Genomic DNA, 56,273 nt, shown 5'->3' with positions numbered 1-56,273 from the left:
AGCGGGGCTGGGTGCAGTTTGACTACCTCAAGGCCCACACTGAGAACTGGCAGGATGTGATCGACCAGGTGGCCGCTACCGGGTGGGAGGCGATCGTCGCCACCTGTGGCCTCACGCTGACGGAGATTATTGCCGCTGCGGAGATGATCCACAGCAGCCAGAACGTCGTCTTTGCCTGGGCGATGGGTATCACCCACCAGGCCAACAGCGTTGACAACATCTACAGCATCGCCAACACCGCCCTAATGACCGGCAACGTGGGCAAACCCGGCGCGGGCCTGATGCCCATTCGCGGCCACTCCAACGTGCAGGGCTTTGGCTCGATGGGTGTAATGGCTCACCTTAAAGACAGCATTCGCGAAGCGCTGGAGAAACTGCTGGGCAAACCGCTCAAACGCGAACCGGGCTACGACGCCCGCGCCCTGATTGAAGCGAGCGATCGCGGTGAAGTCGATACCCTGCTGTGCCTGGGGGGCAACCTCTACGCCGCCAACCCCGACCTGACCCAGGCCAAACGCGCCCTCGGCAACATCGACACGATTATCTACCTGGCTACCAAGCCCAACCAGGGCCACTTCCACGGGCTGGCGCGGCAAAACACGATCATCGTGCCCGTCTACGCCCGCTTCGAGAACCCCCACAAGACCACCGTCGAGTCGGGCAACAACTTTGTGCGGCTTAATAGCCCCGGCAAAACCCACCTAAAGGGGGCCGACCTGGTAACAGAGATCGACTTTTTAGCGGAGCTGGCCCACAGCCTCCACGGCGACCAACCCATCGACTGGCGACGGCTGCACGATACCCGCTACGTGCGCCAGCTCATCGCCCAAACCATTCCCGGCTACGAAAAAATTGGCGAGATTGACGATACCAACGCCGAGTTCACCATTGGTGGGCGCATCTTTCTAGAACCCAAATTCCCCACACCTTCGGGAAAGGCCGAAATGCAGCCGACGCCGCTGCCCGACCTGACGCTGCCGACGCTGCAAGATTTTGGCCTGCCCCCAAATTCGTTAGATGGCCAGCATCCCGCCCTGGTGCTGGCGCTGATCACCGGTCGCAGCTACGGCCAACACAACACTGTGGTCTATAAAGAAGCCGACGAGTATCGGGGCATGCCCCACCGCTACTGCATTTTGATGAATCCTTTGGATGCTGAGCGGGTCGGCTTTGTACAGCACCAGCGGGTGAGCGTGCGGGGGGATGCGGGCCAGCTTGACGGTATTGAGATTATTTTTGGGGAGGTGCGATCGGGTGCGGCACTGATGTTTTACCCCGAAGCAAACGTGCTGATGAAGGCGCGGATTGAACCCAGGGCGGGGACTCCGGCTTATAAGCGGGTGCCCGTGGCGATCTTTGCTGGAGCTGTGTAGAGGCAGTGCAGGCTAGAATTCCAGTCTGAATGGCACAGACTAGGTGGTGGGCAGTGCCCACCCACGTTCTACAGGCGGTCTTTGTTTTTGCTGCGGACGCGATCATACAGACTCTCCATCGCTTCGATGAACGAGTTATCGCGACTCCAAAAGGCGGGGAAATCGCCCTGCTTTTTGACCAAAATGGCTGGCACTGCTGACGGTGTAGCTACCTCAATAGTTTGAGGCAATCGCTTTTCCCCCTGCCAAAACTCCTTCAGGCTGGGGGACGACGCTTCTACGGTCTGGGGCTGGGTGTAGTAGTGCTCTACAGCGTCGGGGGGACGCTGCTGGGCCGAGAGTTCTGCTGAAAGCGCCTGCCCTAAGGGCGACTTGGCTAGCTCGGCTTTAAACTCTTCCCTGGGCAATCCCCGCAGCTCAAATAATAGGAAGGGATCGCGATCGAGTTCGGCGGCGATTAGGTAATAGACCCCGGCGATGTGTTTGCAGGGGTTGCTGTAGTCGGGGCACGAGCATTTGGTCTTAAAGTCTTTGGCGCTGGCGGGCAGCAGGTTCAGCCCCAGGGTTTTGAAGCTGTCTTCGATGTTGTCGGGGATTTCGTTGAGCAGCAGCCGGGAGATTAGGCTGGCTTTGGAGGCGATGAGGGCGATCGCAGCGGCCCACTTGGCTTTGCTAATCGGCGTAAAGTCGATGGTGGTTGTATACAGCGGTTCTTTAGTCACCCCAAAGTACGGGTTCACCGACCCGCGCACCTTGGCCGTGACCAAGCCACCGTCGATCTCAAAGCTTTTGACCTTGCCGCCGCTGGCGTAGGAGCGCCCCCGCTGCAATCGGCCCGAGTCGGTGAGGCGCTCGATCGCATCAATAAACCTCTTTCCCCACCAGGTGCGGCTAAAATTTGCCATCGCTAGCTTCCAGTGCTGGCTTTATTGTAAGTGAGCCTACGCGTCGGGCAGAAAATCAGGGTTGAGAGTCGCTTCGAGGCTGAATGGGTTGGCTTCGGGAAAAGTTTCGGTAGGTAGACCAGTCTCGACCGCTGCTTTTTTGCGGGCTAGGGTGTAGCAGTCAGCAAAGATGCTGTCAACGTAGGGCTTTAGGCTGGGGCTATCGCGAAAGGCTTTGTCGATGCGATCGCGGTGTTCCAAAATTGTGAATCGCCAGCTATTGGAGCGGCGATCGGGCTGGTACTGGTACTTCAACAAATGCCGGAGAAGGACTTCTAAATTGCTCTCTACCGCCCGCTTTTCGCTGCGCCCCATATCGTCGAGTTCTTCCGCCAGGTTGACCACATCAATCTCACTCAACTGACCACTACGCAACAGTCTGGCGGTTTCAGTCAACCAGTTCAGATAGTCCTGGTCGTAGGGGCTTGAAGACTCTACAGGTAGGTGGATAGGGCGAGAAGCGGTCATGGAGACTGTATGGCTCTAAGCGACCATCCTAGCAGACCCACTGAATAGACAATGAGTGAGGAATAGAACGTGTCAGCCATGGCCACATCAATCCATAATGGCGCTTTTGTTGAGGGCGATCAGTTGTTTAAAGGCGTCGTTGTCTAGCTCTGTCAGCCACGATTCATCTGCTCCAACGATCGCACCCGCCAGTTTTTTCTTATCCTCAATCATCTGGTCGATGCGTTCTTCCAGCGTGCCCATGGCCACGAACTTGTGGACGAAGACATTTTTCTTTTGGCCAATGCGGAAGGCGCGATCGGTGGCCTGGTCTTCGACGGCGGGGTTCCACCAGCGATCGAAGTGGAAGACGTGGTTAGCCTGGGTAAGGGTGATGCCCACCCCAGCAGCCTTCAGCGACAGTACAAAGATAGCGGGCTCGGTGTCGGGGTTCTGGAAATCAGCGATCATCTGCTCGCGTTTTTTGCGGTTGGTGCCGCCGTGGATGTAATAGGTGTTGTAGTGGCAGGTGTGCCGCAGGTGGTGCTCTAGGGCGTCGCCAATTTCACGAAACTGGCTAAAGACCAGGGCGCTTTCGCCTTCGGCTACCACTTCGTCAAGCATTTCGAGCAGACGGCTGAGTTTGTGCGATCGCTCCGGCGAGAACTCACTCTCATCCTGCAAAAACTGGCGGGGGTGGTTGCAGATTTGCTTTAGCTTGGTCAATGTAGCGAGAATCAGCCCCTTGCGCTGAATGCCCTCGCTGGTTTCGAGCTGTTCGGTAACATCCTTGAGCACCGCTTCGTAGAGGGAGGCCTGCTCAGGGGTGAGGTTGCAGAACAGCTTTTGCTCCACCTTGTCGGGCAGATCTTTGATGATCGACTGGTCAGTTTTGAGCCGCCGCAGAATGAAGGGTTCTACCAACTTTTTGAGGGTGGCGGAGCGGGCAGGGCTGTTTTCTTTTTGGATGGGCAGCTCGAACTGTTTGCGAAACTGGCTCTGGGTGCCCAGGTAGCCGGGGTTGAGGAAGTTGAAGATCGACCACAGATCCATCAGGCGGTTTTCGACCGGGGTGCCGGTGAGGGCGAGGCGGTGGTTGGCGTTGAGCTTGAGGATGGCCTTGGTCTGGGCGGTTTTGGGGTTTTTGATATTCTGAGCTTCGTCGAGCACGATGCGGTGCCAGGTGACACCCTCTAGCAGCTTGGCGTCTTTGCGGGCCAGGGTGAAGGAGGTGATCACCACATCGTGGTCGCGGCAGAGGGCTTTGAAGGCTTTGGTATCCTGATTCCGTTCTCCACCGTGGTGTACCACCGCCCGCAGGTGCGGCGCAAACTTTTGGATCTCGTGGTACCAGTTGCCGACCACAGAAGTCGGCGCAATCAGCAGCGTGGGAGGAATGGGCTGGGCCGCTTCTTCTCGCTCTTGAATCAGGCGGGCGATCACCTGAATGGTTTTGCCCAGGCCCATGTCGTCGGCTAGGCACCCGTTCAGGCCCAGATTTTCTAAATAGTGCAGCCAGGAGAGGCCGCGCTTTTGGTAGTCGCGCAGATTGCCCTGGAGCTGGTCGGGGTCGGGGGTGAGTTCGAGGCGGGTTTTGTCGCTGAGCTGGGTGAGCATGGTGGCCAGGGCATCGTCGCGATCGAACTCCACCTCTAGGCTGTCGTCGGCTTCGCCGCTGGTCAGGCGCATAAAGTCGAGCAGGCTCATCTCAGGGTTTTCGGCCTGCTGCTGCTGCCAAAACTCCAGCATCTGCTGCATTTTGTCTTGGTCTAGCTCCATCCACTGGCCGCGAAATTTGACCAGGGGCGACTTGGCATTGACAAGCTGTTGCCACTCCTGCTCGGTGACGGGCTGGTCGCCGATCGCCAGATCGTACTGATATTGCACCAGGGTGTCGTAGGAAAAGTAGCCTTTGGATTTGTCGCCGCCGCTGATTGATTTGCCCTTGGCCCGCAACCGCACCTTGGCTCGCTGGCGACCCTTGGGCGTCCACCAGGCGGGGACAATGACTTTGTAGCCCGCGTCTTCGAGCACCCAGGCGGATTCTTTTAGAAAGGTGAAGGCGGTGTCGAGATTGAGGTGGATGCCGACGGGCTCGTCCGTCTCCAGACCACGCCACAGATCCGGGTAGATTCGGGCGGCATAGCCCAGGTTCATGAGTAAGTTTTGTTCAAACCCATCTCCCATTTGAACTTTGACCTGGGTCTGCTGCTTGGGGCGCATGCGCCAGTAGTCATCCAAAGAGACTCTGAGGGAGGGGTCGTGTTTGGGAGAAACCTGAAACTGAAGCTGCCAGGGATCTTCTGGTTTGAACGGGTCTTGCAGATGAAAGTACAGATAGAAGGTCTGGTCGGTTTGGGTACGAACGATGCGATCGCGCCATCCCTGCCACTGCTGATAGCGCTCCAGATCTGCCGCCGATTTGCCAGGAGTCTTGACCTGCAAACAGTCCTGAATCAGCGTGTTCTCAATGGTTTTTAGGTAGTTTTGGGGCATTGCCGTGCCCCGCACCAGATCATCCACAAAGCATTCTGAAAAGTGGCGGAGAAGAGTGGTGCGATCGTAGAAGGTAGGTGCGGCGGGCGGTTCCTCAAACCCGGCGGCGCAGAGCAGGGGCATGTAGTCGATATAGGTTTGGATGTGCTCGTGGTAGCGATCGCCAACGATCTCCCACCCCGAATAAATCTCAAACCCTGGCTCTGGTTTTACCGTCTGTTTTTTGGTGGTCTTCGTCCCTGCTGCCTTGCGTCCTGCAGATGCCTTCGCAGCCGCAACCTGCCGATACTTCAGCGCAGGAATGTATTGATCGCGCAGAATGACCTGCTTAAAAGCCTGGGTATAGTGGTACCAAAACAGCAGATCGGCCCCCAGTTGCACCTCCGCCAGGTTGTAGACGGCCAGAAAGTGCAGATTTTTCAGCAGGCTAATTACGTCGGCCAGAACAGGGAGTTGATAGCAATCGATCTGCCAGAATTGCCAGTCAAAGCTGTCTGGGGTTTCTACTTCCAGGTAGCGAGATAACTCTAAAGAAGGGAGCGGCTGCCCCTCTACTGTGGGCAACAGGAATGTGCGCGGGGTGATGGAGGCAGAGAAAGGGCGGCGATCGGGGGACTTCAGCCCTAGCTCATCAGTGAGAACGGTGACTAAGTCGGGTTCTGACAGGTGGCAGGGGTGGGTCTCTGACGACAAACGGCGGCGGCTTTTCGCCTCCGTTTCTACCCACAGATAAAAAGCCCCTGCTTGCACAAAGTTGGTAGCGGGCTGCGGTATCCAGGTGCCGTGGAGAATTTGCATCATTCCATCCCGACAGTAGTGCGATCGAGGCTAGGCCAACCCGTTTAGCCCCTCTAAGCAAGCCGATCAGCCGTCTCGTTTTGACCAGCATAGCAATGCTTAAGTTTTACCACGGAAGCTTGCAAAGCGTAGGCGGTCGCCGTCACCCAGCAATCCAATCCTTTAAGATCTACCGCAGATGCTACGGATAGACCTATGCTTGCCTTCCTCAATCGATTTCAGCTTTTTTGTTTGGCTCTGTGCCTGGGTGCCCTGACCCTGCTGGCTCGCCCCGCCTTGGCCGATGCGCTCATTGCCCAGGCTGACTTGATTGACAACAACGGCAACGCCATCGGCACGGTGCAGGTTGAGCAGGGGCACAAAGGGGTGTTGGTGAATATTCAGGCCAAAGATTTACCCCCCGGCTATCACGGTATGCACTTTCACGCCGTAGGTGACTGTTCAGATTTGGCGGCCTTCAAGTCGGCGGGCGGGCACGTGAATCCTTTCAATACGCCCCATGGGTTTCGCAACCCCGATGGCCCCCACGAAGGCAATTTGCCCAACCTGGTAGTCGCTGCCGATGGCACGGTTGAAGTCGAGCTGTACAGCGACATCGTTGCCCTAGACTCTGGGGCGGCCAAACTGCTGGATGACGATGGCACAGCGCTGATCATCCACACCGATAAAGATGATCACTATTCGCAGCCCATCGGCGGTTCGGGCGATCGCATCGCCTGTGCGGTGATTAAACAAGCCTAGCGAAGTAGCCACAGTCAATGTTTTGCTGCTCGATTATCACCATCTCCATCCCCAACTCAGCCCTGAAGCCAAAGCGGGTTGGGGAACCGATCGGCGAAACGCTTAGTCTAGGTTGAGAAGATACAGGCTCAACGACCATGGCAAATGCAACCCAAGTCACCTTGCTCAGGCAGGGGAGTGAGGTCTGGAATGCCTGGAGAAAGCAAAATCCCAGAATTGAGATATCCCTCTGGTTTGATGACCTTAGTGGTGCCAACCTCAGTGATGCCGACCTCAGCAACGCCTACTTGAGCAATGTCAACTTAAGCAACGCTAACCTGAGCAATGCCAATCTCAGTAACGCCAACCTGAGCAATGCCAACCTGAGCAATGCCAACCTGAGCAATGCTAACCTCAGCAATGCCAACCTCAGTGACGCCGTTCTCAACAACACCAACCTCAGCGATGCGGCCCTCAGCTACGCCGTTCTCAACCAGGCTCAGCTTAGCTACGCCATCCTGAGCAATGTTGACCTCAGCTACGCCGATCTCAGCCAGGCCAACCTCAGCAAAGCTAGTCTCAGCAACGCCTACTTAATCAATGCCAACCTCAGCAAAGCCAACCTGAGCAGCGCTAACCTCAGCAACGCTAATCTCAGCAACGCCGACCTCAGCCATGCCAACCTCAACGCGTCTCAAATTCTCTATGCCAATCTCACCCAGAGCAAACTCACAGGAGCCTGCATAGCCGACTGGCAAATGGGTAGCTCAACCGTCCTTGAAGATGTTAAATGCGATTACATTTTTCGCACCTATGACCAGCAAACTGGGCAATTCTCCAGTCGTCTTCCCATCGCCCCTGGGAGCACATTTACCCCAGGCGAATTTACGCAGCGATTTCAAATTATCGCCAGCGCGCTCGAAACCATCGACATCACTTTCACCGAGGGCATTGACTGGCAAGCTTTTTTCCAATCCTTCCAAGATCTACGAGACAGTCGCCCTGACGAAGACATCTCAATTCAGGCGATGGAAAGCAAGGGCGATGCCTTTGTCGTGCGGTTAGAGGTAGAGGCTGAGGTCGATAAGGCAGCGATTGAAACAGAGGTTAAGCAGCGCTACGCCTATCAGCTCGCCGCTCTCGAAGCTCAATATGAGCAGAAGCTCCGACTACAAGGCGCTCATCTAGAAGACATCAGAGATTTTCTTAACGTTGAGCGACAAGAACGAACTCGATTATCAAAGGTTGTAGAAACAATGGCTAATGAGCAGAAAGTTCCCAAATATGACATGCGCGGCGCTCAGTTTGCGGGCGGGTTTGCCGAAACCATTCAAGTTCAAGGTAATAATGTCGGTGGAATTATCAACAACTACGGTCAAAATTCTGACGATGTCGTGCGTCTGCTAACGTCTCTTCGTGAATTATCTCAGGCGTTTCCAGAAGAGCAAAAAGCAGATGTTCTCATGGAGCTGGATGACCTAGAAAGCGATCTCAGCAAGCCAGAACCAGAACCAAAACGCCTTGGCAAACGCCTCCAACGGCTGATCGCGGCAGGAACAGCCGCCGCCACCCTGGCTGGGGGAGCCGCCACCTTTTCTGGCAACGTCAACGAGTTTACCGAAAACGTGTTCGAGCTTGGCGAGAAGATTGGCTTGACCAGAGAGGTCATGCAACCCTAACGTTATGCACCCTGCGATTGCTCTTTTACCCAGTTCCTCACGGCTCGCCGCAGGGCCAACCGCCCCGCCGATCGCTGCGATTCAATTAGCTGAGGCAGGGCGAGAATATCCAGCGTGGGAAACACTCGGCTTTGCTCTGAGACCTCGTAGCGATCGCCTTCCAGCAAATAAATCGTCAGTACACCGCTGTCGTAGCACCAGGTTTCTGGCACGCCCAGCCGCGCGTAAATTGGGAAGCGATCGAGGGATTTGCTGGTGAGATCGACTTCGAGGGCGAGATCGGGGGGCGGGTCGCGCTCTAGATCAAACTCCAGCTTGCCGCGCACCAGCGCCTCGTTTTGAAAGTAAAAACAGTTGTCGAGTTCGATGCCTGCCTGCTGAGCCTCGCGTCGCCAGGTGGTAGAGCCGTAGCACTCGTAATCTTGTTCTAATACCTCGGCCATATCCTCAATGGCAGTGCTAATCGTTTGCTTGAAATACTCGTGCTCCGGCAGAGGGGCCATAATTTCCAAGAATCCGTCGTCGTAGGCGATGCGGGTGCTGCGGTGGTTTCCCAGTTCAGCCAAAATGGCTTCGAACTCGGCCCAGCTCACGTCGCGCAGCACCAGGCTCTTGCCCAGGGGTACCTCAATTTGGCGTAGCTCAAGGGTGACCATGGGTGCTTTCACCAGGGGAGAAGAACAGAATCCTCGGCGTCGTTAGCATTCATTGTGGCTAGCCTAGCCTATGGCAGCGGTGACGAAGAATCTGGAGTAGATCAAGCTAAATGGTGCATCGCTGCGCGGATGCACCCTACGACTCGGCTCTGGACACGACTGGATACAAAGGTTCTTGGCCATTCAATTGCCATAGGCTGATGCAGAGGGCGGTGGCGATCGCCAGCCACACCAGCGACGGCAAAATAATCCATCCCGCCAATGGCACTACCTGAAAATAGCCGACCGTGACCACCACTACCGACAGCAGCGGCCCCACTATCACCATCGGCACCGCCGCCCCCAAGCGACCTTCTACCGTAAAAATCGTATTCCAGGTGTCGCCCAGGCTGAGGTGCGCCACGTAGAGAATCAGCGGCCAGCTCAAAAAGGTCTGCCCCATTGCCGACCACACCAGGTAGGCCGACACCACCCGCAGCACGGCAATACTCATCCACACGATGGGGAAGGCCAGGGGCGGCGGTGCCCAGCCCGGACGCTGGAGCGACTTGTAGCGCCCGCTGTTGCGGGTATTGTCGAGCAGAGAAAAGAGGCGCGATCGCAGCGTCACAAAGGCAAAAAACGCACAGGCGATCGAGGTCGTTACCCAGAGCGCTAAGGCTCCCAGGTTGAAGTACTGAAAGGCCACATCCATAGCCCACAACAGCCCGGTCATCGCGGCTATTTGGGCGATCGTTGCCCCCAAATAGATCAGCGTGGCTTTCCTGTCCCACCTGGGATTGGCTAAATCGGTTCGAATGGTGGTGTCGCGGGCGGCTTCGTTGACCCCCATCACCCTGTTGACGCCGTTTTTCACAAGTTTGTTATTGCTCATTTGCCTAATCAGAGTGGTTTATAGGGACAGCTCTGCTCCCCTCGCCCCTTAGGAGAGGGGTTGGGGGTGAGGGAGGCCGAGGACGCAATATCTACCCCTGATCCTAAACCCTAGCCGACGCTGCTACCGATAGAGTAAAGAAGGTCTATGGGCAACGGGGGCGAGAATCATGGAAAACACAGCACAAAAGCGGGTGGTCGTGGTCGGCGCAGGCTGGGCCGGGTTGGGCTCCGCCTATCACCTGGCCCGCCAGGGCTACGCCGTGACGCTGCTAGAAGCCGGAGCCTATCCAGGTGGCCTAGTGGCGGGCTGGCAAACGCCCCAGGGCCGTGCTGTCGAGGCGGGCATTCACGGGTTTTGGTACCCCTACCGCAACATTTTTGCCCTGACAGATCATCTCGGCATTCAGCCATTTACCGAGTGGACGCGATCGGCCCAATATTCGCCCCAGGGGCTAGAGGTCGAGTCGCCGCTGTTTCAGGCCCAGCCCTACTTACCCACACCGTTGGGCACCTTTCTCTACACCGACTTCAAGCGTCTGCCGCTGATCGATCGCCTCTCGGCCCTGCCCCTGTTGCAAGCGCTGATCGACTTCGATAACTCTGACGAGGCCTGGCAAAAGTACGATCGCATCACCGCCCGCGAACTCTTCCGCCAGTACGGCGTATCGGCCCGGCTCTACCACGAGTCGTTTGAGCCGATGCTGCTGGTGGGGCTGTTTGCCCCGGGCGAACAGTGCTCGGCGGCGGCGGCGTTGGGAATGCTCTACTACTTCATCCTCGCCCATCAGCCCGACTTTGACGTGCGCTGGTGCCGGGGTACGGTAGGGGCGCAGATTTTTCGGCCCTGGACGGAGGCGATCGCACGGGCGGGGGGCAAGATTCTCGCCAACCACCGTGTGTCGGATGTGCGGGTAGAGAATAACCGGGTGACGGCGGTGGTCTGCGGCGACGAGGTGTTTGAGGCCGATGCGGTGGTGTTTGCGGTGGGTATCAGCGGGCTGAAGAAAATTGTGGAGCAGTCACCGCAGCTGAGGGATCGTACCGAGTTTAGCAATATCCGCAATTTGGGAGCGGTTGATGTTCTCGCTACGCGGCTGTGGTGCGATCGCAAGATCGATATTCCCCTGCCTTCCAACGCCTGCTTTGGCTTTCACCCCACCACCGGCTGGACTTTCTTTGACCTCAACGCCCTGCACGACGAGTATCGCGACGAGCCGGGCACCGTGGTTGAGGCCGACTACTACCACGCCAACCAGCTGCTGGCGCTGGATGACGACCAGGTGCTCAAGCAAGTGCAGCAGGATTTAGCGGGGTGCATTCCTGCCTTTGGCGAGGCCAAGATCATCGATCACGCTGTGGTACGTATCCCCCAGGGGGTGACGCACTTTGCCCCTGGCAGCTACCGCTATCTGCTGCCCGGCACCACCAGCTTCGACAACCTGTTTATGGCGGGCGATTGGATTGTCACCCGCCACGGCTCGTGGTCACAGGAAAAAGCCTACGTGACGGGGCTGGAGGCGGCGAACCGGGTAATTGCGACCCTGCATCAGGGTCAGCCTGCGGAGATTTTGCCGGTAATTCCTGACGAGCCGCATATTCAGGCGATGCGATCGGTTAATCGTTTTGTGCGGCAGGGATTGCAGGGGTTGCCCCAGTTTTGGCTACCGTAGCGTCGAAATTCTTACCGGAACCAGTTGCCCTTCCCACTGCCGCCATTGGTAGTGGCGAAAAATCTTCTTACGTCGCCGCTGCTTGGGTGGCCCAGTCAAAATCGCCAGGCTGTAGGCCACCAGATAAACCCCAGCCCAAATGCTGTAGGCGTGGACAGAAACGCCTATCTCAGGGCCATCGTAGTAGCGCAGGAGTGTAGTAGATAGGTCAGCAAAATAAATGCCAAAGATGGCCCAGCGAACCAGCGGAAAATACTTTCTAGCTAAGGGATATCGCGCCGCACCGGTAAACATGACCGGATATTGCAGATACATCAATAAGAAGAACGCCATGGCAAACAGAATGCCGATCGCCGCCAAAAGCGTATAGTTTTCTCCTAGAGAATCGAGTGTTATGCCAAGCGCTAACAAGATCGCCGCAGTAACATTGATCATCACTATCCCTTATACAGCCGCTAGTTTGCTATAGAAAGTTCTCTGGGCGCTAGTGTTCCCCGAACGAGCCAGAGTCTTAGCGAACTCTCCAATATTTATAGATTTGCTGCAAAATTGACGGCGCTAGGCCCAGCAGGGGGGCGATCGCTCTATGCTTGGAGGTGGGCAAATCTATAACCAGGCCATGAATGGTTTTAGAGCCCTGAAAACAAGTGCCAAGAAGGTGACCTATGGCTGAGTCGGTATTGTGCGGCAACCAACATTTTTTCTGGCAAGGCTAGGCGGCACCTAATATTGGGTCGACCGTATGAAGCCTTGCCCCACGTAGGCTTCATTTGAGGAAAAACCCTTGAACTTAACTGAATTAGGCGGGTGGAGCACCACCTGCGATCGCGCTTTTGCCCCTTGGGCAAAGGCCGGTTTTGAAGCGGGCCGAGTCGCGCTAGAGCATCGCGGTGCCTACCGACTCTTAACCCCAGACGGAGAGCTGTCAGCAGAAATCGCTGGGCAGTTTCGTCACCAGGCAGCAGACAGCCAATCCTTTCCAGCGGTAGGCGACTGGGTCGTCATGCAGCGGCAGGATGAGGGCACCCACGCCGTCATCCATGCAGTGCTGCCGCGCCAGAGCGAGTTTGTGCGCAAGGCGGCGGGCGGCAAAACCGAGGGCCAGGTGGTAGCCGCCAATGTCGACACGGTGTTTTTAGTGACTGGTCTCGACGGCGACTTCAACCTGCGCCGCCTGGAGCGCTACCTAGTGGCCGCTTGGGAAAGTAAAGCAGTACCCGTTGTGGTGCTAAGTAAATCGGATACCTGCGATAACCTGGCGGATTGCCTCGATCAAGCTGCATCGGTTGCCATGGGCGTACCGATTCACGCTGTTAGTGCCGCTACGGGAGCTGGGTTAGAACAGCTCGTCCCTTACCTGGGGGCGGGGCAAACCGTGGCGCTGATTGGCTCATCGGGGGTGGGTAAGTCTACGCTGACCAATCACTTTTTGGGCAGTCAGCAGCAGACGACTCAAACCGTGCGCGAGGATGACAGTCGCGGACGACACACCACCACCGGGCGACACCTGCTGCCTCTGCCATCGGGGGCGCTGCTGATTGACACGCCGGGCATGCGCGAGCTACAGCTCTGGACCACTAGCGAGGGGCTAGAGGCCACCTTTGCCGATATCGAAGCCCTAGCTGAGGACTGTCGGTTTAGGGACTGTCGGCACCAGGGGGAGCCGGGCTGTGCGGTGGCAGGGGCCGTTGCAGCGGGCGACCTGAGCCGCGATCGCCTGCACAGCTACCACAAACTCCAGCGCGAGCAGCAGTGGCTCGACCAGCGGCACGATGCCCGCGCTGCCCTCAACAGCAAACGCCGTTGGAAGACGATTCACAAGGCGATGCGCGATCGCTACAAAGGCTAGAACCGCTCACTCCCTAGTCACCCCCAATTGGCCCAGGCATACCCAGTAGGTATGCCTGAGCTAGCAGACTGCGGTGTTTTCTGGCGCGGCATTGATTTTGTCGTCAGTGCCGCTGGGGTATAGCCTGATGAAGCGCACCGAGCGATCGCTGCTGTATCAGACCATTACTCTATGACCAACCAGAACTACATCATCGGGGTCGATATTGGTACCACCAGCACTAAGTCGGTGCTGTTTACCGAAGCAGGGCAGGTGGTGGGAAAAGCGCTGGTGACCTACCCCCTCTACACCCCCAACATAGCCACCGCCGAACAAGACCCCGAAGAAATCTTTGCCGCAATGGTCAAAACTGTGCGGGGGCTGGTCGATACCTACGCCCTCGACCCAGCGCAGGTGTTGGGGCTGTGCTTTAGCTCGGCTATGCACAGTCTGATCTTGGTTGACGCCGACGACAAACCCCTCACCCGCAGCATCACCTGGGCCGACAACCGCAGCGCTGGCTGGGAAAAGCGCATCAAGACCGAAATGAATGGCCACGCCGTCTATCGGCGCACGGGCATGCCTCTGCACCCGATGTCGCCCTTGGTCAAACTCACCTGGCTGCGCCACGAGCAGCCCGAACTATTTCAGCAGGCGGCGCGGTTTATTTCCATTAAAGAATTCGTGTTTTACCGGCTGCTGGGTCGCTACGTGGTTGACCACTCCATTGCCACGGCCATGGGGCTGCTGAATTTGGAGACGCTGGATTGGGATGCAGAGGCGTTGGCGATCGCTGGAGTCAACCGCTCATCTCTATCCGAACTGGTGCCCACCACCGCCGTGCTCACTGGGCTAAAGCCCGCCATAGCCTTGGCCATGGGCCTGCGAGTTGAGACCCCGCTGATCGCTGGAGCCAGCGATGGCGTGCTGTCGAATCTGGGAGTGGGGGCAGTCACCCCAGGCCGAGTTGCCGTGACCGTAGGCACTAGCGGGGCCGTGCGAGCGGTGGTCGATCGCCCCGTCACCGACCACCAAGAGCGGCTGTTTTGCTACCCCCTCACTGAGCACCACTGGGTGATTGGCGGCGCGGTCAACAACGGTGGCATTGCCCTGCGCTGGGTGCGCGACCAGCTAGCCGATGCTGAGGTGGCCACCGCCAAACGCCTGGGCCAAGACATCTATAGCCTGTTGATGACTATGGCCGGAACCGTGCCCCCCGGTTCAGAGGGGCTGCTGTTTCACCCCTACTTGATGGGCGAGCGATCGCCCCTATGGAATGCCAACGCGCGGGCCTCATTCTTTGGCCTCAGCGTCAAACACACCAAGTCGCACCTAGTGCGATCGGTGCTAGAGGGCATTGTCTACAATCTCTACCTGGTGCTCAAGGCGCTGGAAGATTTTGCTGGCCCAGCTACCTTAGTTCAGGCGACGGGGGGCTTTGCCGAAGCAGCCCTATGGCGGCAGATGATGGCCGATATCTTTAATCGCGAGGTAACCATTCCTGAACACTACGAAAGCTCCTGCCTGGGGGCCGCTGTGCTGGGCCTCTACGCCCTGGGTAGGGTGCCGTCGCTAGATGCAGTGACGACGATGATTGGAGAAACCTACCGACATCAGCCAATCCCTGAAAATGTGCGGGCCTACCAGAAAATTTTGCCGGTGTTTGAGCGCCTAACGGTGGTGTTTGAGCGGGAGTATGATGCGATCGCCGCCCTGCAAGCTCAGCTCAGCACCATAGCCTTACCCTAAACCCCATGCCTACTCCCGACCAGTGCCAAAATATGGCTGACATTCGCGCCGAGATCGATCGGCTCGATCGCCAGGTGATTGCCCTGCTGGGTCAGCGCTTTGCCTATGTCAAGGCGGCGTCTCGGTTCAAAACCAGCGAGACGGCAGTCAAAGCCCCCGATCGCGTTCAGACCATGCTTCAACAGCGTCGAATGTGGGCCGAAGAAGAAGGGCTGAACGGTGATGCGATCGAATCCCTCTACCGCGACTTGGTCAACCACTTCATCGCTGAAGAACTGAAGCAGTGGCAGCAGAACCCCATGACCAAGCCATGATGCTGAGCCGACGATGGCCTGATTAGTTCCAGTCCACTCATTGCTCTGCAAGGTATTCGCTGCATTGCCCAATACTGTGGTTGGGAAGGGAGTCTAGGGGCAGGAGCTACAACCCACATTTTTCCTGCTGTCGAGCGATCGCCCCCTGCAACTGCGGCGTCATGCCCAGTTCTGCCCCGTCGTACAGCCGCTGAAACTCGCGCTCGAAGTGAGCCGCCACCGTGGCATTGCGAATCACCAGCAGGTTTTCGTCGTTGGTGGTGTTGGCGGCTTGGCTCCAGTTCTGCGAACCGACCAGCACAATGTTTTGGTCGAGCACCGCAAACTTGTGGTGCAGCTTGTCACCAGAGGGCAGAGCCGGTATCCCGACGGTAGTAATGGGATTCGCCCAGGGCACGCTGTTGTCTCGCTTGCAGCGGTGGTCGGGGATGGTGATCCCCAGCATGTCGAGGCCTTCGCTATAGCTGCGGTAGGCAAAACCAGGGTCGATCAGGGTCTTGATGGGCACGCCCCGATTAGCGATCGGTACTAGCTGGTCGCTAATCGCCTGCTCAGAGAATACAAACAGCGCCAGGTGAACGCTCTGAGCGGCCTGCCCCAGGGTTTTGGCAATCAGCCCGTTGACGCTCTGGGTCCAGGGCTGAGTCTTTGAGGTTGGCGACAACTGCACCTCTAGCACCGAGCCAGGGGTCGAGACTAGGGCCGAGGGGCGGTAGGGTTTTTGCAGGCCAAATCGGCTGTCGGGTCGGCCACCGGGGCCGTCGCCCCACATGGTGCTAAATTCTGTCTGAAACCGCTGGGCGAGCGCTGGACTGTCGATCACCAAAATACTGTTGGCGTTCCCCCGACTGTCAGGGTCCAAAAAATCGCCATGGGTGCAGCTCAAGGTCCAATTTGCCGAGCCGGTGACGACGGTGCGACCGTCAATCACCATAAACTTGTGGTGCATCAGGCCGCTGCCCTTGCTGCCGTCGGCGGTGTCATCAATGAGAGGAATGTTGGCCTCAGCCAGAATGGTCAGGGCATCGCGATCGCGCAACTCCCCCTCACTCAGCACCCCATCTTGATTGGCGTCAATAAAGGCGTACAGGTCGCTAGCTTTCGCCTCGTCATGCTCATCAAGCTGGGCGATCGCCGCTGGGTTTCCCCGCTTTGCCATTGGCGTGCTGTAGCTATTTTCGACCACCACCCGAATCTCTACCCCAGCCGCCTTTTGCTGGCTGAGGGCATGGGCGATCCCCGGCAGCGAAAACTCGTGTACAGCAATGTCAATCGACGATTGGGCAGTGGCGATCGCATCGATCACCACCTGCTCCAAGTTATCCCCGTGCCGAGTAATGTTGCGGTAGGGGTCAGTGTAGGTCGCCGCCTGGTTTTGATTAAAATACGCCCGAATATACGGATCCTGTGGGAGAGGATCAAGGGTGGGCAGCGTAGCCTCGCTGTGAAGCTGGCTACTGACTCCCACAAACAGCAGGAACCCAATCCCAAACCCAATCCCCCAGCGCACCCAAGGAGATTTAGGCCAGAGAGGCTGACGTGATTGATGCACAAGCTTTAAACAAATAATTCTGCTTTTAGAAAGCCCAAGGAGAAGCGTTGGCTAACGAGAAGATGGGGGGGATGAGGAAGTAGCTAGAATCAAAACCCCTACCAAAAACGCGCCTCACCTCCCTTATCTTCCCCATCTTCCCCACCTCCCCATGTCCTACGACGCTCTATTTACCAAAATCTCCGACCTAGTCATGTGCCATTCACCTAGCGGTGCGGAGGACGAAATCAATCAACATTTAATGGCTGACTGGGTCGACCTGGGAGTAGAGCACTGGCGCGATGAGGCCGACAATGTCATCGCCAAGATCCCAGGGCGCGACGACAGCCGGGCCATTGCGATCACCGCCCATAAAGATGAGATCGGCACCCTAGTCAAGAGCATCTACGCCGATGGTCGGGTGTCAGTGCGCAAGCTGGGCGGCTCATTCCCCTGGGTTTACGGCGAGGGCGTGATGGATTTGCTCGGGGATCAACAGACCATTAGCGGCATTTTGAGCTTTGGCTCACGCCACGTCTCCCACGAGTCACCCCAGAAGGCCCAGCAGGAGAACCAGCCCGTCACCTGGGAAACCGCCTGGATTGAAACCAAGCGATCGCCAGAAGAACTCGCCGCCGCCGGCATTCGCCCCGGCACCAGGGTGGTGGTGGGTAAGCACCGCAAGCGACCCTTTCGCATGGGCGATCACATTGCTAGCTATACCCTCGACAACAAAGCCTCCCTGGCAATTTTGCTAATGCTAGCCGAGCGGCTGAAAACACCGCCCGTAACCGTGTATCTAGTCGCGTCGGCTAAAGAAGAGGTGGGGGCGATCGGTGCCCTCTACTTTTCTCAGCGCCACCGACTAGAAGCTCTGATTGCCCTAGAGATCTGCCCTCTGGCAGCAGAATATCCCATTCAGGCGGGGGCAATACCTGTACTCCTTAGCCAGGATGCCTACGGCCTCTACGATGAGGGGCTAAATGCCGATCTGCGCCGCGCTGCCGTAGAGCACAACCTGCCGGTGCAAATGGCGATCATCAGCGGCTTTGGCAGCGATGGCTCAATTGCCATGAAGTTTGGCCATGTGTCGCGGGCCGCCTGCCTCAGCTTCCCCACCCACAACACCCATGGGTATGAGATCGCGCATTTGGGGGCGATCGCCCACTGCGCCGACATTCTAGAGCACTACTGTAACGACCTGTGACAGCCCCCCGGTTAGCGATGAACCTTTTCTAAAATGAAATCAGCCAGCTCACCCATCAAACCAGTATTGAACTAACCCCATGGCCAAAACCGTCGCGGATGTAATGACCCCAAACCCGATCTCGGTAGCCCCCGACACCGTGCTCAAAGATGCCATTCAGCTAATGGCCGACAACCACGTGGGCGGCCTACCGGTCATCAACGCAGACAATCATCTGGTCGGTATTTTGTCAGAGTCTGATCTGATGTGGCAAACCACCGGGGTCGACATGCCCGCCTACATCATGCTGCTCGACAGCGTGATCTACCTAAAGAACCCTACCCAGTACAACCAGGAACTCCACAAAGCCCTTGGCCAATTGGTCAAAGACGTCATGACCGATCACGTCGTCACCATTGCCCCCGACAAATCTCTCCGCGAAGCCGCCCACCTCATGCACGATAAGCAGGTGCGCCGCCTGCCCGTGGTCGATGCTGACAAAGTGGTCGGCATCCTTACCCGAGGCGACATTGTGCGGGAAATGGCGAATAGCTACGCGTAGCAAGATGAGGGTGATGGATAGAGTTCTCAGTTTTGAGTGTTGAGTTCTCCCGACAGCACTTCAACTTAAAATTCAAAACTCAAAACTCCCCTTCACCCCTCCCCCTATCGCCGATCCCCAAAATGGCCGATAGTAGAGAGAGCAGATTTGTATTTATCTCTACAAAAATGGCTATTACCCCAAACTCGGTTCGAGAACTGCTCCACTCCGACGACTACGGGGATCGGCTGCGGGCGGTCAACCAAATGCGCGAATTGGACTCCGCCGATGCCTTTGAGCTAGTGCAGCTAGCAGCTAACGACGGCAACGCCAGAGTTCGCTACGCCGCCATTAGCCAGATTGCCAGCTTGGGGCAGCAAGACATAGCCACCGTAGAACCTTTGCTGCGGCGATCGCTGACCGAAGATCCTGACCCCGATGTTCAAGCCGCCGCCGCCGACACCATTGGTGGACTCAAGCTCAAAAGCGCCTACCCCGAGCTAGCTACGCTTTACCACAGCACCGACGAGTGGCTGGTGAAATTTAGCATCGTGGCAGCCCTAGGTGAATTGGGCGAGCCCCAGGCCTTTGACCTCCTGCAAGAGGCCCTCAGCTCAGACAATGAGCTGATTGCCACCGCTGCCATCGGCGCTCTGGGCGAACTGGGCGATCGTCGTGCCCTACCCCTGCTGCTCAACTACACCACCCATTCTGACTGGCAGGTGCGTCACCGCTTAGTGCAGGCCCTGGCCCAGTTTTCCGAGCCAGAGGCTCAATCGGCGTTGCAACAGCTTGCCAATGATGAATCTGAGATTGTCGCGGGCGCTGCCCAACAGCACCTAGGCCTCTAAAAAACGACTTTTGCCAGGCTAAGCTCACGCTTCTAAGCTACTTAATATTACGTAACCTTCTTTTCAGGTTACGTTTCTACGGCTTTAGAGAGCACGTTTAGCATAGATAGAGTTGTGTTGGCTCTAACATGGGTAAGCAGGCTCAAACGTACGCCCCGCCCGCTCTTATGCATGGAAAGGAGCACTGAAATAGCGGTTAGCCCGAAAAACTGCCTGCCGTTGACGAAGCCCTGGCAAAGTTTGCTATAGTGAAATAGTGGCTGTATTGCTCTGCTTGCAACAATTTCATTTCTACAAGTTTTAGACTAACTACTATTTTGGTCTAAATCTTTTAGGGAAAGTGTTGTTAGAGGGTTTGCACAAATGCTAACTCTGAGCAAGCCACAAAAAATATAAATATTTTATTGGTTGTTAAACATCCGTTTTTATTGATTAATCTCTGAACTGCGAGTCAGAGACTTCAACCACTATGTCAACTCAAGACATTGGAGATGGCCTGAGTGATAGCAACTTCTCCATCTGCACAGCAGCAAAAGTGGGACACGCTAAGTTTCGTGTCTACCCTATACTTGCAGCCTGTTTTAGAGCTTTTGCTAAGAGACGTGCCTGCAACATGGCGGGCCGAAGTGCGGCTAGGCTTGCAAGAAGCTCTTGTAAATGCGGCTAAACACGGCAACCGTCTTGATCCTGCCAAGTGTATTTCGGTTAAATATACTACATCAGCATCTCATTTATGGTGGGTGATCACCGACCAGGGATGCGGGTTTAGCCATCCCTGTAGCTGCGATGAAGCCGTTGATGACAACTGCACCTCTAACCCTGGAGAATGCGGTCGCGGCCTCTATATTCTTTACCAAATATTTGACCAGGTGACCTGGTACAACGAGGGCCGAGAGCTGCACCTGGGTAAAGTGGTGCGGCAGCCCCGTCGGCTACCGCTCATTCGCTAACTGATTTCGCTAAGCAGCCGTGTTGTAGAAAGCTGATTTGGCTTCCTCAGCCAAATTTAGGTTGTTAGTCGCTGTGCTCGGCTAGACGAGTTTTGCGATCGCCGTGGGTAGGGCAGGGAGGCGCTTGCAGACTGCGGTTTAACCAGCCGGCAGCCTGCTCAACCCGTACCAGCGCTTCCTCAGAATTTTGCTTGAGCAAAAACACTAGCGCTGCCGCTAGCTGTTCGCTGGCCCGCACACGGCGATCGCGGTTGAGTCGGTGCCAGTCGGCGGGCTTCACGGCTAGGCGCTCCGCCAAGATTTGAGCTAGCTCTAGGTCGGTTAGCTCGGCAGCCGGTTTAGCAGCCCGGGCGATCGCCTGGGGCGTCATTGACGGATCAAACGAAAAAGCCATAGTTACTGAAACCAGTTGGGGTTAACTAGAAGATGTACCCTACCGCAGCAGCCCTGCTAGGTAGATATCTCTGTTTCTCTATTTTGCACAATGAAACCAGGCTACCGGCAAAAGCGATATCACAGCCAGCGCGGCACCCTAGGCGGCAGTGCCGACGAAGCGCCCCGCTCTCTTACGGAACTTATGCACCAGCTAGAGGGGCTAGAAGCACGCCTACACCAGCTTAAGGCTGGTGTCTCAAACTTGCTACAGCTTCAGCAGATTCAAGCAGACGGGGCGGAGAAGGATGCTCAGCACTCGGCCCAGGAAGTGATGAATTTGCAGGAAGCCGCCGATAGCTTTGAGCTAGAGCTGGCCAGCCGAGTCGTATCGTGGCAGCATCTGCAAGAACCCTTTTGGCAGGCGGTGCGGTTTGGCGGGCTAGGGCTTTTACTGGGCTGGGTTTTAGCCTGGTTTGTCTACGCCCGCTAAACTCCAAAAAAAAGTAGGCAGAACTTTTTTAAGTTGCCCAAAAGTAATTCCCCTTCCATGCTAGGATTATAAATCGTGGATGAAGCGGGTCGGTGCCCGAGTGGTTAATGGGGGCGGACTGTAAATCCGCTGGCTACGCCTACGCTGGTTCAAATCCAGCCCGGCCCATCCACGACAACTTGCCCTTATAGCTCAGTGGTAGAGCACTCCCTTGGTAAGGGAGAGGTCACGAGTTCAAATCTCGTTAAGGGCTTTCCAAAATCTTGCCAGAGCAGAGTACAACTGCTCTACAAACTGCCGTCGAGAGTTTTGGTCGTCGGTTTGTGATGAGTGGATCCTATTCAATTACCCTCAATTTTTCAGGGTAAGTATTTACCAGAATAGACGGTTCAGCCAGTGGCGCAGCGGCTGCGGCCCCTGGGGCTCTTGGTAATGGGACGGCAAAAGGGCTTGAAAGGCTTGTTCGAGCTCGGCCAAAGCGGCATCAATGGCAACGCGCTTGGGTCGAGTTTGGTGGGGCACATGCACAGCCGGGCCAAACCGCAGGGTAATTTGTTTGCGAAAGTAGAGAATTTTGGTACCGATAATCGCCACCGGGTAGATCGGTACCCCCGATCGCATAGCATAGAGCACAGTACCGCGCCGCAGAGCATGCATGTGCCCCTCCCGTTCTCCGAGGCGACCTTCGGGGAAGAGCATGACGCCGTCGCCTCGGGCCAGCAGAGACTGCACCGCCTGATCGATTTGCCGCATTTGCTGAATTGAACTGCCATTGGGCACGTGTTCGCGAATGGCAGCGGCCAGGGGCTTGAGATCATCCTGCCCGTTGTCGGCGGCGGCCATCACAGCCATTTCTTCCTTCCACCAGCGCTCTAGGGGAATCACGCCCCCTGCCCAACCGATTAGCCAGCGCTTCCAGCGTTTGTTGTAAAGGGTGCGGGCATCGCCCAGGATGTAGTAGTAGGGGGTGGGGGGGCAAAAGGCCAGCAGCAAGAACGGGTCTAAATGGCTGAGGTGATTGGCGGTCAGCACATTGGGCTCGGTCGGAATATGCTCTGGGTTCTCGATGCGCACCCGAAAGCAGGCTTTGATAAAGCGGCGCATAACCCAGCGGCGAATGCCACCGCTGACGCGCCGATCGGCGGTGCCCTGGGCGATCGCACTCAGCTCGGCCAAATCGATCGCAATGCACTGGCGCACCGCCGGGTTTTGCGACGTAGCCACCCCCTCTTGCACCCGAACAATGGCCTCTGGTGTCAGTGCAGCAGTTAGCTCAGCGGGTTGTAGGGTGTCGGTCATAGCAGCGGCCCAGATACATTTAACAAAACATCAGGACAGGATTGCCATGAGTATGGAATGCCGCTGCGAGGATGGCTAAGGTTTCCGATAATTCTTCAAATTTTCCTTAGCGACCGTGGCAGGCTTTATACTTTTGGCCGCTGCCGCACCAGCAGGGGTCGCTGCGCTTGGGCTCCACCGGAGGCAGAGCATCCCCGTCTAGATAGAACCAACGCTGTTTTTGCCGCACAAAGCGCGATCGCTCATGCACCTGACCCGGTCGAGGGTCTGCATAGTAGGCAATGAACTCGACAATACCTTTGCTGTCAGCCACCTGGCCAGCCTCAGTGGCAATTACCCGCAGTCCCAGCCAGGTAGTAGCCGCCACGCTCTGCCCGATCGCTGCCCGCTGCCCCCCATACCGCTGGGTCGGGTGGTGGGTGGCAATTAGATAGTCAATGTTACCCTGGTGGTAGGCCGTATAGCGCGATCGCATCAGCGCCTCTGCCGTCGGTGCCCCCACCTTACCCCTTAAATAAGGTTGACAGCACCCCCCAAAGCTCTCTCCACTGCCACAAGGACACCCATCCGTAGCCCCTATCCCCATGCACTACCCATCCACCCATCTACCCACCCACTCTCCCACACCCCCTACCCCCGAGGCCGCGCCGGCAAAACCAGCGTGTCTGTGATAGCCGCCCGCTTGGGCAAGGGTTGATAGCCGTTGGCATCGAGTCGCTTGATGCGGTCAAAGAAGGCTTCGTAGAACCGCTCCAGGCAGTCACAGAACCAAGCCTGATAATCGGGCCAGCGATCGCGATCGTCCAAATTCACCTCGGCTAAGGTGCTAGCTACCATGCAGGCCTGATCACCAGTGCCGTCCCAGATCAGGGGCAGGCCCATTTCGTCAGCGATGGCCTCGCGCTCCTCGGCCAGCAGGTGAAAGTGGGGCTGAGCGTCAATTCCTGAGAGCAGCAGCTCGGTGTAGAGGCTGCCGTGGTCGCGATCGAGAATGGCGTTGAGGCGAAACCCAGCTCGGGCGATGGCGAAGCCCATGGTGGCTTCAGGGGTGGGTGAGCCGGGCTTCACCAAACTGCCCTGGCGATCCATGCGATCGCACAATCCACTCCAAAACTCTAAATGCTGCTGCTGTAGGGGCGTCAGCGGCTCGGGCTCGGGCTCCCTGGGGGCAACGTTCTCAAGCTCTTCGACTTCTAAATCCGCCTCGCTGTCTTCCACAGCCCCGCACACCGGAATGAAGTTGGCGGCCATGGCGGCCTTACCAATCTGCCAAAGCTCTACGGTCAGTCCTAAAAATGTGACCTCACTGCTTTGGTCAAGCCAGTCAAAGGTTAGCGCCGCTGCCGCAGAAAAACTGGGCGCGACCCAGAGCACCGCAGCGGCATTCTCGGCAGCAGCCCAAGCAAGCAACTGGCCCAGATCGCTGAGTTCAGGCTCATCTAAGTGAGCTGCCACTAGAACCAGCGCTCCGGTGTCGGTCTCGGTCAGCAGGGCATAGCCCAGCTCAGGCAGGGGATCGGTTTTTGGCAAGTCTAGACTCAGCCCAGCCGCTTCACCCAATAGGTCTAAGGTTTCTGCCTCAGCGAACCACTGCTGAAAATCGGCCTGGGTCTGCCAATAGTCGGTAGGGTCGAGTTTTTCCAGTCGTCCTAGCTTGGGTTGGGCAGCTCGCTTAGGCACAGGTAATTCGCTCTGGCAGAGGGCAATTGTTGATCCTATTATGGCGTGCCATCGACCCACAACGATGCCCTATCGTGACGGCGTTGCCCCTGAGTCAGACCCAAATATTGAGCCAATTAATAGCTGACTAGCGCCGCCTGCCACAGGGTATAGCCCTGGGAACTCAGGTGCAGACCATCGGTGGTGAGGTCTACCCGCAGTAGCCCCTGGCGATCGCTAAAGGTAGTGTACAAATCCACATAGGTAGCTCCCTGGTGAACTGCCAGGGCTGCCAAGCGCTGGTTGACTCGCTGAATGCGATCGCTCGACACCTCCTGCAACCGCGTCGGCAAAATCGAATACACCACCAACCGCGCCTGGGGATGTTGTTGCTTGAGACGGGTCATCATTCGATAGAGATTGTCGGCTACTTGAGCCTCAGGTACCCCATTCTTCAGATCGTTAATGCCTGCCATCAGATGAATAGTTTGGGGCCGGGTGTCGGCAAAATAGTGCAACCGCTCCAGCATATGGGTCGTGGTCTCCCCCGAAATGCTTTGGTTCAGCCACAGTTGGTCAGCGGGCAGTTCGTCTATCGGCAGCCATAGCGCCAGCGAATCGCCCACCATCACGGTTAGCGGGGCCTGCTGTGGGCGGCGGGCAATAGCAGCCGCCTCTGCCGCTAGCAGCGCCTGCCAGTCGCCGTGGGTGGGAGAGACAAAAGCCCGCTGCCACCGGGTTATGTAGCGGTACGGGGCCACCTGGGCGTAAATCTCTCCGGCCTGAAGAGCGGCGGTGCGAAACTGGTATAGCTGCGCGCCGGTAACGGGGCGAGCCCTAGGGTCTACCTGGGGCAGGGTGGGACGACGGCTAGGGGTCATCACCTGCTCGGGGCTGGGCCAGCGGGCGGCAGCAGCACTCATTGAATGTGGCGGCTGCCTGGGTGCCGTCGTCGCCATGCTGCCCCCGTTCGTGGGGCAGGCCTCAATATTGTCAGGGTTAGCAGCAGGGGAGCAGAGGTTTGGGCTAGGCAAGGGGAGTAGGGCTGCGTTTGCAACCTCTCTCTGGAGAGGTGCCTTTTCCTCCATTTCTAAGGGGAGTGCCCCGCCGCCCAACGTTAGCTGGGCCGCCAATAGCCAAATATCCATACCTACGTGCCTCAACATCCCAATTCGTTTTCCAGGTCAGCCCGTTGCTTATCAGGATGAAATGGCAGGATTCTCCGGCTATCTATGCCGCAAGGCGATCGGCAAACCGAAATTCACCGCGATCGCAGCCTCAGACAGCCGTATCTCCCCCTTGACAGAGCTGGAACTGCTTCGTAATAATGAAAGACTGTGTTTATGCGCTCGGATCAGGTTCCTAAGGCTAACGCCTCCCGCAGCGGAGCCCCAGTCTTGGGGTCGTTGGCACCTGTACGGCGGTTATGAGGTAAAAGAAATGACGTACGCAATTGTTGAAACCAGTGGAACGCAGCTGCGGGTAGAGCCCGGTCGCTTCTACGACGTAGATCGCTTGGCCCTCGATGTAGATGACCAAGTCACCCTAGACCGGGTGCTGTTTGTCAGCAACGATGGCGAATCTGTGGTGGGCCAGCCTGTCGTTGAAGGCGCAACCGTAGTAGGTAGCGTAGTCAGCCATCTGCGGGGTCGCAAGGTAATCGTCTACAAGATGCAGCCCAAGAAGAAAACCCGCAAAAAGCAGGGCCACCGCCAAGAACTCACCCGAGTGATGATTAACTCCATTGAGATGAACGGCAAAGTGATCGCAGGCGAATCTGCTCCCGCCCAAGCCGATGCTCCTGCGAAGGCAGCGGTTGAGGCCGAAGCTGAAAGCTAAGCCTCCCCAACTCGCGCTAGATTAAACAGTAGGTAGGTTGAAGGAATACACCCATGGCTCACAAGAAAGGTACAGGTAGTACTCGCAACGGGCGCGACTCAAACGCTAAGCGCCTCGGCGTTAAGCGCTACGGTGGCGAAGCTGTGATCGCTGGCAACATTTTGATTCGTCAGCGGGGCACCAAAATTCACCCCGGTAACAATGTGGGTCGCGGTGGCGACGACACGCTGTTTGCGCTAGTAGACGGTGTAGTGACCTTCGAGCGTCGCGGCAAGAACGGCAAGAAAGTCAGCGTTTACCCCGCCGCTGTCGCTGCTGAATAGCTTTGAGATTAAGGACTGGGTAACTGCTGGTTCAACTTAGCGTTTTCTAGGTTAGTCCACAGGTACCCAGCTCCATTCCCAACAAAAAAGCTCCTCTACGTGAGGAGCTTTTTTGTTGGGAGAATCTGACGTTGACTAGTCTAGATAGCCCATCAAGATAGAAGGATGAGGATCTACATCGTCATTATTGGCAATGGGGCGATCGCCGGGCAGCGTGTGAATATCGGCAATGTGCAGGGTGCTTACGCCTACCGGACGGTGCCCTGGCAAAGTATCCACGGTTGAGATCTCAAAGGTATTGGCACCAATGGGGCGAGTGCCAGCGCGATCGAGAGTACCCACGATCTCAAAGGTACCTAAGGCAATGGGACGATGGTTGGGCAGACTGTCAGTCTCAACAACTCGAGTGTTGTCGGCCAGCACCATGACATCGCCGTTCTCAGCACTAGCTTTGACGATGCCGCCAGCAGCAGCACGTTTAGAACGATTGCCCCGAGTAGAGCGGGTTGGTTCTTTTTCGGGGGTATCGGCACTACCGTTGCTAGAGTCGTTGGTCGTGGTCATAGGGGTAAAAAGTCCTTATTTCTGCAAACAGCTGCCCATGGGGCAAATCGCTGATTATGACTATGAGATGTGATTAAAACCTAGAGCCTGCCTTGGCGCATGCTGCCAGTGGGCAACCCCCGCCAGAAACAGAACCATTAAGTAAATATTATACTTTGATGACTACACCATCGAGTTTACGAAAGATTATTGGCGGCATAAGGGATTTCTAATCAAGGCTGCGGTGGGGATCGTTGGTTTGCGGCCCCAGGGAAACGTTGAAGGCAGAGTAACCCTAGCCCGATCGCGGTGGCACTCAGCCGCGATCGTGTTCTTCTCACCCCACTTGAAAACCAGGGAAATACCGATCAGCCAAATCCATGATCTATAATGGTTGGGTAAGCAATATCGTGGGGCTGTAACGGTTTCGACGTTTTGACGAAAGTCACGCTGTGATACAGGCCGAGAGTGAGTCTACTCTCGTAAATCAAGGCTCAAAACAAACGTAAATGCGAACAACATCGTTCCTTTTGCTCGTAAAGCTGCACCTGTTGCCGCTTAATCTAAACCTAGTTTAGTTCTAACTTAGTTAGCGAGCGTTCATAGTTCGACTCCGTTAAGAGCTATGGACAAACCCCAACGGATGCTTCAGTGATTCTCCTCTGGTGGATTCACTGATTAAGACTTAGCCAGAGAATCCCGCCGTCCGGGATAAGTGGCGGTTCCGGCCCTGAGGATTAGACGGGCTAAGCCTGTGAATGAGTGGTGTGTTAATACTCAGAGCGGACACGGGTTCGACTCCCGTCAGCTCCATCCCTAAATTCTGTGTTCGATTATTAATTATCTTTCCATCTGAGAGACCCAATGTTGGGTCTCTTTTTTCATCTGCCTATACTGAGAAAGCAGCCCTGGCTGACTGCTGTGTTGCCCTTGAAACAAGCCCTTGACGCGAATCCTAGTCCAGCTTCGTCCCTATTGATCAATCCTATTGAGAACAATGCGGTTTCCCATCTTGCCCTATCTTTACCAACCAGTTTTTTGTCGCAACCACAAAACCGTACTCAATCCTTGGCGGTTTTGGTATTTGCACCAAGTGCGTTACCTAGAACGCTGCTGGCTGCGGGAGTATCGGCCTGAGCGACACCCCAGCCCCTAATCTCACGTTCTTTCACTACTCTCAATTGCTGGACACAGCCTGTAGCGCGGCCCAGCAAAGAGTCTAGGCTAGGCGATCGCCGCTCCAGAGTGCCTTTTTGGCCATCGGGTTTTGCCCTGAGTAGGCGATCGTGACCTTAATTCCACCGGTGAGTCACGGCCACCGCGCCCTTGGCAGCGGCTAGAGCGTTTGAAGAGGCGCAAATACCGTGAGTGCGTCGGGCAGACACTCAAACAACATTGGGTTGGCCTCTAAAATCTCGCCGTCAATCACCAGCTTTTGCGGCGGGTCGGTGGTCACCTTAATACGACGAGCCCGCAGGCAGGTAATGTCGTCTCGTTGGGTTGGATTACCCCAAGCCGCTGCCGCGACTAGAGACGCCATAGCATTGATGCCCTGGAGCCGGGTCGTGCTAGTGGCAATGGTAATCTCTAGCAGGCCGTCGTCAGGAATCACCTCCCCTAACCCCTGGGCCAGCACAGAAGTCGGCGGGGCTACGTTGGCTACGGTAATGGCGGTAGTGGTCACCGTCGTGATTTCCCCGTCGATTTCGAGGGTGGCGGTGAAGGGTTCGGCAGCAGCCAGTTGTCGCACCCCCGAGAGCACGTAGGCCAGGTTACCTATTTCGTTTTTGAGCTGGCGGCTGGCCCCGTCAACCATACCGGCCTCAAACCCTACCCCAGCCAGCAAGATCATGGGAATGTCGTTGCAGCGAGCGGCGTCAATCACGTGGGTGTTGCCTGCCAAAATCGTTTCGCAGGCACCGCGCAGGTTAGTGGGGATGCCCAAGCCCACCGAAAACGCGTTGGCGGTGCCCCGTGGAATCACCCCCAGGGGAATACCTGTGCCTATGGTGGCTCCGGCCACTGCCGACACCGTACCATCGCCACCGGAGGCAATAATCAAGCTGCGGCCCATGTCGTGCTCAGTTTTGGAGCGAATGTGGGCAATTACCTCCTGGGCCTGCTCCGCTGGATCAACCTCGGGCTTAGTCATGATCACGTTGACCATGATCTGGGGCTCAAGCACCTCTTTAATCAGGGCCAGATCGGCATTGGGGTTACCCTGACCGGCCACCGGGTTAAAGATCAAGTAGGCAATCTGACTTTCGGCAATGCCCCGCAGCAGCAGCGTAGCCGACATGGCGTTGAGGGCAGCGGGGATGCCCTGGAGTTGGCAGGCCCGCAGCACCAGCGAGAAGCTAGGGAAAGCGACGGCGATCGCCTCTGGGTCAGTGAAGAAAATCACCCCGGCCACCTCCCCGGCGATGATGTGGGCGGCCAGCTCAATGTCGCCCCCCTGGCTCGATTCTTTGAGGGTAACTAGCTCGATATTTTTTAGATCCCAACCTTGGTCAATGCCACGGGCCATTTCTGCCGGGGCCATAATTTGAAAGTGGGTCAACACCCCCTCATGCTTTGAGAGCCAATCCAGGACAAGGGTAACCTGAGTGGGATGGGCCAGAATAGCGAGAGTGCTGGGCATAGATGGTTCTCAGTAGTTCAATCATGCTAGCACCCGGTTTAGTCGGTGAGAAAAGCTCAGTTATTGGTCTCTAGCACCGGGTCACCGCTGCCGATGGCTAGCTGGCTGACAGCGGTTTGCCAACTGGCCATCAGGGCTGGCGACCACCGCCAGTTGAGGGATAAGGCGTTGGGATTCACCATGGTGGAGTCGAGGGCTAGGGTCTGGGCGAAGTAGGCCTGGGCCTGCTGCTGAAGCTGAGCCTGTTCTTCGGCGGCAATGGCAAGCTCGCTGGTCTTGTGGTAGGCCAGAGCCAGTCCGGCGTAGGCATTGACCGTTACGGGAACGGCCACCTGGGGATCGCCAGGGTTAATGTCGCGCCGCTGGCGCTGGTCAAGGTCGATCGCCCGTTGCCAAGCTGCTATAGCCTGGTCGTAGTCGTTCAGCGCCAGGTGGGCAAACCCCAGCGCCACCCAAGCCTCAAGAAAGTCGGGGTGACCCTCGGTGGCCTGAGTCCAGGCGCGCAGGGCATCGCTGGGGGAGGTATCAGCGGTGCTGCCAACGACCATTTGCTGCCAGGCCAGTCGCCCCCGCACGTAGGCTAGGTCTGGGTCGAGCAGCTGTGACTCAGGGATAGCAGCCACCGCTGACTCGGCGGTGGTCAGGTCATTGCGATCGAGCAGCTGTTCGATCAGAGTGCGGGCGGTGTCGGTACGCCCTAGGGCGATCGCATTTAGCGCCCCTGACAGCAGCGCTGGGCTGGCGGTCGACGAGGTTCCACCCATGTCACTGACCACTGGTGGCGGGGCCAGATCGCTTGCCGTAGGGCGGTTGACGGTGGTTAGGGTGATGGTGGCTAGCCCTAGCACTGCTCCTAACCCCGCTAGGCCCAAACTACCCCACACCAGCAGGTTAGGAGACACCGACCAGCGCCGAGGCAGCGCCCAAGTCAGCGGCGGCACGAGTTCTGCAGTTGACGTCGCGGTCGGGGCAGGGGGCAGGGGGTACAGTGGCGTAGGGCTGGGCTGGGTCTGGGGCAGCAGGCTTTCGGCGGGGTCGGCGATTAGGGGGCGATCGGAGCCCGACCCGTCGCCGTTGCTTGAAGGTTGGGGCTGAGATAACCGCTGTACCAGGTTGGTTACAGCAGTATCGACAGGCTCTGGCTGCTCTAGATCTTGCAGCCAGTCGTAGAGAGGTGGGGCCGCGCCGTCGCTGGCGACATCCCTAGCCTGCTGGGTAAAGACCTCTGCCGCCAGACTAGAGATGTCGGGGTCGGTGCTGTAGTCAGGCAGCAGCAGGGCGGTTTCAGACAGGCCATCATCTCCAAAACCATTGCCTGGGGCAGCGGAGCTGTGATGGGCGTAAAGGTAGCCATCGAAGTCGGGACGCAGGTAGAGCAGGGGCAGCATCCAAAAGGGCTGATCTGATCCGTAGGCCGACATCAGCCCCTGGCGCACCCGGCTGAGGCATAGGTCGATGGGGTGGCCCTGGTGCAGGTTGCGGTAAAGCAGTTGGGTAAAGGTGAGCGCCACATCGTCGGGGATGCGCTCGGCCATGGCGATGACACCGGGCACCCCCCGATTGACGAGGGCCTGCACCAGGTTTTGGTCGCGCCAGCCCGCCTGGGCATCGTCGTGGGGGGTATAGGCTCCGCGGCAGGAGTTAAATACCGCCAGGCGGACGCCGTTGTTGACTAGCAGGCCCGCCAGGTCTTCGCCGCTGAGCCGTTCTGTCAGACCGGTCTGACGATTGACTAGAAACAGATCGCCGCCAGTATCGCCTGCGTCGCTGTGGCCGGCGTAGTGGAGAATTTGGAACTTGCCCTGCTCTAGGGCCTGGGCCAGCTCAGGCCGCCCTGGCTGTTCTAGAATCGTCAGATCTAAGGTTAGATCACCAGGCTGAGTCGATTGAAGTCCGTTGATTAGACTTTGCACCTCCTGGCGCAGGGCCAGTCGCTCCTGATCGCTGGGGGCCGAGATAATCACCAGTAAGCGGATGGGATCGCTGGCGGGAGATAGCGGCACCATGACCGCCAGATCGCTGACCATTTGAGCTTGGTAATAGCGGCACAGGGTGATATCGAGGCCGGTGGACAGGGGGCGATCGTCGTCGTAAAGCAGCTCCCAGGGAAGGCGCTGCACCCGGCTGTCTTTAAACCCTAGGCGCAGCCGCAAGGGTTGTCGGCGATTTTGAGCAACCCCCTGAGCGGCGATCCAGCTATCGCGAATGCGCCCTTGAAACAGTCCCTGGTAGAGGGTTTGACCGAGCTGAGTCCAAGGATCGGGGGTGGAGGAAGGGGCAGCAGCAGCTGTGAGCAGAGCCTGTAACGGATCCTGAAACAGCACCTCGGCCTGGGACAGCCAAGTGGCTAGGGGCCAGGTAACTTGGGCCTCGGCTAAGGGTACCCCAGCCGCTACAGCTTCGGTGCGCAGCAGGTAGGTGTCTGGCCCCAGGGGGGTAATCGAAAGCTGAAATTCCTGGGTCACGGCCTGGGTCACGGGCGGTAGGGTGTGGGTTTCTTTCACGTTAGCTTGCTGGGCTGCTCTCGGCGATAGGGGCGGCGGGGTTGTTAACATCCGGTTAGATCAACCCGCGAGGTGTGGGGATGGCGCTATGATGGCTTGTCTTTAATTACAGGGCCTTGGTGGCGAATTCCTGGCGTATTTTTGGTGGTTGGGGCAGGGGGTTGAGCCGCCGCTGCTCTCCTGGGGCTGCAATGCTGCGATCGCTCACCCTAGCGACCCTCACAGTTTTGGTAGCGGCAGTTCCAGGGCAAGCAGAAATCATCTCCGTGGAGCTGGAGGGGTTTGAGATACCGCCCCTACCCGAGGCCGAGCAAAACCGGCTCGATGCCCTGCTCGGGGTGCGGCAGATTGAGGTGCTCAGCACCCTGAGCCCTGACGGATCTACCCTGGTGGTAGCCGTCAGTAGCCGCATCTTTACAGAAGATCGCAGTCTGCACTTTCTCAACCTGCGCACCGGGGCCTTGAGCGACGCCCTCGCCCTGGAGTATGACATGGTCAGCCCCGACCTGCCCCTGCGCTGGATCAGCAACGACACTCTGCGGTTTGTGCAGCAGGATCCCTACGGCCCGTGGGAGATTATCAGCGTCAATCGAGTGACGGAGATCGCGTCGCGCACCCAGGTCTACCCCACCCAGCCCGAAGAGGGAGAAATTTTGGGCATGGCCCCCGACTTTTCCAAGTTTGCCCTGCGGGTCTATGGCGAAGACGAGGACACCATCTATGTGGTGTTTTTGCCGTCTTTGCGCCGTTTGGAGGTAGCCAAACTGCCCGAGGGGTTGCAGATTCAGCCGCTGGCCTGGTCAGAGAGCGGCGACCAAGTGGCTGTGGTGATGTCGTCGGGGGAGGAACGCCGCCTGTACGATCGCACCCCCAACACCCCCAGCTTGGCCAAGCCCGTCGTGCAAGATGCCCTGGGTCGCCTGGATCCAGCAGACAACCCCTTTCATCAGCACAGCACCGTGCGGGTATTTGACTTCACCCAATCTGAACCGCTGCGCCTAGAGCTAACGGCCCCAGCCTCTGGTGGCGATCCCTTTGCTGGGGCCAGCCTCAGCCCCGATGGCCAACGACTGCTGCTCAAGCGCTATCGGCCCAGCGTGGTGGCGGGCCGAGAATACCCCTCCTACGCGTTTCCTGAGTCGGCCTACTTTGAGGTCTATGACCTGGCAGGGACGGTGCTGGATACGATCGCGACCGACGCCCTGCGGGGGCCAACGGAATCGGGAGGGCAGTTCTTGGGGAGCGATCGCCTGCTATTTTGGGGCACCGAGGACATCAACCGCCATCTGCATGTCTACGACCTGGGCCAGCGCACCCTCACTCCCCTGCCGCTACCGCCAGGCTCTGTAGATGCGGCGTCGATTGTTGCCAGTGAGAATGGCGACACCGTGGTCTACGGTTTTTCGTCGGTAACGCAGCCGCCGGAATTATTTGCGCTCACCACCGATGGCGAGTCGGAGCCGCGATCGCTCACCACCATCAACGAGGCCGTTGCCAGCAGCAACCGGGTGCGGATGGATCCGGTGAGCTTTACCACAGGCCAAGGGGAACGCCAGGGCTTTCTAGTTCAGCCAGCGGGCAGCGCCTTCCCGCCCGAAAGGGTGCCGATTGTGGTTTGGCAGCAGGGAGGGCCGGGCTTCTCGATGGTAAATGAGTTTGCCACCGAGGTCGAAATGCCGCTGAATCTGCTGCCCAATTTTGGCCTGGCGGTGCTCGTGGTGCCCCTGTCGGGGCGCGAGGGGTTTGGCCCCGAGTTTTACCGCGCCCTGGCCGACAACCAAAACTTTGGCCAGATCGACCTCCAAGAGGGGGCCGAGATCATTCGCCAGATGATTCAGCAGGGCTGGACGACTGCTGCCCAGGTGGGGATCACGGGCTGCTCCTACGGCGGCTACTACACAGCTCAGTTCACCAGCCAGTATCCGCTGCTGGTGGCGGCGGCCAACCCCCAGTGCTCGCTGCTCGACACGCTAACCGAGTGGCAGTTGGGCTATTCGTCCCTGTTGTCGTACCTGGTGGGGCAAACACCGATGGAAGCCCCCAATGCCTACCTCCAGTCGTCGCCGCTCTACAATGCGGCATCGATTCGCACCCCTACGCTGTTGTTTCACGGAGCCGAGGATTTTTTGCAGGTCGATGTCGCCCGTAACTTCCACGATGTGATTGAGCGGGCAGAGGTGCCCGTCACCCTCTATGAGTTTCAGGGGGTGGGTCACAGCCTCTACGGGTCGGGCCATCAGCCCCTGGCGGCACAGCTGCAAATCGAGTTTTTTCGGCAATATTTGCAGCCCTAGTCGAGGGTAGCCGTACCGGGTCAACTGTCAAGCGCCTGTTTTGAATTAAGCCGCTGTCCCATGCGGGAGGATACAAAGCCGAAGCTAGACGCCCAGGCTTAACGGCCCACACCCCGTAGGAGCTGAGCAGGCTCAATCCCTACAGACAAAAACTGCCGCAGCAGGGCCACGGCAGTTTAGGTTTGGGCTTTCCTCTCGCTCCCTAAAAGAGGAGTTGTGAGGATGATGGGGCGTCTTTAAGCAGTCAGGGTTTTGCGCTTGAAGGTGTTGAGACCGGCGTATTGAGCCTTGGCACCCAGTTCTTCTTCAATGCGTAGCAGCTGGTTGTACTTAGAAAGGCGTTCGCCCCGGCAGGGAGCGCCCGATTTGATTTGCCCCGTCATCGCGCCCACCACCAGGTCGGCGATGAAGTCGTCAGGGGTTTCGCCGGAGCGGTGGCTGACCATGCAGGTGTAGCCCGCCTCGTGGGACATTTTGATCGCTTCGAGGGTTTCGGTAATCGAGCCGATTTGGTTGACCTTGACCAGGGTCGAGTTGCCAACGCCGTCTTTGATCGCCTGGGCAATGATGGCGGGGTTGGTGACAAAGGCGTCGTCGCCGACTAGCTGAATGCGATCGCCCAACCGCTGAGTCATGGCTTGCCAGCCCGCCCAGTCTTGCTCGCCCAGACCGTCTTCGATCGACACAATGGGGAACTGGTTGACCCAGCTTTCCCACAGGTCAATCATGTCGGCGGTGGATTTGCGGCTGTTGTCAGACTTATAGAACAGATAGCTGCCGTCCTCTTGATAGAGTTCGCTGACGGCGGGGTCAAGGGCGATCGCAATGTCATCCCCAGGCCGCAGACCGGCTTTCTCAATGCCCTTGAGAATCACTTCAATGGCTTCCACATTGCTCTTGAGGTTGGGGGCAAAGCCGCCCTCGTCGCCAATGGCGGTGCTGTAACCCGCGTCTTTGAGCACCGACTTGAGGGCGTGATAGACCTCGGCCCCGTAGCGCAGCGCCTCAGAAAAGGTCGGCGCACCCACCGGAGCAATCATAAATTCTTGAAAATCGACGCTGTTGTCGGCGTGGGCACCGCCGTTGATGATGTTAAAACAGGGCACCGGCAGCAGCACTGAGTCGGGGCCACCCAAATGGACGTAGAGGGGAATATCGGCGGCGACGGCAGCCGCCCGCGCCACCGCCATCGACACACCCAGAATAGCGTTAGCGCCCAGGGTACCCTTGTTGTCGGTGCCGTCTAGGGCCAGCATTTTGTGATCTACGGCGGCGAGATCCATCGCATCCATGCCGAGAATGGCTGGGGCAATGGCGTCGTTGACGTTGGCCACGGCCTTGAGCACGCCCTTGCCGCCATAGACGGCTTTGTCGTCATCCCGCAGTTCTAACGCCTCGCGAATACCAGTGGATGCTCCAGAAGGCACACCAGCCCGACCCTTAGCCCCACCCTCTAGCACTACATCGACTTCAACCGTGGGATTGCCCCGCGAATCTAAAATCTGCCTACCGTGAACCGATGTAATTGCGACCATAACCATTACTCCGTTGGTAATTCCATAGACCGTTGCCACCCCGCCATTGAGGGCGCACGTGCTGAAGCGTTAAATTATCCTGTAGTATCCTACCGGGTGAAAGCCCTCTTCTAACGTCGCTTTGGCCACCGTTTACGCTATCCAGCGCACTGTTGAGCCGTTTTAAGGGCGACTGTTCAAACTTCCGCCGACGTGCCCTTAAGCAAGATTGGCTTCTGGCATAGTACTGGCATCAGGTTAAGGCTTCACAGATTCTTGGCATCCTCTAGGCATAGCTCTTGCAAGGTAGCCCCGTCTAAAGCTTGAGGATTTTTAGGAGGATAGCACTCACTATCCCCATGGTCACATTAACCAATGCTGAGCTAGTAAGACTCATATCCGACGAAATTTTTCAGCAGCCTTGGATGCTTTAAAAAGCCTTGGGGGCAGAGTTTTTAGACTTTACCCAAGCAGTAACATTAGGAATAATTCCGTTCTTCAATGATGTCGCCCTGCCTGTTGTGAATGCAGAGTTCTGTCTTTTGAGCTTTCGCTTTTTCACTAGCTTTATCTACCACGTCGGCTTTTTTGCTGCCCTGGGCGATCCGTTTTTGGCCCTGGGTTGCAATCCATCCCGACTCTTCCGGGTCAGCAAAAACGTGAATTGGATCTTCATCGCCTTTGGTATCATCGGCGGCAACGGCCTGACCTGTGGTGCCGCCGGTATTCTTTTTGGCGATTTGTTTATGGCGGCGTTTGGCCCATTTTTCTGATTGGGCAGTGGCGATCGCGATCGCCCGACCATCCCCATATCCATCTTCCAGTAAGGCATTGGCAATATCGATCGCCTTCCGCCTGACCTCAGCGGTCAGATTCTTCATGGAGGTTGGATAATCGTCGTAGGTCCAGGGCATCTTTACCATCAAGCCTGTAAATTTCAGTCTCAAGGGAAAACGGAACAAACGTTCACTTCAACAGGGGCAACCTTGCACCCTGAACCTTTCTAGTGCCGCTAGTTGTCTTAGGGCGCAGTGCTGGTCGCTTGCGATCGCGCAAACGACCGATGAATCGCATTCAACACCGGGTCGATATCGTCGGTGGTGTCGCCGTAGTAGCTGGTGATGATGGCGGTGGCGGTGGGGTAGCCCACGTAGGTGATAAACGCGTTGGGCAGGTCTTCAGGAATGCCGCTAATCCAGAGGCGCACGGCAGTGACTCCATCGATGGTGACGGCATCGTAGCGGGTGACGGTGTAACCATTGGCGCGCAGCGACTCTAGCGACTCGCCCACGACCTCGCGAGGGGGTGCCTCTTGCCAGGTGACCTCGGTGCGCATGGCAGGCAGACTGCCGCTGGCCCCGGCGCTATCGGCGACGAGCTGCGGAGCCTCGGTCTGTTCGCTCACCTGCCACCCAGCCGGAAACGCAATAGAGAATAAATCGGCGTAGGTGGTCGTTTCTAACACCGGGGCCGCCTCAGCCGCCGGGGCACTCTCAGCCGCTACCACCGCCTCAGGCCCCTGCGCCAGAGCCGGGGATGCCCCTACCGTCAGGGCCACTGCTCCAAGTATGAATCCCCAGGGTGTAAGGTGTTTCATCACGACTCTCCTTTGCACTGACTCAACCACTGCTGTTTAGTATGGCTCACCCAAGGCCAGGGGCGATTGCTCTGCGGGCAGGTTTAAAACATCATTCTTCAAGCGGCTCTCCTGTCGCTGCCCGATCGCGCTTTAATGCAAGAACCCCTAACCCGCCAACCGTCTAACTTGCCAACGCTACACTAACCTCTTAGCCCCCACCGCCACCGCCCATGCCTCCGGCCTCCGACTCTGATCCCAAACCTGGCCATCTCTACGTGGTGGGCACGCCTTTAGGCAACCTCGAAGATATGACCTTTCGAGCGGTGCGAATGTTGCAGGCAGTCGATCTGATTGCCGCCGAAGACACCCGCCACACGGGCAAGCTGCTGGCGCATTTTCAAATCACCACGCCGCAGATTAGCTACCACGAGCACAACCGCCACAGCCGCATTGGCGAGGTGCTACACCACCTGCAAGCGCGGCAGCACGCCGTTGCCCTAGTGTCAGATGCGGGGATGCCGGGAATTTCTGACCCCGGCTATGAACTGATTGCGGCCTGCGTGGAGGCTGAGATTCCGGTGATCCCCATTCCGGGGTCAACGGCGGCAATTACGGCGCTGTGTGTGGCGGGGTTGCCCAGCGATCGCTTCGTCTTTGAGGGCTTTTTGCCCCTCAAGGGTAAGGAAAGAACCGCGCGACTAGAGGCGATCGCCCAGGAAAATCGCACCATCTTGCTCTACGAAGCGCCCCACAAGCTGATCAAAACCCTGGAGGATCTGGTGGCTGCTTTGGGGGGCGATCGCCCCGTCACCCTGGGCCGCGAACTGACCAAACGCTTTGAAGAATTTTGGCGCGGCACCCTGGGCGACGCCCTGGCACACTACCAGGCTGAAGCCCCCAAGGGCGAATTTACCGTCGTGATTCAGGGCGCATCTCGCGAAGCGCCCGTCCTTTCAAATGAAGCCATCAGGGCAGAACTAGAACAGCTGCTGCGCCAGGGTATGTCTCGGGCCGATGCCAGCCGCCAGCTCGCCAAAGCCACCGGACAATCCAAGAAAGCAATCTACCAGCTTTCCCTCGGCATTGATAGCGATGGATTCCCAAACTAGCAGCTGGATAGCCATCCCCGACGCTGGCCTTTTGTCATTCGGGCATTCGTACCGCATTGAGGCCAAGATGCTGCACAAAGGGGATGAAATCGCGATCGGAGAACAAGAGGGCGTGCTTCGCTTCAATGCAAAAGGTGGCAATAATCACGTCGACGGTTCTTCGTACTGTGATGCCTCGTTTGCGAAGGGTACGAAAGTTATCGGCGCTGTTGATAGCTAAGTCAGTATTGATTAGCTGAAATATAGTCAGTGAGGTAAGGATTTGCTTGGCTGTGACATAGTCTGCATCTTGGCGGAATCCCTGCAAGACCTCCGTCAGGATTATGTCGCCAATGGCTAACGGTTGCGTACTGAGAAGCTGATCAAGCAGCTCGACCTGGGGTGTATTTTGACCGTTGAAGTAGTCAATCCACACGCTGGAACCAACCAAGATCATGGGTCTGTTCTCGCAGCACCTAGGTCACCATCCCAAGGTAACTGGCCCCGAAAGGTTTTGATAGTTTCCTGCCGTTTGATTTGAATCAACAGCTTTAAGGCGAGTTCGACCACCTTATCTGTGGTTTCTAGCCCAGTCGCCCGCAAGGCATCGGCAACCAAAGCATCATCAATTTCGATATTCGTTTTCATGATTGCAGCTTTACCAGGCTCTGCTAGTTTCTAGACCACTGTTCTCTTCGACTCCGCTCAAAGAACGGTTACGGTTTGCCAGTATTAGCCCTATTATGGCCTGTGCAGCTTTTGGCGAGAAACTGAGGTTTTGTAACAACCTTAAAGCCCCTGGGTTAGTCAAGATAGGTCTGCAACAGGCGAATTACCGCCGCCACCGAAGCCAGCGACGCGGTCTCGGTGGCGGTGTGGTATTCGGTGGTAGGAATTTGCAGCGTGGTGCCGGTCACTGATCCTTCTGTCGCTGCTGTCAGACGGCCCATCTCGGTGCGGCCCAAAGAGTAGGGCTTGAGGCGGCTCAGGTTTTGGGCAGCGATGTAGTCGTCTTTGTAGCTGTAGGCAAGGCCGAGCTGATCGCAGCGATCGGCCAGCTCTTGGGTAATGCCGGGGGCAAAGTCGGCGCTGGCGTCTTTGCGGCGCAGGGTGACGAGCTGCTCGTCGGCGGCCTCGCGGCTGTGGTAGGGGCTGGTGTCGAGGGCGACCAACCGCTGGGTCGCGATGCGCTGCCGCTGAAACCACGACAGGGCGTAGCGCCAGCTGCGACCCGACTCTTCCTGGGCGGTGAACAGGGCGGTGCCCTCAAACCCACAGCGAAACAGAAAAATAATGATGGCGGCGCTAATCACATTGTCGAGCTGAGCCGAAATGTAGCCATCCTTAAATTGCAGACGGTCTAAGAACGAGATCGGGGTGCCGGGCTGAAGGTAGTCAAGCCCATCGACCTCAAAGATCAGGTTCTTGCGCTCGGGGCAAATGTAGGAGTTGGTGATGATTCCCTGGCCGATGTAGGTGCCGGTGTAGGGCAGGTGGGCCTGCACCCGCTGCCCCTGAAAGCGGTTTTCGATGGTGTGCAGCATCTGCTCTGAAACCGAGTCGCCGGTTAGCTCGCCCTGGTTGCCCGCGATGAAAGCGGCATACTGAAACTCGTTGGGGCCGGTGCAGAGCAGGCCGTGGCGATCGATGTGGGCCGACAGCATCAGGTCGTGGGGGCGGCGACCCTGGGCCACCAAGACGCCGTGGTAGTAGCTGACCTCGGCCCCCACCTCGTCTAGCTCGCGCCGCAACACCCGAAAAAACGAGTCTTCGCTGCCGACCACCGAGGGCTCGCGAATCAAAAATTGCAGAATTTCCAGAAAATCGGCTAAGCCCTCTAGGGGCACTGGGGAAGCGGTTGGAGCAGCCGGGGCAGAAGCCGTAGGGCCAACGAGTTGATCAACAACCAGATGCAGTGGGCTCATTGAGAAGGGCCTGCCAGAGGTTTGCCTGCGGTGCTGAAGCCGTGACTGGGAGGAGGGCGCTGGGGCGATGGTCTGGGGAGTAAGTGCGATCGCCCCTATATCTATGTATCCCAGAACACCTTCTGCCTCCCAGCACAGTACCCCGAAGCCCTATGACGTTTAGTGAAGCCCAATACAAATCCAGCAGTTTTTTCGCGATCGCACAATCCTGCAAACCCCAGTGGAGAACCGGAGTATAATAAACCGTATCGCTCTTTACCCCGCCCGCCCTGTGGATTTGTCTTCTAAAAGTGAATACGCTCTGCTAGCGCTGCTAGAGCTGAGCCCCCACTATGCCAGCGGCGAGCCGCTGCAAATTCGGCAGATTGCCAGCCAGCAGAATATTCCCGATCGCTATCTGGAACAACTGCTGGCCACCCTGCGCCGGGCGGGCCTGGTCAAGAGCCAGCGGGGCGCGCGCGGGGGCTATCTGCTAGCCCGTGATCCGTGGAAGATTACCCTCTATGATGTGGTGAGCTGCATCGAAGGGTTTGAGCCCCAGGCCGACCCCACCCAGGTGTCTAACACGCCAGAAGCGCAGGTGATTCAAGGTGTGTGGGGAGAGGTGCGCCAGGCCGCCGAGGGGGTGCTGCACAAGTACACCCTGCAAGACATGGTCGAAAAGCGCAACGCCCAACAGCAAGTCGACATTATGTATTACATCTAGGCCAGGCCCATGCGAATTGCCGAAAACGTGACTCAACTAATTGGCCGCACCCCCCTGGTGCAGCTCAACCGCATTCCCCAAGAGGCCGGCTGCCTAGCCCGGCTAGTGATCAAGCTAGAGGGCATGAACCCCTCAGCCTCGGTCAAAGACCGCATTGGCATCAATATGATCGAGGCCGCCGAAGCCGAAGGGCTGATCACTCCCGGAAAAACCACCCTGGTCGAGCCCACCTCGGGCAACACCGGCATTGCTCTAGCCATGGCGGCGGCAGCGAAGGGCTATCGCCTGATTCTCACCATGCCTGAAACTATGAGTTCCGAGCGGCGGGCCATGCTGCGGGCCTACGGGGCCGAGCTAGAGCTGACCCCCGGCGTGGCGGGCATGTCGGGCTGCATTCAGCGGGCGCAGGATATTCTCGATAGCCTGCCCGATGCCTACATGCTGCAACAGTTTCGCAACCCGGCCAACCCCGATATTCACCGCCGCACCACTGCTGAAGAAATTTGGGCTGACACCGATGGCCAGGTCGATATTTTGGTGGCGGGTGTAGGCACGGGCGGCACGATTACTGGCGTAGCCGATGTACTGAAGCAGCGCAAGCCGGGGTTTAAGGCGATCGCCGTCGAACCCATCAACAGCCCCGTGCTCTCGGGTGGGCGACCCGGCTCCCACAAGATTCAGGGCATTGGGGCAGGGTTTGTGCCCGAAGTGCTGAACGTAGCTCTGATCGACGAGGTGGTGCAGGTGTCCGATGAGGATGCGATCGCCTACGGTCGCCGCCTCGCCCGCGAAGAGGGTCTGCTCTCGGGCATTTCCACCGGGGCCGCCGTCAAGGCTGCCGTGGAGGTAGGCCTGCGACCCGAAAACGACGGCAAGCTGATTGTAATCATTCAGCCCAGCTTTGGCGAGCGCTACCTGAGCACGCCGCTGTTCCAAGACCCCGAGCTAATGGCTCCCCTGGTGATGAGCTAGTTTCGCTGAGTTCTGCATCTCTGTAGCGTCGTGACTGCTAAGGAGTTTGATATCGATCGGGCGATCGCCCTGCTGCGCGAGGCAGTGGCCCCGTTTCCCAAAGCCGCTATGTTTCAACTGGCGGAGGAGGGCTTTGACACGGTCTACGAGCAGCTCGTCGCCTGCATTATTTCCATTCGCACCTACGATGAGGTGAGCGTGCCGGTGGCGCAGCGGTTGTTTGCAAGGGCGCGATCGCCAGAGCAAATGGTCGGGCTAGAGGTAGAAGAGATTTTGGCCTTGATTCAAGGGTCTACCTTTGCCGAGAACAAAGCTCCACAGATCCACCAAATTTCTCAGCAAATTTTGGCTGAGCTGGACGGCAACCTGCCCGCCGACCCCGAGGTGTTGATGCAGTTCAAAGGGGTGGGGCCGAAGTGTGCCCACCTGGCGCTGGGGGTGGCGTTGGGCTACCCCTGCATCAGTGTCGATGTGCATGTGCACCGGGTCACCAACCGCTGGGGCTACGTGCAAACCAAGTCGCCCGAAAAGACGATGACGGCCCTGGAAGCTAAACTGCCGCAACCCTACTGGGTTGAGATCAACCAGTTACTGGTGCCCTTTGGCAAACACATCTGCACGGGCGATCGGCCTAAGTGTGGGCGCTGCCCCCTAGCCAATATGTGCGCTCAGGTGGGAGTCGCGCGGAGTTAGGCCTCAAAGGCTTCAAGAACAACATCGGCATAGATCTCAGCCATTGAAACAGTAACTCCGACACTGGTTAGCTGAATCTCGTCGTTTTCTTGATGGGGAATAAACATCCAGTTGCCCTGAGCGTCGCGCCGAAATATCTCAACTGTTTTGCTCTCTGAGCCGACTAGAACGTATTCCTGAAGGGTTTCGAGGCGTCGGTAGAGGGCGAATTTACCGCCTCGGTCGTAAGCCTCGGTACTGGGAGAAATGACTTCTACAATTAAGCAGGGGTAGCGGGAAAACTTTTGAGCCGTGCGATCTCGATCGTCACAGGTCACGCTGATGTCGGGATAAACAAACGGGCCATTGTCAGTGATACCGACCTTGGCATCAGAGTTTCTGACTTTGCAACGTCCGCGCAGCTGCGATCGCAAAAGACTGGCAATATTCAAAGCAATATCGGCATGGGGCAGCGAGCCCCCCGCCATGGCAAAAACGTCACCATCAAAATACTCGTACCGCAACTCCTGTTGGGCTTCCCACTCAAAATAAGCTTGCGGCGTTAAAGAGGGGTATTGAGAAGTAGAAACCATGGGTAGCCGCCTGACTAAAACCCTGCGACTCTAGTATAGACAGGGCACTATCGCTCTTCAGCAATCTGGGTCGGGGACGAACAGTTGAAATTACCGCTCAGCGCAGCCGCACCTGAGCCTGTATGGGTAGGTGGTCTGATGCCTGGGCCGCCTCGGCGACGACTTCGGCAGCTACCACTTCTAGGGTGGCGGGGGTGTAAAAGATGTAGTCGAGAACGTCCTGGGGCTGGTCAGACGGAAAGGTAAATGACGACGGAGCGGTGGGCAGGGCCGAGGCCAGCACCGGGGAGTCGAGCAGGATGCCAATCGATCGCGGCTCGTCGCCCTCGTCGCGGTTGAGGCTGCTGTTGAAGTCGCCCACCAGCAAAACGGGGTAGTCCTTGGCGTAGCCCTCGGCTAACTCGCGCACCACCTGAGTTTGACGGGTGCGGGTAGGGGCGTCAAACGCTTCGAGGTGAACGTTGATCACGATCAGTGTTTGGTCGGAGACGTCGATTTCGGTGACTTGGGCGACGCGATCGAGGTACAGCGCATTGTAGTAAAACGGATTCGTGGGCACCTTTTCTAGCACTAGCCGTTCATTGCGGCGAATGGGGTAGCGGCTGAGCACGGCCTGCCCCGAGATCACCTGTTTGTAGTGAGCCTGGGGTGGCCAGTAGGGAAAGGGCACGTAGCGTTTGTCCCAGTTGACGGCGATCGCCCCAAAGGCCATCTCCAGCGCCGCCGAAACCGCGTACTGCTGGTTGAGGTTAAACGAGCGGTAGGCGTCGAAGTCGATTTCTTGCAGCGCCAGAATATCGGGTTGGCGAGTTTTTAGGGCCGCGATCGCCGTGGCCTGGTTCGCCTCAAACAGGGTTTTGTCCCGCTCGACCGCCTGCTGGTTGGTCAGCCCCGACAGGTAGCCAATGTTGTAGCTGACTACGCTAAGCTGCTCAGGGTTAGCGGTGCCGGGCGGGTAGGCCTCATAGGTGAGCAGATTGTCGTAGTCAGCCTCATTACCGTTAGGCGAGCTAATGTAAGCGAAGGTGCCTGCCAGGGCCACTAGCGGCAGTCCCAGCGCTAGCGATACAGCGACAAAAACAGTTTTCATTGATTTAATTCGCTGGCATATTCCATTGGGGTACAAGCCTCAACCCTAGAGATCATACGGTTCTCTTGCCTTAACCTCTCACTGTTTTTAGAGCAAGAAGATCCCAGGAGTCTACAGTCATTGCCGATGGTTTCAGGGTTTAGGGCCAGAACCCTGGGGTCTAGGGCAGGCAGTAACTTTATGCCACGTCTTCCACAGCCTCAGAACCGGTCTCGGTTTCACCTAGCACCGTGAGGAACTGAAGCCCCATGGCAATATAGGTGGCGCACTGGGTCGGCGGTAGCCGATAAAACGCCTGCCAGGCAGCGGCTTTCTCGGATTCGTAGAAGGCGGCGCGATCGGGCTGGTGGTCGAGCCAGCCAAGGCGGACGGCGTGGCCGATCAGCACATCGAGATAGATGTGGTCTTCAAAGTAGAGATCGGGGTTGACCTTAAAAATTTCGCCCATTTCGCGCAGGGCTTCGAGGTTGACATGGCGGTATTCGGGAGCCTGAATCTTGTTTAGCAGGTGGGTGATGCGGCGCTCAAAGTTTTGCTCACCGGGGGTCATTTCGGAGAGGATGCGATCGCTATCCAACCTATTCTTGCGGTCAAACTTATTGCCGATCACGATTCCCCTAGAGTGCTTCAGCACCTCCCACACCTGGGTATAAAACTCCTCCGAGATGCGGGCGATTTCGCCGTCGATCACCCGCTTACGCCACCAGTCGTGGGCAGTGGGTGCTTCGGCTTCTTCGGCGGCGGGCTCAATGTCAGTGGGCACCACCTGCCAGTTGATCGGATTGTGGGGCTTAACGTGCAGTGACTCGCGGCGAAAGATCGACTGATTGAGCCCGTCGAACCCGGCCAGCACCTGGCGCAGGCGAGTCTTGAGTTCAAAGGGGCTGAGGTCGATTAGCTGACCGTAGGCCTCGTCTTGGGTAATGCCTCGCTCGCGGGCTAGCTCGCTGGTGATCAGCAGCAGCAGGTAGCCCACTCGCAGGGTCATCAACCCTTTGAAGAGGGAAGGCTCGGCTTTGATCAAAATGCTGAGGTCGATCAGCACCTCCTGGGTGAGCACATGGTCACGCACGTCGTCGCCGCAGAAGGTGCGAATTTTATCGACGATCTCGCTGTGGCCCATGGGCTCACTGATCAGCGATTCCTCGCTATAGGATTTGCCTACGGAGATTTGCTTCTGGCGCACCAGCAGCTCAGTCACCGCATCCGACAGGGTAATGTCGGCCTTCTCTAGCAAACCGGCGGCGCGGCGCAGGATGCCCCACTGCTCTAGCTGACTGGCCTTGGCATAAACCTCATCCAGCAGGTCTTCGACGGTGATCACGTGGTTGGGGCCGCCAAAGCCCGTGTTAAAGCCGCTGCCGTGCAAATGCTTGAGGGTAGCCAGCAGCTCTAGCTGCTCGTAGATGTTGTTTGACTCGCGCAGCTGGGTGAGCAGGCGATCGAGGTTGGTTTCGTTCTCTAGGGTGTATTCTTCGAGCAGCGATAGGGGGCCGTCGCGATCGGGCTCAAAGCCCAGGTAGGCTGTCCACAGGGGAGTGTAGCCCACGGAGGTGCTGCCCAACTGGTAGCCGTTGACATTTTCGACCCGCTCTAGGCTGGTGGTCATCATCAGCTGGTGCAGGGGGCCGAGCTTGACCGGGACATGATCGCAGCGATCGTCCTGCAGCTCGTGCATTAGCGCCATCAGCGGCGAATCGTAAATCGGTTTATGACCCAGCTCAAACATGGCGTGAGTCAGCAGCAGCGTCACGGTGGGCCGTCCTGGCTCGCGCCAGTGGTCGTAGATGTAGGCCAGCTCGCTGCGAATTTGGGCGACGAGAAAGTGATAGTCGAGGGTGAGATAAAACCGCTGCTGGTCTAAGAACGACGGCAAAAACACCACCGACGTGCCCTTGATGCGAAAGATGCGCGAGGTGGTTAGGCTGCGCAGCCGCCGCACCGGACGACCGCTGAGGTCTAGCTTGTCGTTCTTGCCAATTTCGGAGTAGATCGACGACAGCTCAGTGGCGGGAAACACCTGCACCGGGTCGATCTCTTCGAGGGTTTGGGTGGGCAGGCCGTAGGTGGCCAGCTCCGTTTGCAGGGCCTTGTCTTCGGCTAGCAGCGCCACTTGCACCACCGGGTAGCGGTGGTCGCCCAGAGCGCGGTGCCGTCCTAGGGGGTCAATGTCGCTGGGTTTGAGCAGCCCATCTTGCAGCAGCTGACCCAGCAGGTAGAGGCTCTGGGCCCACACCAGGGGCAGGTTGTCGTTGGGCAGGCGGGGCTGGCTGCCGGGTTTGGCCCGCTCGGCTGTCAGGCTGTCTTCGGGTACGTAGTACAGCTCGGGTAGCAGGCCCACCCCGTTGCGCTCGACCTCCAGGGCCTTCAGTCGCTCTTGGTAAAACTGGATCTGGTCTTTGTCTCCAGCAAACAGACTATCTAGCCACAGATAGGTAAAAAACAGCGGCCACTCGCACTCGATGTGCTCAAACTGCCGCAGTTCCTCCGGCTCGTAGTGCAGGCGGTGGGTGTCTTCAATCACCGTTTGGTGGCCGTCGCGCAAAAACCGCTTGCAGCCGTAGGGGCCTTGCAGCTTGTCGATAATTTTTTGCCGGGTCTTTTGGGCCAGTTGCTCGTCGTCGATCGCAAAAGCCGGATAGCCCACCACGCTCAGCAGCGCCGCATCAATTTCCTTCGACCCCGACTCACGGGGCAGCAGCGACTCCAGGGTAATGCGGGCGCGGGCAATTTCATCGGTGAGCACGTGAATCGTGGAGGACTGCCCGCCGCGCATGCCAAATAGGTTAAACCCCCGCAGCGCCTCTAAAGCCGCCTTGGCCATCCCCACAGAGCTGGCGTTGAGCTCGGGCTTGCCATGGTTCATTTTGTTGCCCCGTTCCCAAATGCCGTAGTCAGAGGTGCGGTAGGCGCGGCCAATGTAATAGACCAGATTTTGCACAAAGTTGACTTCATCTTGGGTGTAGATGATTTGCAGCCCCGAGGCCGTCATCTGGGCCAGCATGAGCAAAAACACTGAGGTGGCGTCGATTTGCAGGTGGCCCCACTCGTCATCCGCCACTACCGGTAGCCCAGTGCCGGTGTCGTACTTGGCGTGCAGCGCCTGAAGCGGATCCTGTCGTTCTTTAAAGTGCTCAACTTTTTTGGCCTGGCGCAGCATAGCCTGAAGCAGGCCGCGCATGAGCTTGACAACGCTCTGCTCTAGCTCCACCGTGCGGCCCCGGTCGTCGTCGAGGTGGCGGTAGGCCAGCCCCACTCCCCACACTGCCAGAATGCTGTAGACGTTGTCGCGCACCCAGGCGTCGGTGTAGTCACCATGCACATTCACTGCCGTGCTGGCGGGCAAGAGGCCGCTAACCGGGTGCTGCCGCGACAAAATCACGGTTTTGACCTGCTGATAGTAGCGATCGAGCCGCTCCTGAAGGGAAGCTGAAGACATAGACAGTGGCGGTAGGAACAACGGCGGACAGTGAAAGTTAATCGGGTTTTAACCCACTCTAGGGGCGATCGGCCAGGGAATAGTCATGGAGATTACAGAATTCTGATGATCGAGTGTGGATCCTTGCTAGGCATAGGTCTGAAATACTTCCTTTGCGCTGGCTGGTGGCGAATTCATAAGACACTGTATGTGCCGCTGTCAGTGCTCTTAAAATTAGGAAAAACCCAGCACAGCATTGCCCATGCAAACCACCACTCTCTACGCGCAAGACTTCTACGCCTGGACTCAGCGTCAGGCTGCACTGCTGCGCACCGGTCAGCTGGGGGAACTCGATGTTGAGAATCTGATTGAGGAGATCGAATCATTGGGTCGGCAGGAGCGGCAGGAGTTGCGTAATCGATTGGGGGTGCTGCTGGGGCATCTGCTCAAGTGGCATTATCAGCCTGAGTCTCGATCTAAGAGCTGGGTTTATACCATCAAAGAGCAGCGCCAGGAGATTCAGCGTCACCTCAAAGAAAACCCTAGCTTAAAGCCCTACTTAAGAGAAGCGATCGCAGTGGGTTACGAGCAGGGGCTGAACCTGGTGGGCCGAGAAACACCGCTTGACCCTATATGCCTTCCTCAGGACTGCCCATTCTCAGAGATAGATATCTTTAAAGCCCCCATAGATTGGCATCCGTAGCTATGGCGAGAGTGGGAATCTCTCATTGAGCTTAAGTTTAGGGGACGATTCGCTAAGCGTTCGGGTTCGGAATTGCCTAAGCCACCGGTAAATCTTGTAGCCAGTCGATCAGCAGAGGGTTGACGACTTCGGGGCGCTCGTCGTGGGGGCAGTGGCCGGTATTGGCGATGCTGTGGAAGGTAACCAGGCTGGGGCGAGCTACATCTTCGGCCAGCTTGCGGTAGACCTGAGCGCCTTTGATCGGCGTCCAGGGATCGTTTTCGCCCCAGAGCACCAGGAGCGGTTGGGTGATCTGGGGCAGCAGTTCTTCGGGTTTTGGCCCCGGTGGTGCGGTAACGATCGCCGCAAATACCTTCTGCGCTGTGGGCTTGCAGGCGGGGGTGTAGATCATCTCGATCAGCTCGTCGGTGATGGCGGCGGAGTTGCGGTAGACCTGCCGGAGCGAGCTGCGAATGCGGCCCTTGCGGCGCACCTGGTTAAACACCAATGGCCCAATTCGGGGCGAACTCACCAGCCAGGTGAAGGTTCCCATGATCCAGGTCAGGGGTGGATAGAGTTCTTCGGGGCGGTGGTTGAGGCCCCCGGCGCAGTTGAGCACGGCCCCAGCCCTGGCTTTGTCGGGGTGGTTGGCCAGCATCATCAGAGTCAGCAGCCCGCCGATGGAATTGCCGACGTAGACAGCGGGGGTGTGGATGAACTCAGCCCAAAAGTCGGCCAGCAGGTCTTGCCAGAGGTCGAGGGTGTAGGGAATTTCGGGCTGGTCGGAATCGCCAAAGCCCAGGAGGTCGATCGCATAGACTCGGTGCCCAGCAGCGGCCAGGGCTGGAATATTTTTGCGCCAGTGGCCGAGGGAAGCGCCAAAACCATGGATGAGCACGATGGGTGTTCCTTCGCCTGCGACGGTATAGGCGATCGCATAGCTCCGCCACGTCCAGGTGTGCTTTTCAATTGACGCCAGCGAGAGGGAAACCAATTCAGCAACCATAGTCAGAGATGTAACGAAGTGTGACTATGTTTCATGATACAGGGGTTCGCCTAGGTCGTTAGTCAAGAGCCTCGACGGTGGCTTCAAGCTCAGATCGCGTCGGTAGCGGGCTGCTAAACCCGTTGATCAGCGGGCTTCCTTCCAAGCGCTCCTGAGCTGCGGCCCGATCGAGGGGCTGCACCTGCTGACTCAGCGCTTCGATATCTCGCTCACCCGGGTAGATAAATAGCTGCTCGCCACTGCTCAAAACCACCTCGTTCTCACCGTCAGCTAGCCGAAAGGCGACTTCTCCTTCCCAGGAAAAAATTTCGACCGGGGCATTGGGATCGTCGTCGATATTGACAAACACCGTGGTGCCGCGAATGCCGGCAATGCCTGCCGGGGTGACAATATCTATAGGCTCTGACAATGCGCCTTCAACCCAAGTAATCATTTGCCCAGAGTTGAGCTGGAGTTGGTTGGGTTGTAGGGTAAGGGACGCATTGCCGCCGATGCGAAACATTGCCCCAGTGACCAAGCCCACCTCGGCCAAAGCCTGATCGGCGGTGTGAATTTGGTCGCCGTAGGCCATGGTTTGATTGATTTGGGCTGGCTCAGGCTCGCCCTGGCCAAGGGTGACCGAGACGGGGTTGGCGACAATGGCTTGGATGGTGGCGATCGCGTCAGTTTGACCCTCAGAATCGGTTGCCGATTGTGTTTCCTGGGCTGGCTCAACGGGTGTCTCAGGGGTTGAGGCCTGCTCGCAGCCAGCGAGGGCCATGCCCCCTGCTATCAACAGGGCGATGGTTAGGGATTGGCCGTTGAGGGAGATGGTCTTTGAACGGCCCCTGAGGGCGATCGCGATTCCCCTTAAAACATATTGCATAGTTAGGGTGGGGCTAAGGGTCAGAGTGCTGTGTCATGTCTTTAGGTTATTCAGTTTGAGACGCTGATTTTCCGGCAAGGGGAGACAGCAAGTCGGTGATATGGTCGGTGTTGACCGCAGCTTTTAGCAGAGGCGTCTAAACGGTTTTGGGTCTACTTATTGGAGATTGAACCCTGTGGAACTGGTGATTTGGCTATCGGTGGTGCTGGCGGTGCTGGGCTTTGGCATGGGGGTAATGGTGTGGGCCTATCGCCGCCCCCTGGGCAATAGCGCCCTCTTCCCGGCTCCGGTGGTGGAGCTTTCTATGCCCATCGGTGATGACGCTAGAACTCAGTTTGAAGCGGGCTGTGCGGCCTTTGCTAGGGGCCGCTACCCCGCCGCCATTGACCAGTTCACTGCGGTGATGGTGGCCGAGCCTAACTGTGCCGAAGCCTTTCACAACGGTGGCTTGGCCTACGCCAACATGGGCACCGACGGGCAGGCCGTACAGGCGCTACTGAAAGCGAGCGAGCTGTACGATCGCCAAAGCACCAAGCCCCGGCTCGATCTGGTCAAGCAGCAGCTCGAACAAATCGCTAGCCGCCGGGGCCTCAAACCCAGCACCGCTGCCTAGGGAGCAATCATGGCTAAACAGCGCTTAGATGCCCTGCTGGTAGATCGGGGCTTATGCGAATCGCGGCAGCAGGCCCAGCGACTGATTCGCGCTGGAGAGGTGCAGGTGAACCACGCCGTGGTCGATAAACCAGGCACAGCCTTTGCCGAAGATGTAGAACTGCTGGTGAAGGCGCGATCGCCCTACGTCTCGCGCGGCGGCGAAAAGCTGGCCAAAGCCCTGGGCGAATTCCCGATTGAGCCCAAGGGACGGATTGCGCTGGATGGGGGAATTTCGACCGGCGGCTTTACCGACTGCCTGCTACAAGCCGGGGTTGAGCAGGTCTATGGCATCGATGTGGGCTATGGTCAGGTCGCCTGGGCGCTGCGCCAAGATCCGCGAGTGGTGCTGCGCGAGCGCACCAACCTGCGGCATCTCACTCCCGAGCAGCTCTACAGCGAGAATGATCCCCGCCCCGACTTGGGGGTGATGGATGTGTCGTTTATCTCGCTGACCAAGGTGCTGCCCGCTTTTTGGGCGCTGCTAGTGCCGCCGCGAGAAGTGGTGCTGCTGGTAAAACCCCAGTTTGAGGTGGGGCGCGATCGCGTCGGCAAAAAGGGCGTCGTGCGCGACCCTGGGGATCAGGCGGATGCGATCGCCAGCGTGCTGGCCTCGGCTCAGTCCCTCGGATGGGTTTACCAGGGGCTCACCTGGTCACCCTTGCTCGGCCCAGCGGGCAACATCGAATATCTGCTGTGGTTGAGCCAGACTGAGGCGAATGACGTGCGATCGGCAACCCCTGATCTAGCTGCCTTAAAGGCTCTAGCCACCAATGCTCGCCTGACATTGGGCGACTAGCGGCGCTACCTAGCTCTGCGGTGCATTGCTTCGCGAATGCACCCTACCAGAGCTAGGCGACTAGCGGCAAAACCTAGGCTGCGATCCCCTGCAAAGGCGCGGTCTGGTGATCTCGCCCATGGGGTGCCCCATAGTCGATCGCTGGCCCGGCAGGCACAATGCCGCTGGGGTTGAGTTCGGGCAAGCCCCCATAGTAAAGCTGCTTAACGTGCTCTGCGCTGCACCATTCAGCCACCCCCGGCTGCTGATACAGCTCGCGGCAGTAGCCCCACAGGTTGGGATAGTCTACCAAGCGCTTGAGGTTGGTCTTAAACAGCCCGTAGTAGGCCAAGTCAAACCGAAACAGGGTGGTAAACATGCACCAGTCGGCTAGGGTAATCTGGTCGCCCACCAGGTAGCGCTGCTGACTGAGAACACCCTCCCAGTGATCCAGCGCCTCAAACAGCTCGGTCACTGCGCCGTTGTAAGCATTTTGGGAAGCCGCGAAGCCGCTGCGGTAGACGCCGTTGTTGATCGGCTGGTAGATGGCATCCATCGCTGCATCAATCTGGGGGCGCAACGCTTCGGGGTAGAAGTCGCGCTGAGGAAACTTGGCAAACTCATTGAACTCAGAGTTCAGCATTTGAATGATCTGGCGCGACTCGTTGTTGACGATGGTTTGAGTCTGCCTATCCCACAGCACGGGCACGGTGACGCGGCCCGTGTAGTTGGCCTTAGCGCGGGTGTAAATCTGCCACAGATATTCCGCCCCGTAGAGGTTGTCGGGAATGCTGCCGAAGCGCTCTGAGAATTTCCAACCCTGGTCGCTGATGACCGGATCCACAATGGAGAGGCCGATCGCCCCTTGCAGACCTTTCAGCGATCGCAGCAGCACCGTGCGGTGCGCCCAGGGACAGCCCAACGATACATACAGGTGGTAGCGCCCCGGCTCGGCCTTAAAACCGCTGGAGCCATCCGCCGTCACCCGGTCGTGAAACAGGGTTGGCATGCGCTGAAATTCACCGGATTCGCTGCGTTCTGTCCATTCTGTAGACCATTTGCCGTCAATCAGTCTGCCGAGTGCCATGGGTGGTTCCTATAGGTAGGGGGTTGGGGAAAGTAGGGAGTATGAGGTTAAGAGGCGAGTTTTGAATTTTGAACTTTTAATTTTGAATTTGGGGATGAATTCAACACTCAAAACTCAAAACTGATCAAATTGATAGGCAGCCATGCTGAAGGCTCCGTAGGTGAAGCCGTGGTGGATTTGCTGGCCGGGGCCACCAGCACCGAGGGCCACGAACAGGGGCAGCAGGTGTTCTTCGCTGGGGTGGTTTTTGGCGGCGTGGGGGGCTTGCTGGCGATAGTCAAGCAGAGCTTGGATGTCGTTGGCGGCGATCGCCTCGGCCAGCCAGTCATCAAAGGCTGTGGCCCAAGCGGGCGGTGGGGCGTTGTAGCTGCCGTCAAAGGCCCCCAGGTTGTGGGTGGCGGCACCGCTGGCGAAAATCAGCACACCTTCATCACGCAGGGGGGCGAGGGCTTTGCCGAGTTGGTAATGGTGCAGCGGCGTTTCGTGGGGCTGAAGCGATAGCTGCACGACGGGGATGGTGGCCTCTGGGGCTGCCAAAATCAGCGGCGTCCAAACACCGTGGTCGAAGCCGCGATCGCAATTTACACGAGCCGAGAACCCGGCCTCAGCAAGCCTCGACATCACCTGCTCTGCCAGCTTTGGATTCCCTGGAGCGGGGTAAGTCAACTCGTAGAGCGCCTGGGAAAAACCGCCAAAGTCGTAGATGGTCTTGGGCTGCTTGGCGGCGCTGACCGTGGGCTGGGCCGTGAGCCAGTGGGCCGAAATGGCAAGGATTGCCTTTGGCTTGGGCAGGGTCTGCAAGAGCGATCGCAGAAAGTCCTGAGTCGGGCCAGCGCGGAGAGGCAGGTCGGGTGCCCCGTGGGAAATAAACAGACTGGGTAGGGAAGCCATAGTTTTGATCTAGATAGTTTTAACTAGAACTATCTGACATAAGACTAGCACTTCTGTTCTGAAACCGACAAGCCGATGCTTAAGAACCGTTGGTGCCGTTTTCTGCCACAAGCTCGTGGAGCAGGGCGATCGCAGTCTCAGCCTGGGCTACGGGCACAAACAGGTGGTCGTGGTAAAAGGCTGAAACGGGGTTGACGCTGATGCCGTGGCTAGCAAGTCGGGTGGCGATCGCTGCCAAAAACCCCACCGCCTCCAGGCTGGAATGCACTGACAGCGTGATCATGGCAAAGACCGCCGAGTAGGGCAGGCCTGCCGCCTCGGCCTGGTGTCGCGGCAAGATCAGCGTCATCCCTTCCTCTTCTCTAAAAAAACCAAGGGGGTCGAGGTCTTGACCGTTGAGGGATGGAAGGGTGCAAAACACATACTCCCCCTCGCGAAGAGTTGGTTGCATAGACGATAGCAGTCTCGTGAGATTGGTTTCTCCAGGCATCTGTTTCTACCTGCTGGTATGGCAACTCAGGCTGGGAGCTAGACGCTGGCGGTGGCTAACCCTGCCTAAGCTCAGGCTGGTCGATCGGCAAGAGTACTGTGAAGGTCGAGCCTTGGCCCGGCTGGGATGAGACTGAAATTTCGCCCTGCATCAGCTTCACTAGCTGGGCAACAATGGCTAGGCCTAAGCCGGTGCCCTGGTCACCATCAGGGGTGGGGCCGTGGCTAACCCGGTAGTAGGGTTCAAAAATATATTTTTGCTCAGCCGGGGGAATGCCGACGCCGCTGTCGGTGACGGTAATTGACCAGCGGCGATTGTCCTCTGAAGAGGCTTTACTCAGGGTCTCAGCCGCAATAGAGACATATCCCGTCTCGGTATAGCGAATCGCGTTGCTCAGCAGGTTGGTAATAATCTGCTGGAGGCGCAGGGGGTCGGTCTGCACTGCTGGAGGAATGCGATCGCAATTTACCAACAGCTCTAGACCCTTTGTGCGCACTAGCGGTTCAATGATTTCGATCACCGACTGAATCAACTCATGGGGTGCGATCGTCACCAGCTTGAGCTTGATCTGGCCGTCGCTTTTTTGCAGTTGCAGGGTATCGTTGATCAACCGCAGCAAAAGCCTTCCGCTGCGCAAGACGCGCTCAATGCTCTCTAAGTGAGCGTAAGAATCTTTGATTTCGGCCTGCTGCTGCTGGCGCAGAAATAGGTCGGCATAGCCAATAATTGAGGTCAACGGAGTTTTGAGTTCGTGGGTCAGTTTTGACATATTGTCGTGGCTGGCCCGCACCAGACGCGTCAGCTCTTGATTGGTGAGCTGCATCTGGGCTCTGAGCTGGTCTAACTCCTCCATGCGGGTTTGGGTATAGCTGTCAAAACAGCGGGCGATCGCCTCATCGATCACCGCATCAATCAATCGAATGGCCCACAGCACATCCTTGGGTTCAGCCTGCACCAGATCGGCCTCTAGCTCCGAGAAAATTACCGATCGCAGCAGACGATATTCGCGCGCAATTTCCGCCGGTTCAAACCCCTGCTCAGCGCGAATTAGACCATGTTCTAGACTGGCCTCATCGATCGTTTCAAAACCTTCCAGATCGCTGTTGGCCATCATGGCGGCAAGAGATTCGAGCACCTTGGGCAAACTGTCGCGCACTGCATTGAAGGTTAATTCGTTGGTGGCTTCAATCTGCTGATCGTCAAAAACCGCCTTAATCCACAACTCGATAATCGTGTCGCGTTTTTGATCCAAAATGGTGCTGAAATCGATCTTCACAGCATTCTTCGCAACGTTCTTTGCAACACTTAGCGACTATAGAGCTGAGTTAGGGTACGTAACCGATCGCTCAAAGCATTGGTCAGCAACGCCGAGCTGCGGTAGCGCCAGCGCCAGTTGCCGTCGTTGCGGCTAGGGTCATTCATGCGCGATCGCCCGTCCAAATCCAGCAGATCTTGCAGCGGAATAATCGCCAGATCGGCCACCGAAGCCAGCGCCGTGCGAATCAACAGCCAGTTGATATCTTCGATCGCATCGGGCGAACTGTAGCCCGAGTAGCGAGCCACAAACTGTTTCTCGGTGTCGCTGGCCTGCTGCCACCAGCCGATCGCCGTGTCGTTGTCGTGGGTGCCGGGGTAAACCACCGTGTTGCGGGTGTAGTTATGGGGCAGGTAGGCGTTGTCGGGATCGTCA

The 56,273-nt window shown here is 57.6% G+C and carries 53 protein-coding genes, 2 tRNA genes and 1 other RNA gene (2 of these 56 running past the window's edge); 25 read left to right on the top strand and 31 right to left on the bottom strand.

All coding sequences use genetic code 11. The features are described 5' to 3' along the window. Positions 1-1,373, top strand: partial view of an FdhF/YdeP family oxidoreductase gene (locus H6G07_RS16135; RefSeq protein WP_084173224.1) — the 3' portion only. The gene continues 952 nt to the left of window position 1, outside the view; the window shows 1,373 of its 2,325 coding nt (coding positions 953-2,325); its start codon lies beyond the left edge, outside the window; the stop codon is at positions 1,371-1,373. A 68-nt stretch (positions 1,374-1,441) separates the two neighbouring features. Here the strand turns inward: H6G07_RS16135 and H6G07_RS16130 are convergent, their stop codons facing one another. From H6G07_RS16130 to H6G07_RS16120, 3 genes are all read right to left on the bottom strand, one after another. After that, the gene (locus H6G07_RS16130; protein WP_073609045.1) at positions 1,442-2,278 is read right to left on the bottom strand and encodes an SWIM zinc finger family protein; all 837 of its coding nucleotides are present in this window, start codon (positions 2,276-2,278) and stop codon (positions 1,442-1,444) included. A 36-nt stretch (positions 2,279-2,314) separates the two neighbouring features. Further along, positions 2,315-2,785: a DUF29 domain-containing protein gene (locus H6G07_RS16125; RefSeq protein ID WP_073609046.1), complete on the bottom strand. Its 471-nt coding sequence runs from the start codon at positions 2,783-2,785 to the stop codon at positions 2,315-2,317. An 87-nt stretch (positions 2,786-2,872) separates the two neighbouring features. Next, a complete protein-coding gene (locus H6G07_RS16120) occupies positions 2,873-6,058 on the bottom strand; it encodes a DEAD/DEAH box helicase (RefSeq protein WP_073609183.1) in 3,186 nt (1,061 codons plus the stop codon). A gap of 195 nt (positions 6,059-6,253) precedes the next feature. On the opposite strand from H6G07_RS16120, the gene H6G07_RS16115 reads away from it, so the two are divergent. Then, the gene (locus H6G07_RS16115; RefSeq protein ID WP_073609047.1) at positions 6,254-6,799 is read left to right on the top strand and encodes a superoxide dismutase family protein; all 546 of its coding nucleotides are present in this window, start codon (positions 6,254-6,256) and stop codon (positions 6,797-6,799) included. Positions 6,800-6,936: 137 nt separating this feature from the next. Beyond that, entirely contained in the window at positions 6,937-8,457 is a 1,521-nt protein-coding gene (locus tag H6G07_RS16110; RefSeq protein ID WP_073609048.1) for a pentapeptide repeat-containing protein, read from the top strand. A 2-nt stretch (positions 8,458-8,459) separates the two neighbouring features. Here H6G07_RS16110 and H6G07_RS16105 read toward each other — a convergent pair whose 3' ends face one another. Both H6G07_RS16105 and H6G07_RS16100 read right to left on the bottom strand, forming a co-directional pair. Further along, positions 8,460-9,113 carry a Uma2 family endonuclease gene (locus H6G07_RS16105; RefSeq protein ID WP_073609184.1) on the bottom strand — a complete coding sequence of 218 codons (654 nt, stop codon included), beginning with the start codon at positions 9,111-9,113 and terminating at the stop codon, positions 8,460-8,462. 136 nt (positions 9,114-9,249) lie between these two features. Then, positions 9,250-9,987, bottom strand: coding sequence for a TspO/MBR family protein (locus H6G07_RS16100; RefSeq protein WP_084173225.1), 738 nt, complete (start codon positions 9,985-9,987; stop codon positions 9,250-9,252). Positions 9,988-10,156: 169 nt separating this feature from the next. Between H6G07_RS16100 and H6G07_RS16095 the strand changes: the two genes are divergently transcribed. Then, positions 10,157-11,659 carry a hydroxysqualene dehydroxylase gene (locus H6G07_RS16095; RefSeq protein WP_073609050.1) on the top strand — a complete coding sequence of 501 codons (1,503 nt, stop codon included), beginning with the start codon at positions 10,157-10,159 and terminating at the stop codon, positions 11,657-11,659. On the opposite strand, the gene H6G07_RS16090 is transcribed toward H6G07_RS16095, so the two are convergent. Next, positions 11,651-12,094: a hypothetical protein gene (locus H6G07_RS16090; protein ID WP_073609051.1), complete on the bottom strand. Its 444-nt coding sequence runs from the start codon at positions 12,092-12,094 to the stop codon at positions 11,651-11,653. The genes H6G07_RS16095 and H6G07_RS16090 overlap by 9 nt on opposite strands. 349 nt (positions 12,095-12,443) lie before the next feature. Between H6G07_RS16090 and rsgA the strand changes: the two genes are divergently transcribed. The 3 genes from rsgA (at position 12,444) to H6G07_RS16075 (ending at position 15,550) form a co-directional block, all read left to right on the top strand. Then, positions 12,444-13,508, top strand: a complete 1,065-nt coding sequence (gene rsgA, locus H6G07_RS16085; protein WP_073609052.1) for a ribosome small subunit-dependent GTPase A — start codon at positions 12,444-12,446, stop codon at positions 13,506-13,508. A gap of 171 nt (positions 13,509-13,679) precedes the next feature. Continuing rightward, complete coding sequence (gntK, locus tag H6G07_RS16080) at positions 13,680-15,236, top strand: gluconokinase (protein WP_073609053.1); 1,557 nt, start codon at positions 13,680-13,682, stop codon at positions 15,234-15,236. Positions 15,237-15,241: 5 nt separating this feature from the next. Then, positions 15,242-15,550 carry an isochorismate lyase gene (locus tag H6G07_RS16075; RefSeq protein WP_073609054.1) on the top strand — a complete coding sequence of 103 codons (309 nt, stop codon included), beginning with the start codon at positions 15,242-15,244 and terminating at the stop codon, positions 15,548-15,550. A gap of 106 nt (positions 15,551-15,656) precedes the next feature. On the opposite strand, the gene H6G07_RS16070 is transcribed toward H6G07_RS16075, so the two are convergent. After that, on the bottom strand, positions 15,657-17,018 hold the full coding sequence (locus H6G07_RS16070; protein WP_199312144.1) for a phospholipase D-like domain-containing protein: 1,362 nt from the start codon (positions 17,016-17,018) through the stop codon (positions 15,657-15,659). A gap of 235 nt (positions 17,019-17,253) precedes the next feature. On the opposite strand from H6G07_RS16070, the gene H6G07_RS16065 reads away from it, so the two are divergent. The 4 genes from H6G07_RS16065 (at position 17,254) to H6G07_RS16050 (ending at position 20,609) form a co-directional block, all read left to right on the top strand. After that, complete coding sequence (locus tag H6G07_RS16065) at positions 17,254-18,288, top strand: M42 family metallopeptidase (RefSeq protein WP_073609056.1); 1,035 nt, start codon at positions 17,254-17,256, stop codon at positions 18,286-18,288. Positions 18,289-18,367: 79 nt separating this feature from the next. Beyond that, positions 18,368-18,829 carry a CBS domain-containing protein gene (locus H6G07_RS16060; protein WP_073609057.1) on the top strand — a complete coding sequence of 154 codons (462 nt, stop codon included), beginning with the start codon at positions 18,368-18,370 and terminating at the stop codon, positions 18,827-18,829. A gap of 167 nt (positions 18,830-18,996) precedes the next feature. Then, complete coding sequence (nblB, locus tag H6G07_RS16055) at positions 18,997-19,659, top strand: phycobilisome degradation protein NblB (RefSeq protein WP_073609058.1); 663 nt, start codon at positions 18,997-18,999, stop codon at positions 19,657-19,659. A 602-nt stretch (positions 19,660-20,261) separates the two neighbouring features. After that, a complete protein-coding gene (locus tag H6G07_RS16050) occupies positions 20,262-20,609 on the top strand; it encodes an ATP-binding protein (RefSeq protein ID WP_338420706.1) in 348 nt (115 codons plus the stop codon). A 64-nt stretch (positions 20,610-20,673) separates the two neighbouring features. On the opposite strand, the gene H6G07_RS16045 is transcribed toward H6G07_RS16050, so the two are convergent. Beyond that, positions 20,674-20,979, bottom strand: coding sequence for a DUF6439 family protein (locus H6G07_RS16045; RefSeq protein WP_073609185.1), 306 nt, complete (start codon positions 20,977-20,979; stop codon positions 20,674-20,676). Between the two features lie 114 nt (positions 20,980-21,093). Between H6G07_RS16045 and H6G07_RS16040 the strand changes: the two genes are divergently transcribed. The 3 genes from H6G07_RS16040 to H6G07_RS16030 all read left to right on the top strand — a co-directional run bounded on the left by H6G07_RS16040 (position 21,094) and on the right by H6G07_RS16030 (position 21,727). Further along, a complete protein-coding gene (locus H6G07_RS16040) occupies positions 21,094-21,474 on the top strand; it encodes a sll0565 family protein (RefSeq protein ID WP_084173226.1) in 381 nt (126 codons plus the stop codon). Positions 21,475-21,560: 86 nt separating this feature from the next. Then, positions 21,561-21,642 (top strand) — tRNA-Tyr (locus tag H6G07_RS16035). A gap of 13 nt (positions 21,643-21,655) precedes the next feature. After that, positions 21,656-21,727, top strand: a tRNA-Thr gene (locus tag H6G07_RS16030). A 119-nt stretch (positions 21,728-21,846) separates the two neighbouring features. Here the strand turns inward: H6G07_RS16030 and H6G07_RS16025 are convergent. From H6G07_RS16025 to H6G07_RS16010, 4 genes are all read right to left on the bottom strand, one after another. Continuing rightward, positions 21,847-22,773: a lysophospholipid acyltransferase family protein gene (locus tag H6G07_RS16025; RefSeq protein ID WP_073609060.1), complete on the bottom strand. Its 927-nt coding sequence runs from the start codon at positions 22,771-22,773 to the stop codon at positions 21,847-21,849. A 106-nt stretch (positions 22,774-22,879) separates the two neighbouring features. Further along, positions 22,880-23,359, bottom strand: coding sequence for a YchJ family protein (locus tag H6G07_RS16020; RefSeq protein ID WP_073609061.1), 480 nt, complete (start codon positions 23,357-23,359; stop codon positions 22,880-22,882). A gap of 44 nt (positions 23,360-23,403) precedes the next feature. Next, complete coding sequence (locus H6G07_RS26930; protein WP_073609062.1) at positions 23,404-24,453, bottom strand: DUF4268 domain-containing protein; 1,050 nt, start codon at positions 24,451-24,453, stop codon at positions 23,404-23,406. Between the two features lie 116 nt (positions 24,454-24,569). Then, positions 24,570-25,580, bottom strand: a complete 1,011-nt coding sequence (locus H6G07_RS16010) for a GDSL-type esterase/lipase family protein (protein ID WP_073609063.1) — start codon at positions 25,578-25,580, stop codon at positions 24,570-24,572. Positions 25,581-25,872: 292 nt separating this feature from the next. Here H6G07_RS16010 and rplU point away from each other — a divergent pair, with 292 nt between their 5' ends. After that, a complete protein-coding gene (rplU, locus tag H6G07_RS16005) occupies positions 25,873-26,271 on the top strand; it encodes a 50S ribosomal protein L21 (protein WP_073609064.1) in 399 nt (132 codons plus the stop codon). A gap of 53 nt (positions 26,272-26,324) precedes the next feature. Continuing rightward, complete coding sequence (rpmA, locus tag H6G07_RS16000; protein WP_073609065.1) at positions 26,325-26,594, top strand: 50S ribosomal protein L27; 270 nt, start codon at positions 26,325-26,327, stop codon at positions 26,592-26,594. A gap of 135 nt (positions 26,595-26,729) precedes the next feature. Here the strand turns inward: rpmA and H6G07_RS15995 are convergent, their stop codons facing one another. Beyond that, positions 26,730-27,158, bottom strand: coding sequence for a hypothetical protein (locus H6G07_RS15995; RefSeq protein ID WP_073609066.1), 429 nt, complete (start codon positions 27,156-27,158; stop codon positions 26,730-26,732). A 391-nt stretch (positions 27,159-27,549) separates the two neighbouring features. On the opposite strand from H6G07_RS15995, the gene ssrA reads away from it, so the two are divergent. Beyond that, positions 27,550-27,953: a transfer-messenger RNA gene (gene ssrA, locus H6G07_RS15990) on the top strand. Between the two features lie 520 nt (positions 27,954-28,473). Here the strand turns inward: ssrA and H6G07_RS15985 are convergent. Both H6G07_RS15985 and H6G07_RS15980 read right to left on the bottom strand, forming a co-directional pair. Further along, on the bottom strand, positions 28,474-29,778 hold the full coding sequence (locus tag H6G07_RS15985) for a YegS/Rv2252/BmrU family lipid kinase (RefSeq protein ID WP_073609067.1): 1,305 nt from the start codon (positions 29,776-29,778) through the stop codon (positions 28,474-28,476). Positions 29,779-29,834: 56 nt separating this feature from the next. Continuing rightward, positions 29,835-32,333, bottom strand: coding sequence for a CHAT domain-containing protein (locus H6G07_RS15980; protein WP_084173227.1), 2,499 nt, complete (start codon positions 32,331-32,333; stop codon positions 29,835-29,837). A 110-nt stretch (positions 32,334-32,443) separates the two neighbouring features. On the opposite strand from H6G07_RS15980, the gene H6G07_RS15975 reads away from it, so the two are divergent. After that, the gene (locus H6G07_RS15975) at positions 32,444-34,576 is read left to right on the top strand and encodes an alpha/beta hydrolase family protein (RefSeq protein ID WP_199312142.1); all 2,133 of its coding nucleotides are present in this window, start codon (positions 32,444-32,446) and stop codon (positions 34,574-34,576) included. Positions 34,577-34,812: 236 nt separating this feature from the next. On the opposite strand, the gene eno is transcribed toward H6G07_RS15975, so the two are convergent. From eno to H6G07_RS15960, 3 genes are all read right to left on the bottom strand, one after another. Continuing rightward, positions 34,813-36,117 carry a phosphopyruvate hydratase gene (eno, locus tag H6G07_RS15970; protein WP_338420705.1) on the bottom strand — a complete coding sequence of 435 codons (1,305 nt, stop codon included), beginning with the start codon at positions 36,115-36,117 and terminating at the stop codon, positions 34,813-34,815. Between the two features lie 452 nt (positions 36,118-36,569). Beyond that, positions 36,570-37,037 carry a DUF2188 domain-containing protein gene (locus H6G07_RS15965; RefSeq protein WP_199312140.1) on the bottom strand — a complete coding sequence of 156 codons (468 nt, stop codon included), beginning with the start codon at positions 37,035-37,037 and terminating at the stop codon, positions 36,570-36,572. 74 nt (positions 37,038-37,111) lie between these two features. Further along, complete coding sequence (locus H6G07_RS15960) at positions 37,112-37,687, bottom strand: PsbP-related protein (RefSeq protein WP_139297069.1); 576 nt, start codon at positions 37,685-37,687, stop codon at positions 37,112-37,114. Positions 37,688-37,899: 212 nt separating this feature from the next. Here H6G07_RS15960 and rsmI point away from each other — a divergent pair, with 212 nt between their 5' ends. Continuing rightward, positions 37,900-38,778 carry a 16S rRNA (cytidine(1402)-2'-O)-methyltransferase gene (rsmI, locus tag H6G07_RS15955; protein WP_073609070.1) on the top strand — a complete coding sequence of 293 codons (879 nt, stop codon included), beginning with the start codon at positions 37,900-37,902 and terminating at the stop codon, positions 38,776-38,778. Between the two features lie 34 nt (positions 38,779-38,812). Here the strand turns inward: rsmI and vapC are convergent, their stop codons facing one another. From vapC to H6G07_RS15940, 3 genes are all read right to left on the bottom strand, one after another. Continuing rightward, positions 38,813-39,214, bottom strand: a complete 402-nt coding sequence (gene vapC / locus H6G07_RS15950; RefSeq protein WP_073609071.1) for a type II toxin-antitoxin system VapC family toxin — start codon at positions 39,212-39,214, stop codon at positions 38,813-38,815. Next, positions 39,211-39,405, bottom strand: a complete 195-nt coding sequence (locus H6G07_RS15945) for a type II toxin-antitoxin system VapB family antitoxin (protein WP_073609072.1) — start codon at positions 39,403-39,405, stop codon at positions 39,211-39,213. The genes vapC and H6G07_RS15945 overlap by 4 nt, the downstream gene beginning before the upstream one ends. Positions 39,406-39,560: 155 nt before the next feature. After that, positions 39,561-40,682 carry a peptidase M42 gene (locus H6G07_RS15940; protein WP_139297070.1) on the bottom strand — a complete coding sequence of 374 codons (1,122 nt, stop codon included), beginning with the start codon at positions 40,680-40,682 and terminating at the stop codon, positions 39,561-39,563. 271 nt (positions 40,683-40,953) lie between these two features. Between H6G07_RS15940 and H6G07_RS15935 the strand changes: the two genes are divergently transcribed. The 3 genes from H6G07_RS15935 to H6G07_RS15925 are packed head-to-tail and all read left to right on the top strand — an operon-like array spanning position 40,954 to position 43,053. Then, the gene (locus H6G07_RS15935; protein ID WP_073609073.1) at positions 40,954-41,388 is read left to right on the top strand and encodes an RrF2 family transcriptional regulator; all 435 of its coding nucleotides are present in this window, start codon (positions 40,954-40,956) and stop codon (positions 41,386-41,388) included. A 9-nt stretch (positions 41,389-41,397) separates the two neighbouring features. After that, entirely contained in the window at positions 41,398-42,360 is a 963-nt protein-coding gene (cysK, locus tag H6G07_RS15930; RefSeq protein ID WP_073609074.1) for a cysteine synthase A, read from the top strand. A 30-nt stretch (positions 42,361-42,390) separates the two neighbouring features. Continuing rightward, positions 42,391-43,053 (top strand): endonuclease III domain-containing protein, encoded by a 663-nt coding sequence (locus H6G07_RS15925; RefSeq protein ID WP_073609075.1) that lies wholly within the window; start codon positions 42,391-42,393, stop codon positions 43,051-43,053. Here the strand turns inward: H6G07_RS15925 and H6G07_RS15920 are convergent. From H6G07_RS15920 to H6G07_RS15910, 3 genes are all read right to left on the bottom strand, one after another. Then, positions 43,050-43,625: a Uma2 family endonuclease gene (locus tag H6G07_RS15920; protein ID WP_073609076.1), complete on the bottom strand. Its 576-nt coding sequence runs from the start codon at positions 43,623-43,625 to the stop codon at positions 43,050-43,052. The genes H6G07_RS15925 and H6G07_RS15920 overlap by 4 nt on opposite strands. Before the next feature lie 97 nt (positions 43,626-43,722). Continuing rightward, entirely contained in the window at positions 43,723-44,715 is a 993-nt protein-coding gene (locus H6G07_RS15915; protein WP_073609077.1) for an endonuclease/exonuclease/phosphatase family protein, read from the bottom strand. A gap of 178 nt (positions 44,716-44,893) precedes the next feature. Continuing rightward, positions 44,894-48,154: a glycoside hydrolase family 15 protein gene (locus H6G07_RS15910; protein WP_171973028.1), complete on the bottom strand. Its 3,261-nt coding sequence runs from the start codon at positions 48,152-48,154 to the stop codon at positions 44,894-44,896. A 241-nt stretch (positions 48,155-48,395) separates the two neighbouring features. Between H6G07_RS15910 and H6G07_RS15905 the strand changes: the two genes are divergently transcribed. Further along, on the top strand, positions 48,396-48,836 hold the full coding sequence (locus H6G07_RS15905; RefSeq protein ID WP_073609078.1) for a DUF29 domain-containing protein: 441 nt from the start codon (positions 48,396-48,398) through the stop codon (positions 48,834-48,836). Between the two features lie 76 nt (positions 48,837-48,912). Here H6G07_RS15905 and H6G07_RS15900 read toward each other — a convergent pair whose 3' ends face one another. Further along, positions 48,913-49,821 carry an alpha/beta fold hydrolase gene (locus H6G07_RS15900; RefSeq protein ID WP_073609079.1) on the bottom strand — a complete coding sequence of 303 codons (909 nt, stop codon included), beginning with the start codon at positions 49,819-49,821 and terminating at the stop codon, positions 48,913-48,915. Between the two features lie 58 nt (positions 49,822-49,879). Beyond that, positions 49,880-50,686 (bottom strand): FecR domain-containing protein, encoded by an 807-nt coding sequence (locus tag H6G07_RS15895; protein WP_084173228.1) that lies wholly within the window; start codon positions 50,684-50,686, stop codon positions 49,880-49,882. Positions 50,687-50,861: 175 nt separating this feature from the next. Here H6G07_RS15895 and H6G07_RS15890 point away from each other — a divergent pair, with 175 nt between their 5' ends. Next, complete coding sequence (locus tag H6G07_RS15890) at positions 50,862-51,299, top strand: tetratricopeptide repeat protein (protein ID WP_073609081.1); 438 nt, start codon at positions 50,862-50,864, stop codon at positions 51,297-51,299. Between the two features lie 9 nt (positions 51,300-51,308). Further along, positions 51,309-52,136 (top strand): TlyA family RNA methyltransferase, encoded by an 828-nt coding sequence (locus H6G07_RS15885; RefSeq protein ID WP_073609082.1) that lies wholly within the window; start codon positions 51,309-51,311, stop codon positions 52,134-52,136. Positions 52,137-52,209: 73 nt separating this feature from the next. Here H6G07_RS15885 and H6G07_RS15880 read toward each other — a convergent pair whose 3' ends face one another. The 5 genes from H6G07_RS15880 to malQ form a co-directional block, all read right to left on the bottom strand. Next, positions 52,210-53,202, bottom strand: coding sequence for a glutathione S-transferase family protein (locus tag H6G07_RS15880; RefSeq protein ID WP_073609083.1), 993 nt, complete (start codon positions 53,200-53,202; stop codon positions 52,210-52,212). 114 nt (positions 53,203-53,316) lie between these two features. After that, positions 53,317-54,093, bottom strand: a complete 777-nt coding sequence (locus H6G07_RS15875) for a DODA-type extradiol aromatic ring-opening family dioxygenase (protein ID WP_073609084.1) — start codon at positions 54,091-54,093, stop codon at positions 53,317-53,319. Between the two features lie 79 nt (positions 54,094-54,172). After that, positions 54,173-54,583 (bottom strand): ACT domain-containing protein, encoded by a 411-nt coding sequence (locus tag H6G07_RS15870; RefSeq protein ID WP_073609085.1) that lies wholly within the window; start codon positions 54,581-54,583, stop codon positions 54,173-54,175. Between the two features lie 55 nt (positions 54,584-54,638). Next, positions 54,639-55,859 (bottom strand): sensor histidine kinase, encoded by a 1,221-nt coding sequence (locus tag H6G07_RS15865; RefSeq protein ID WP_244901931.1) that lies wholly within the window; start codon positions 55,857-55,859, stop codon positions 54,639-54,641. A gap of 29 nt (positions 55,860-55,888) precedes the next feature. Further along, positions 55,889-56,273 carry the 3' end of a 4-alpha-glucanotransferase gene (malQ, locus tag H6G07_RS15860; protein WP_073609086.1) on the bottom strand. 1,124 nt of this gene lie beyond the right edge of the window, so 385 of the gene's 1,509 nt are visible here — the last part of the coding sequence; its start codon lies off the right edge, out of view; it ends in the stop codon at positions 55,889-55,891.

This window comes from Phormidium tenue FACHB-1052, assembly GCF_014696675.1.
Classification (GTDB): domain Bacteria; phylum Cyanobacteriota; class Cyanobacteriia; order Phormidesmidales; family Phormidesmidaceae; genus Nodosilinea; species Nodosilinea tenuis_A.
The sequence above is the reverse complement of the archived record's forward strand: the minus strand, read 5'-3'. Positions and strand labels throughout refer to the sequence as shown.

Excerpts from the sequence above, each read along its gene's own strand:
- H6G07_RS16130 (WP_073609045.1), bottom strand. The coding sequence starts at position 2,278 with ATGGCAAATTTTAGCCGCACCTGGTGGGGAAAGAGGTTTATTGATGCG.
- H6G07_RS16125 (WP_073609046.1), bottom strand. The coding sequence starts at position 2,785 with ATGACCGCTTCTCGCCCTATCCACCTACCTGTAGAGTCTTCAAGCCCC.
- H6G07_RS16120 (WP_073609183.1), bottom strand. The coding sequence starts at position 6,058 with ATGCAAATTCTCCACGGCACCTGGATACCGCAGCCCGCTACCAACTTT.
- H6G07_RS16115 (WP_073609047.1), top strand. The coding sequence starts at position 6,254 with ATGCTTGCCTTCCTCAATCGATTTCAGCTTTTTTGTTTGGCTCTGTGC.
- H6G07_RS16110 (WP_073609048.1), top strand. The coding sequence starts at position 6,937 with ATGGCAAATGCAACCCAAGTCACCTTGCTCAGGCAGGGGAGTGAGGTC.
- H6G07_RS16105 (WP_073609184.1), bottom strand. The coding sequence starts at position 9,113 with ATGGTCACCCTTGAGCTACGCCAAATTGAGGTACCCCTGGGCAAGAGC.
- H6G07_RS16100 (WP_084173225.1), bottom strand. The coding sequence starts at position 9,987 with ATGAGCAATAACAAACTTGTGAAAAACGGCGTCAACAGGGTGATGGGG.
- H6G07_RS16095 (WP_073609050.1), top strand. The coding sequence starts at position 10,157 with ATGGAAAACACAGCACAAAAGCGGGTGGTCGTGGTCGGCGCAGGCTGG.
- H6G07_RS16090 (WP_073609051.1), bottom strand. The coding sequence starts at position 12,094 with ATGATCAATGTTACTGCGGCGATCTTGTTAGCGCTTGGCATAACACTC.
- gntK (WP_073609053.1), top strand. The coding sequence starts at position 13,680 with ATGACCAACCAGAACTACATCATCGGGGTCGATATTGGTACCACCAGC.
- H6G07_RS16075 (WP_073609054.1), top strand. The coding sequence starts at position 15,242 with ATGCCTACTCCCGACCAGTGCCAAAATATGGCTGACATTCGCGCCGAG.
- H6G07_RS16065 (WP_073609056.1), top strand. The coding sequence starts at position 17,254 with ATGTCCTACGACGCTCTATTTACCAAAATCTCCGACCTAGTCATGTGC.
- H6G07_RS16060 (WP_073609057.1), top strand. The coding sequence starts at position 18,368 with ATGGCCAAAACCGTCGCGGATGTAATGACCCCAAACCCGATCTCGGTA.
- nblB (WP_073609058.1), top strand. The coding sequence starts at position 18,997 with ATGGCTATTACCCCAAACTCGGTTCGAGAACTGCTCCACTCCGACGAC.
- H6G07_RS16045 (WP_073609185.1), bottom strand. The coding sequence starts at position 20,979 with ATGACGCCCCAGGCGATCGCCCGGGCTGCTAAACCGGCTGCCGAGCTA.
- H6G07_RS16040 (WP_084173226.1), top strand. The coding sequence starts at position 21,094 with ATGAAACCAGGCTACCGGCAAAAGCGATATCACAGCCAGCGCGGCACC.
- H6G07_RS16025 (WP_073609060.1), bottom strand. The coding sequence starts at position 22,773 with ATGACCGACACCCTACAACCCGCTGAGCTAACTGCTGCACTGACACCA.
- H6G07_RS16020 (WP_073609061.1), bottom strand. The coding sequence starts at position 23,359 with ATGGGGATAGGGGCTACGGATGGGTGTCCTTGTGGCAGTGGAGAGAGC.
- H6G07_RS16010 (WP_073609063.1), bottom strand. The coding sequence starts at position 25,580 with ATGGATATTTGGCTATTGGCGGCCCAGCTAACGTTGGGCGGCGGGGCA.
- rplU (WP_073609064.1), top strand. The coding sequence starts at position 25,873 with ATGACGTACGCAATTGTTGAAACCAGTGGAACGCAGCTGCGGGTAGAG.
- rpmA (WP_073609065.1), top strand. The coding sequence starts at position 26,325 with ATGGCTCACAAGAAAGGTACAGGTAGTACTCGCAACGGGCGCGACTCA.
- H6G07_RS15995 (WP_073609066.1), bottom strand. The coding sequence starts at position 27,158 with ATGACCACGACCAACGACTCTAGCAACGGTAGTGCCGATACCCCCGAA.
- H6G07_RS15985 (WP_073609067.1), bottom strand. The coding sequence starts at position 29,778 with ATGCCCAGCACTCTCGCTATTCTGGCCCATCCCACTCAGGTTACCCTT.
- H6G07_RS15980 (WP_084173227.1), bottom strand. The coding sequence starts at position 32,333 with ATGTTAACAACCCCGCCGCCCCTATCGCCGAGAGCAGCCCAGCAAGCT.
- eno (WP_338420705.1), bottom strand. The coding sequence starts at position 36,117 with ATGGTTATGGTCGCAATTACATCGGTTCACGGTAGGCAGATTTTAGAT.
- H6G07_RS15960 (WP_139297069.1), bottom strand. The coding sequence starts at position 37,687 with ATGAAACACCTTACACCCTGGGGATTCATACTTGGAGCAGTGGCCCTG.
- rsmI (WP_073609070.1), top strand. The coding sequence starts at position 37,900 with ATGCCTCCGGCCTCCGACTCTGATCCCAAACCTGGCCATCTCTACGTG.
- vapC (WP_073609071.1), bottom strand. The coding sequence starts at position 39,214 with ATGATCTTGGTTGGTTCCAGCGTGTGGATTGACTACTTCAACGGTCAA.
- H6G07_RS15945 (WP_073609072.1), bottom strand. The coding sequence starts at position 39,405 with ATGAAAACGAATATCGAAATTGATGATGCTTTGGTTGCCGATGCCTTG.
- H6G07_RS15940 (WP_139297070.1), bottom strand. The coding sequence starts at position 40,682 with ATGAGCCCACTGCATCTGGTTGTTGATCAACTCGTTGGCCCTACGGCT.
- cysK (WP_073609074.1), top strand. The coding sequence starts at position 41,398 with ATGCGAATTGCCGAAAACGTGACTCAACTAATTGGCCGCACCCCCCTG.
- H6G07_RS15920 (WP_073609076.1), bottom strand. The coding sequence starts at position 43,625 with ATGGTTTCTACTTCTCAATACCCCTCTTTAACGCCGCAAGCTTATTTT.
- H6G07_RS15915 (WP_073609077.1), bottom strand. The coding sequence starts at position 44,715 with ATGAAAACTGTTTTTGTCGCTGTATCGCTAGCGCTGGGACTGCCGCTA.
- H6G07_RS15910 (WP_171973028.1), bottom strand. The coding sequence starts at position 48,154 with ATGTCTTCAGCTTCCCTTCAGGAGCGGCTCGATCGCTACTATCAGCAG.
- H6G07_RS15905 (WP_073609078.1), top strand. The coding sequence starts at position 48,396 with ATGCAAACCACCACTCTCTACGCGCAAGACTTCTACGCCTGGACTCAG.
- H6G07_RS15900 (WP_073609079.1), bottom strand. The coding sequence starts at position 49,821 with ATGGTTGCTGAATTGGTTTCCCTCTCGCTGGCGTCAATTGAAAAGCAC.
- H6G07_RS15895 (WP_084173228.1), bottom strand. The coding sequence starts at position 50,686 with ATGCAATATGTTTTAAGGGGAATCGCGATCGCCCTCAGGGGCCGTTCA.
- H6G07_RS15885 (WP_073609082.1), top strand. The coding sequence starts at position 51,309 with ATGGCTAAACAGCGCTTAGATGCCCTGCTGGTAGATCGGGGCTTATGC.
- H6G07_RS15880 (WP_073609083.1), bottom strand. The coding sequence starts at position 53,202 with ATGGCACTCGGCAGACTGATTGACGGCAAATGGTCTACAGAATGGACA.
- H6G07_RS15875 (WP_073609084.1), bottom strand. The coding sequence starts at position 54,093 with ATGGCTTCCCTACCCAGTCTGTTTATTTCCCACGGGGCACCCGACCTG.
- H6G07_RS15870 (WP_073609085.1), bottom strand. The coding sequence starts at position 54,583 with ATGCCTGGAGAAACCAATCTCACGAGACTGCTATCGTCTATGCAACCA.